At 68.9% G+C, this 57,671-nt stretch carries 39 protein-coding genes and 2 pseudogenes (2 of these 41 only partly in view); 21 read left to right on the plus strand and 20 right to left on the minus strand.

Annotated elements, in window-relative coordinates; all coding sequences use genetic code 11:
* Window positions 1–115 carry the 3' end of a winged helix DNA-binding domain-containing protein gene (locus tag ACZ5BU_RS19990; RefSeq protein WP_465700819.1) on the plus strand. Its footprint begins 962 nt before the window's first position, so 115 of the gene's 1,077 nt are visible here — the last part of the coding sequence; its start codon lies beyond the left edge, outside the window; it ends in the stop codon at window positions 113–115.
* A 2-nt stretch (window positions 116–117) separates the two neighbouring features.
* On the opposite strand, the gene ACZ5BU_RS19995 is transcribed toward ACZ5BU_RS19990, so the two are convergent.
* The gene (locus ACZ5BU_RS19995) at window positions 118–2,961 is read right to left on the minus strand and encodes a hypothetical protein (protein WP_465700821.1); all 2,844 of its coding nucleotides are present in this window, start codon (window positions 2,959–2,961) and stop codon (window positions 118–120) included.
* 84 nt (window positions 2,962–3,045) lie between these two features.
* Window positions 3,046–3,390, minus strand: a complete 345-nt coding sequence (locus ACZ5BU_RS20000; RefSeq protein WP_465700823.1) for an MmcQ/YjbR family DNA-binding protein — start codon at window positions 3,388–3,390, stop codon at window positions 3,046–3,048.
* 64 nt (window positions 3,391–3,454) lie between these two features.
* Between ACZ5BU_RS20000 and ACZ5BU_RS20005 the strand changes: the two genes are divergently transcribed.
* From ACZ5BU_RS20005 to ACZ5BU_RS20025, 5 genes are all read left to right on the plus strand, one after another.
* On the plus strand, window positions 3,455–4,531 hold the full coding sequence (locus tag ACZ5BU_RS20005) for an alpha/beta hydrolase (protein ID WP_465700825.1): 1,077 nt from the start codon (window positions 3,455–3,457) through the stop codon (window positions 4,529–4,531).
* Window positions 4,491–5,237, plus strand: a complete 747-nt coding sequence (locus ACZ5BU_RS20010; RefSeq protein ID WP_465700827.1) for an esterase family protein — start codon at window positions 4,491–4,493, stop codon at window positions 5,235–5,237. Before ACZ5BU_RS20005 ends, ACZ5BU_RS20010 begins: the two co-directional genes overlap by 41 nt.
* A gap of 12 nt (window positions 5,238–5,249) precedes the next feature.
* The gene (locus tag ACZ5BU_RS20015; RefSeq protein WP_465700828.1) at window positions 5,250–6,476 is read left to right on the plus strand and encodes an ATP-grasp domain-containing protein; all 1,227 of its coding nucleotides are present in this window, start codon (window positions 5,250–5,252) and stop codon (window positions 6,474–6,476) included.
* The gene (locus ACZ5BU_RS20020; RefSeq protein WP_465700830.1) at window positions 6,469–7,335 is read left to right on the plus strand and encodes an amidohydrolase family protein; all 867 of its coding nucleotides are present in this window, start codon (window positions 6,469–6,471) and stop codon (window positions 7,333–7,335) included. The genes ACZ5BU_RS20015 and ACZ5BU_RS20020 overlap by 8 nt, the downstream gene beginning before the upstream one ends.
* Window positions 7,336–7,441: 106 nt before the next feature.
* Window positions 7,442–9,163, plus strand: coding sequence for an HNH endonuclease signature motif containing protein (locus ACZ5BU_RS20025; RefSeq protein ID WP_465700832.1), 1,722 nt, complete (start codon window positions 7,442–7,444; stop codon window positions 9,161–9,163).
* Between the two features lie 241 nt (window positions 9,164–9,404).
* On the opposite strand, the gene ACZ5BU_RS20030 is transcribed toward ACZ5BU_RS20025, so the two are convergent.
* Window positions 9,405–10,337, minus strand: a complete 933-nt coding sequence (locus ACZ5BU_RS20030) for a TRM11 family SAM-dependent methyltransferase (protein ID WP_465700834.1) — start codon at window positions 10,335–10,337, stop codon at window positions 9,405–9,407.
* A 175-nt stretch (window positions 10,338–10,512) separates the two neighbouring features.
* Here ACZ5BU_RS20030 and ACZ5BU_RS20035 point away from each other — a divergent pair, with 175 nt between their 5' ends.
* The 5 genes from ACZ5BU_RS20035 (at window position 10,513) to ACZ5BU_RS20055 (ending at window position 17,484) form a co-directional block, all read left to right on the plus strand.
* Complete coding sequence (locus ACZ5BU_RS20035; protein ID WP_465700836.1) at window positions 10,513–10,971, plus strand: GNAT family N-acetyltransferase; 459 nt, start codon at window positions 10,513–10,515, stop codon at window positions 10,969–10,971.
* 14 nt (window positions 10,972–10,985) lie between these two features.
* On the plus strand, window positions 10,986–11,699 hold the full coding sequence (locus ACZ5BU_RS20040) for a class I SAM-dependent methyltransferase (RefSeq protein WP_465700838.1): 714 nt from the start codon (window positions 10,986–10,988) through the stop codon (window positions 11,697–11,699).
* 104 nt (window positions 11,700–11,803) lie between these two features.
* Window positions 11,804–13,612, plus strand: coding sequence for a glycoside hydrolase family 2 protein (locus ACZ5BU_RS20045; RefSeq protein WP_465700840.1), 1,809 nt, complete (start codon window positions 11,804–11,806; stop codon window positions 13,610–13,612).
* Window positions 13,613–13,864: 252 nt separating this feature from the next.
* A complete protein-coding gene (locus ACZ5BU_RS20050) occupies window positions 13,865–15,697 on the plus strand; it encodes an ATP-dependent nuclease (protein WP_465700841.1) in 1,833 nt (610 codons plus the stop codon).
* On the plus strand, window positions 15,694–17,484 hold the full coding sequence (locus tag ACZ5BU_RS20055; protein ID WP_465700842.1) for a UvrD-helicase domain-containing protein: 1,791 nt from the start codon (window positions 15,694–15,696) through the stop codon (window positions 17,482–17,484). Before ACZ5BU_RS20050 ends, ACZ5BU_RS20055 begins: the two co-directional genes overlap by 4 nt.
* A 37-nt stretch (window positions 17,485–17,521) precedes the next feature.
* On the opposite strand, the gene ACZ5BU_RS20060 is transcribed toward ACZ5BU_RS20055, so the two are convergent.
* Window positions 17,522–18,529, minus strand: a complete 1,008-nt coding sequence (locus ACZ5BU_RS20060; RefSeq protein WP_465701083.1) for a YeiH family protein — start codon at window positions 18,527–18,529, stop codon at window positions 17,522–17,524.
* A gap of 175 nt (window positions 18,530–18,704) precedes the next feature.
* Between ACZ5BU_RS20060 and ACZ5BU_RS20065 the strand changes: the two genes are divergently transcribed.
* Window positions 18,705–19,478: a GntR family transcriptional regulator gene (locus ACZ5BU_RS20065; protein WP_465700844.1), complete on the plus strand. Its 774-nt coding sequence runs from the start codon at window positions 18,705–18,707 to the stop codon at window positions 19,476–19,478.
* Window position 19,479: 1 nt separating this feature from the next.
* Here ACZ5BU_RS20065 and ACZ5BU_RS20070 read toward each other — a convergent pair whose 3' ends face one another.
* Entirely contained in the window at window positions 19,480–20,133 is a 654-nt protein-coding gene (locus ACZ5BU_RS20070; RefSeq protein WP_465700845.1) for a TetR/AcrR family transcriptional regulator, read from the minus strand.
* Window positions 20,134–20,187: 54 nt separating this feature from the next.
* Here ACZ5BU_RS20070 and ACZ5BU_RS20075 point away from each other — a divergent pair, with 54 nt between their 5' ends.
* Genes ACZ5BU_RS20075 through ACZ5BU_RS20085 form a run of 3 tightly spaced genes read left to right on the plus strand, consistent with a single transcriptional unit; the run spans window position 20,188 to window position 21,799 of the window.
* Complete coding sequence (locus ACZ5BU_RS20075) at window positions 20,188–20,550, plus strand: antibiotic biosynthesis monooxygenase family protein (protein WP_465700847.1); 363 nt, start codon at window positions 20,188–20,190, stop codon at window positions 20,548–20,550.
* 43 nt (window positions 20,551–20,593) lie between these two features.
* The gene (locus tag ACZ5BU_RS20080) at window positions 20,594–20,989 is read left to right on the plus strand and encodes a VOC family protein (RefSeq protein WP_465700849.1); all 396 of its coding nucleotides are present in this window, start codon (window positions 20,594–20,596) and stop codon (window positions 20,987–20,989) included.
* Window positions 20,990–21,013: 24 nt separating this feature from the next.
* Window positions 21,014–21,799 carry an arylamine N-acetyltransferase family protein gene (locus ACZ5BU_RS20085; protein WP_465700851.1) on the plus strand — a complete coding sequence of 262 codons (786 nt, stop codon included), beginning with the start codon at window positions 21,014–21,016 and terminating at the stop codon, window positions 21,797–21,799.
* 151 nt (window positions 21,800–21,950) lie between these two features.
* Here ACZ5BU_RS20085 and ACZ5BU_RS20090 read toward each other — a convergent pair whose 3' ends face one another.
* Window positions 21,951–22,565, minus strand: coding sequence for a flavin reductase family protein (locus ACZ5BU_RS20090; protein WP_465700853.1), 615 nt, complete (start codon window positions 22,563–22,565; stop codon window positions 21,951–21,953).
* A gap of 60 nt (window positions 22,566–22,625) precedes the next feature.
* Here ACZ5BU_RS20090 and ACZ5BU_RS20095 point away from each other — a divergent pair, with 60 nt between their 5' ends.
* A complete protein-coding gene (locus tag ACZ5BU_RS20095) occupies window positions 22,626–23,303 on the plus strand; it encodes an ArsR/SmtB family transcription factor (protein ID WP_465700855.1) in 678 nt (225 codons plus the stop codon).
* A gap of 64 nt (window positions 23,304–23,367) precedes the next feature.
* A complete protein-coding gene (locus ACZ5BU_RS20100) occupies window positions 23,368–23,607 on the plus strand; it encodes a hypothetical protein (protein ID WP_465700856.1) in 240 nt (79 codons plus the stop codon).
* Between the two features lie 329 nt (window positions 23,608–23,936).
* On the opposite strand, the gene ACZ5BU_RS20105 is transcribed toward ACZ5BU_RS20100, so the two are convergent.
* From ACZ5BU_RS20105 to ACZ5BU_RS20125, 5 genes are all read right to left on the minus strand, one after another.
* Window positions 23,937–24,599, minus strand: coding sequence for an anti-sigma factor family protein (locus tag ACZ5BU_RS20105; RefSeq protein ID WP_465700857.1), 663 nt, complete (start codon window positions 24,597–24,599; stop codon window positions 23,937–23,939).
* A complete protein-coding gene (locus ACZ5BU_RS20110) occupies window positions 24,596–25,105 on the minus strand; it encodes a sigma-70 family RNA polymerase sigma factor (RefSeq protein WP_465700858.1) in 510 nt (169 codons plus the stop codon). Before ACZ5BU_RS20110 ends, ACZ5BU_RS20105 begins: the two co-directional genes overlap by 4 nt.
* Before the next feature lie 26 nt (window positions 25,106–25,131).
* The gene (locus tag ACZ5BU_RS20115; RefSeq protein WP_465700860.1) at window positions 25,132–25,539 is read right to left on the minus strand and encodes a DoxX family protein; all 408 of its coding nucleotides are present in this window, start codon (window positions 25,537–25,539) and stop codon (window positions 25,132–25,134) included.
* A 70-nt stretch (window positions 25,540–25,609) separates the two neighbouring features.
* Window positions 25,610–26,437 (minus strand): hypothetical protein, encoded by an 828-nt coding sequence (locus ACZ5BU_RS20120; protein WP_465700862.1) that lies wholly within the window; start codon window positions 26,435–26,437, stop codon window positions 25,610–25,612.
* A 63-nt stretch (window positions 26,438–26,500) separates the two neighbouring features.
* Window positions 26,501–26,920, minus strand: a complete 420-nt coding sequence (locus tag ACZ5BU_RS20125) for a MarR family winged helix-turn-helix transcriptional regulator (protein ID WP_465700864.1) — start codon at window positions 26,918–26,920, stop codon at window positions 26,501–26,503.
* A gap of 51 nt (window positions 26,921–26,971) precedes the next feature.
* On the opposite strand from ACZ5BU_RS20125, the gene ACZ5BU_RS20130 reads away from it, so the two are divergent.
* The 3 genes from ACZ5BU_RS20130 to ACZ5BU_RS20140 all read left to right on the plus strand — a co-directional run bounded on the left by ACZ5BU_RS20130 (window position 26,972) and on the right by ACZ5BU_RS20140 (window position 28,932).
* Entirely contained in the window at window positions 26,972–27,565 is a 594-nt protein-coding gene (locus tag ACZ5BU_RS20130) for a TIGR03086 family metal-binding protein (protein WP_465700866.1), read from the plus strand.
* 117 nt (window positions 27,566–27,682) lie between these two features.
* On the plus strand, window positions 27,683–28,297 hold the full coding sequence (locus ACZ5BU_RS20135; protein ID WP_465700868.1) for a hypothetical protein: 615 nt from the start codon (window positions 27,683–27,685) through the stop codon (window positions 28,295–28,297).
* Window positions 28,294–28,932, plus strand: a complete 639-nt coding sequence (locus tag ACZ5BU_RS20140; RefSeq protein ID WP_465700869.1) for a hypothetical protein — start codon at window positions 28,294–28,296, stop codon at window positions 28,930–28,932. Before ACZ5BU_RS20135 ends, ACZ5BU_RS20140 begins: the two co-directional genes overlap by 4 nt.
* 4,375 nt (window positions 28,933–33,307) lie before the next feature.
* Here ACZ5BU_RS20140 and ACZ5BU_RS20145 read toward each other — a convergent pair.
* The 4 genes and pseudogenes from ACZ5BU_RS20145 to ACZ5BU_RS20160 all read right to left on the minus strand — a co-directional run.
* Window positions 33,308–35,254, minus strand: a pseudogene (locus tag ACZ5BU_RS20145) (alpha-amylase family glycosyl hydrolase); the annotation flags it as partial.
* Window positions 35,255–38,551: 3,297 nt separating this feature from the next.
* Window positions 38,552–52,198: pseudogene (locus ACZ5BU_RS20150) on the minus strand (glycosyltransferase); the annotation flags it as partial.
* Between the two features lie 269 nt (window positions 52,199–52,467).
* Window positions 52,468–52,845, minus strand: a complete 378-nt coding sequence (locus tag ACZ5BU_RS20155; protein WP_465700870.1) for a hypothetical protein — start codon at window positions 52,843–52,845, stop codon at window positions 52,468–52,470.
* The gene (locus tag ACZ5BU_RS20160; RefSeq protein WP_465700871.1) at window positions 52,842–53,168 is read right to left on the minus strand and encodes a YbaB/EbfC family nucleoid-associated protein; all 327 of its coding nucleotides are present in this window, start codon (window positions 53,166–53,168) and stop codon (window positions 52,842–52,844) included. The genes ACZ5BU_RS20155 and ACZ5BU_RS20160 overlap by 4 nt, the downstream gene beginning before the upstream one ends.
* Window positions 53,169–53,266: 98 nt before the next feature.
* Here ACZ5BU_RS20160 and mycP point away from each other — a divergent pair, with 98 nt between their 5' ends.
* On the plus strand, window positions 53,267–54,460 hold the full coding sequence (gene mycP / locus ACZ5BU_RS20165) for a type VII secretion-associated serine protease mycosin (protein ID WP_465700873.1): 1,194 nt from the start codon (window positions 53,267–53,269) through the stop codon (window positions 54,458–54,460).
* 40 nt (window positions 54,461–54,500) lie between these two features.
* On the opposite strand, the gene ACZ5BU_RS20170 is transcribed toward mycP, so the two are convergent.
* The 5 genes from ACZ5BU_RS20170 to eccCa form a co-directional block, all read right to left on the minus strand.
* The gene (locus ACZ5BU_RS20170) at window positions 54,501–54,794 is read right to left on the minus strand and encodes a WXG100 family type VII secretion target (RefSeq protein ID WP_465700874.1); all 294 of its coding nucleotides are present in this window, start codon (window positions 54,792–54,794) and stop codon (window positions 54,501–54,503) included.
* A gap of 15 nt (window positions 54,795–54,809) precedes the next feature.
* The gene (locus ACZ5BU_RS20175) at window positions 54,810–55,130 is read right to left on the minus strand and encodes a hypothetical protein (protein WP_465700876.1); all 321 of its coding nucleotides are present in this window, start codon (window positions 55,128–55,130) and stop codon (window positions 54,810–54,812) included.
* 117 nt (window positions 55,131–55,247) lie between these two features.
* A complete protein-coding gene (locus ACZ5BU_RS20180) occupies window positions 55,248–56,678 on the minus strand; it encodes a hypothetical protein (RefSeq protein WP_465700877.1) in 1,431 nt (476 codons plus the stop codon).
* A 12-nt stretch (window positions 56,679–56,690) separates the two neighbouring features.
* A complete protein-coding gene (locus ACZ5BU_RS20185; RefSeq protein ID WP_465700878.1) occupies window positions 56,691–57,071 on the minus strand; it encodes a hypothetical protein in 381 nt (126 codons plus the stop codon).
* On the minus strand, window positions 57,068–57,671 hold the final stretch of the coding sequence (gene eccCa / locus ACZ5BU_RS20190; protein WP_465700880.1) for a type VII secretion protein EccCa. It continues 3,278 nt past the right edge of the window; the window shows 604 of its 3,882 coding nt (coding positions 3,279–3,882); the start codon falls outside the window, past its right edge; its stop codon occupies window positions 57,068–57,070. Before eccCa ends, ACZ5BU_RS20185 begins: the two co-directional genes overlap by 4 nt.

Genomic DNA, 57,671 nt, shown 5'->3' on the forward strand with positions numbered 1-57,671 from the left:
GCAGGTCACCACGCACGCGCGGATCACCGCCGCCCAGCGAGCAGCCGTCGAGGCCGAGGCCACGGCACTGCTCGGCCTGATCGGCACCGCCGACACACCGGTGGTCGTGAACTGACGTCAGCCCGGATGCACCTGGTCGACCGGGCACCAGGACGGTGATCCGGTCCGGCCACGGCAGACCAGGGTCGCGCGCGGATCCGGGCGGCCGTTCCGGAACGTCACGATCGCCACCGGCTTGTTCACCGGTACCCGGCGCAGCACGCTGCCGCCGAAGTCGATCCGGCCGGTGACGCCCTGGTACCCGCGTTGCGCACCGCCCGCGTCGGTGATCGACTGCAGCGCCGACCAGACCGTACCGGCGTTGACGGCGATGCTGTCCCGGCGCAGGTAGCTGACCGCGAGCACCACGGAGTAGGCCGCGTCATAGCTGAGCGCCGCGTGCCCGTCCAGGCTCCGGCCGCGGTCGGTCGACTCGTACTGGAAGAGATCCGCCAGCCGCGCGTAGAAGTCGCTCGCCTCAGGCGGCGCCCCGGCCAGCAGGTCCGGTGCGGTCGCCAGCGCGAGGTACTGGAACGGGATCGACTGGTCACGCGCGCTCGTGGTCCGGTCCGCGGCCCACTTGGTGACGTCGTCGCCGGCCAGGATGTACGGCGGGTTCGCCCGGCAGCGATCCTGGACGCCGCCGAGGAACGCCTCGAAGTCGACCTGCCCGCGCCCGGTGAACAGGACGATCCCGCCGCGGTCGCAGGCGTCCCGCCCGGACTGGTTGCCGTCCGTGCCGTCACCGGAAGGGCTGTACGACTTCACCAGCACCGGGACGCCGGCCGCGGTCAGTTCGAGCTGCAGGTCCCTCGCCAGGTTCTGGCTGTAGGTGTCGGTGGGGTCGTCGGACTTGTAGACGGTCGCGCGCCGCTCGAGCGGACGGCCGAACGGATCCTTCCCAGTCGTCAGCAGGTTCCGGACGTGGGCCGCGGCGACGGCCGCCTCGCGCCGGTTCTGCGGGCTGATCTGGAGGTACATCCTGCTGACGTCGACCATCGAGTCCGCGGTCAGGGTCGCGGCGACCGTCGGCAGCCCGACCGCGGCCAGCCTGCGGATCATGTCCTCGGTCGTACTCCGGCTCTCGGCCATCCCGACCACGGCGACGATCGTCGGGTCCGCGGCCACCAGCCGGCCGATCTGGTCCGCGACCCGGTCGGCGTGCCGGAACCGCGGGCCGGCGTTCGCGATCAGGACCCGGAGGATCGGCTCGTACCGCTGCTGCGGTTTGTTCAGCTGGACAGCCTGGGCCACCGCTAGCCCGGCCAGCTGCTCGCGCTCGGCGGTGAAGACGCCGGCGTCCAGTGAGCGGTCGTCCGCCGACGCCATGAAGATCAGCGTGGCCAGCGGCCGCTCGGGCTGTTCCTTGTGCAGCTGCTCCGCGCGCTTGTTCTGCTCGAGGATCTTGGATCGCACCGGCGCGAACGACTGGCTCGGGAACAGGAAGGCGTTCGTACCATCGGTGATGCCGACACAATCCCCGTCGACCTTCGCCACCGAGTGGGTCGGCGAGTTGAACGGCGGCAGGCTGAAGGTGTCGCCACCGCAGTGCCGGCGGCTGTCGAGTACGCCGAAGCCGGCGTAGCTGCCGGCCAGCAGCGTCAGCGCCAGGCCGCTGACCAGCCAGGCGCCGAGCGGTCGCCGCAAGAAGGGGCTGGGAACCGGCTGCAGCGGCTCGAGGGTCGAGTTCTTCGCGGCCTGTGGTGCTGCCGCGGGGACCGGCCGATCCGTCCAGCCGAGCCGGCGGAGCCACCGCAGCCAGCGGGGCCGCGGGACCGGGCGCGGCCGGCGGGCCGGACCGGCCTGCCGGGCAGCCACGCTCGGCGGCTCGATCTGGGCGACCAGCAGCCACGCGTCGACCTGTCTGCGCAGGCTCTCCAGCTCCTGGCGTTTCCGCCACTGGTCCACGGTCTCGGTCGGGGCGGTCTCCGGCTCGACGGCGAGCGGCGGGACCTTCTGGCCGGCCGTGATCAGCAGCAGCGGGTCGAAGCGCTGCGTGTCGTTGCGGACCGTGGCGACCATCCGGACGAGCAGGTACCCGCCGTTCTTCCGGCTGATCGGCCCGACCATCAGGATCGGGTGGGTGGCGCGGTACCGGCCGAACCACGCAACCCTGCGGAAGCCGGCGCGCAGGTCCTCCAGGAACGCGTGCACCAGCAGCCCCGCCAGGCTCTCCGGGGTCTGGTCCTGCCAATGTCCCTCCGTCAGCCGCAGCGCGAGATCGAACAGCCCTCCGTCACCACGCGATACGTACGACTGACCGCGCAGCCAGCGGTACGGCCCGCCGAGGCCGGGTACGCGACCGCTCTGCCGCAGCCAGCAGAAGGCCGGCAGCAGCTTGTACGAGAGGACGAACAGAGGCAACGGCAACCTGTCCTGGAGCTTCGAGACGAACTGGTCCGCGTCGCTGGTGCTGTTGTCCCGCCGTACCGCGCGCCCGTACAGCGCGAGCCGCAGCTGAGCCCGGCGACTCGGTGTGTCCGCCTCGAACGACTGGCGCATCAGCCAGCGCACCAGGCTGTACCGCGGGAACCTGTAGTCGCCGGCGTGGTGGTCCTTGAGCTTCGCGGTCGCCTGGTCGAGAAGCGTCAACAGCTCGCCGAACTCGTCCGCGCTGACCTCGGGCAACGCCGCGTCCGGTCCCTCCGGTGGAGACCTGACCAGCGCTACGGCGGCATGCGGCACCTGGGAGCCGACGACGCCGTCGGGCTTCAGGTGCTCGGAGAGCCGGGCGAGCACCGCGGGCAGTTGCGGCACACCTTGTCTGCCCGCAGGGGCAATCGCGAGCGGGTCCTGCACGCAGGCGAAGATCGGCTGCACCTGGTCACGTTCGAACCGCAGGTTGTGCGGGCTCCGGCGCTTCAGGCTGTGCCGTGTGTAGACAGCCCGCAGCTCGGTGACCAGCCGGTCGAACCCCTGCATGTCGCGCCCCCAGGTCGTGCGGTCGAAGGGGCAAACCTAGCGTTCCCCGGTGCCGAACGACAGCAGACTGTGACCGGCAGACGGTCAGCGTTCCCCGAAGTACTCGGCCCGAACCTTCTTCGGGACGCACAGCGACCAGGCGTCGAGGATGAGTTCGCGGAGTTCGTCGCGGTCGACGGCCGCCAGGTTGAGTTCGATCCACTGGTAGCGCTCGTCGGACGGGCGCGGTGGGAGGAACTTGTCCGGTTCCGCGGCCAGTGCGGCGGCGCGTTCCTCGCGCGGGAAGCCCAGGCCGATGGTCTGCTCGTCGGGCGCGACCGCGAGGTAGACGATCTGACCGACGCGGAACTTGATCCGGTCCCGGACCAGTACCTCGTAGCTGCGCGGCAGGTCCGCGGTGATTTCGCGGATGTCGGTGAGATCGACCACGCTTCCCACGATAGAACCCATCGCTGACAGGGCTTGTCAGCGTTTCCACCGCTACCTTGGTTGGATGCCTGCTGTCGTGAGCGCGGTCGAAGGGGCCGAGGTGGTGTTCCGCCTCGGTGACGCTACGCATGCGTTCACGGGCGTTCGGTCGTGGCAGGAGCTCGGTCTGCCGGCGGAGCTGCTCGAGTTCAAGCCGGTCGAGTACGGCTGGGAGCTGCGGTTGCCGCGGCCGTCGGTGCACCGGATGGAGTACCTGTTCGACATCGCCGGCCTCGGGATGCGGACCGATCCGACCAATCCACGGACGGTCGGGGGAGCATTCGGGCATCATTCCTGGCTGCCGTTGCCCGGGTACGCCGAACCCACCTGGCTCACCGTGCCGCCGATTCCGTCGACGCTGACCGCGCTCACTGCGGACACCCCGGTCGGGAACGTCAACGTGCAGGTCTGGGCGCCGGAGGGCATCGCACCGACGTTCGAGCTGCCGCTGCTGCTCGCCCACGACGGGCCGGAGTTCGCCGCGTACGCCGGTCTCCTGCAGTACGCCGGCGCGATGGTCGCCCGGTCCACGCTGCCGCCGTTCCGGCTCGCGCTGATCGAACCGACAGCCCGCAACCTCTGGTACGCCGCGAACCCGCAGTACGCCGACGCCTTGACGCAGTACGTCCTGCCCGCCGTCGAGACGTCGTACCGCAGCCGGCGTCGGGTGATGATGGGGGCGAGCCTGGGCGCGCTTGCGGCGCTGCACGCGGAATGGCAGCATCCGGGCACGTTCGACGGGCTGTTCCTGCAGTCGGGCTCGTTCTTCACACCCGCGACCGATCCGCAGGAGTCGAGGTTCGAGTACTACGCCGAGGTCACCTCTTTCGTCGAGCAGGTGCTGGCGGCAACCACCGCACCGAGTACGCCGGTGGTCGGGATGACCGCGGGGACGACCGAGGAGAACGTGCACAACAACCGGGTGATGGCAGCGAAGCTGGCCGGACTCGGGCTGGAGGTCGTACTCGACGAAACTCCCGACATGCACAACTTCACAGCCTGGCGGGATGTGCTGGATCCTGATCTGACGAAGCTACTGCGGCAGACCTGGGGTGGGGCTGATGGAACGGGAACAGGTCGAGTTGGAGGCGCCGGGGCTTGACCGCCGCGGCACGGTGATCCGGTACGGCCACTTCGGCCGCCCGGTGCTGGTGTTTCCGAGCGAGCAGGGGCGCGCCTGGGACTACGAGAACAACGGCATGGTCGACGCCGTCGCGTCGTTGATCGAGGCGGGGCGGGTCAAGCTCTACTGCGTGGACTCGTACGACCACGTCAGCTGGTCGGACCGGAGCATCCAGCTGGAGCTCCGCGCGCGGCGGCACGAGCTGTACGAGTCGTGGATCGTGAACCAGGTGGTGCCGGCGATCGGCGCGGACTCGCCCGGCGCGCCGGACATCATCACCACGGGATGCAGCCTGGGTGCGTTCCACGCGCTGAACTTCGCGCTCAAGCGGGCGGACCTGTTTCCCGTCGCGATCTGTCAGTCGGGGAACTACGACGCGGCCAACTGGCACGCGTGGGGCGAACGCGGCGACGCCATGTACTTCAACAACCCCGCCGACTACCTCCCCGGGCTGTCCGGCGACCACCTCGACTGGCTGCGTTCCCGCCTGTTCATCGTGCTGACGGTCGGCCAGGGCGACTGGGAGACCCATCCCACCGGATCCCTCCCCTCGGCTCTGAAAACCGCCGCGCTGCTGGAGGAGAAAGGCATCCCTCATGAGCTAGACCTGTGGGGGTACGACGTAGCACACGACTGGCCGTGGTGGCGGAAGCAGATCGCCCACCACCTTCCCCGCTTCTGCTAAGGAGACCGCATCGTGGCTGACCGCTCTCGTCATCTGATCGGGTTGTTGCTCGGGGCCGAGGAGGACTGGCCGCAGGCGTTCGAGGCGTTGCTGCAGCGGGTCGGGCCGCTGGCGCTGGACGGGCGCGAGCACGAGTTCGGGTCCCGGCGGCTGACGATCGAGCCGTTCGACCTGAACGACCCGGTCCGGGTCGGGCTCGTCATCGACCGGCTCGCGTACTGGTACTACCACCCGCGCGAGTGGCTGAAGAAGGCCGCGCTGATGAACGGCACCTACCTGCTGAACTCGCCGTTCACGTTCCAGTCGATGGAGAAGCATTCGGCGTACTGCGCCATGCTCCGGCTCGGACTGAAGATCCCGCGGACCGTCCTGGTGCCGTACAAGAACCCGGTCGACAACGTGCGCTGGGCGTACACGTCGGCGAAGTACAACCAGCCGTTCGACCTGGACGCGATCGCCGACGACCTCGGGTACCCGCTGTACATGAAACCGTTCGACGGCGGCGGCTGGCGCGGGGTGTCCCGGATCCGGGACCGCGAGGACCTGCACCGCGCGTACGACCAGTCCGGCGAGATGCTGATGCACCTGCAGGCCACGGTCGACTACGACAAGTTCGCCCGCGCGCTGTCGATCGGCGCCGAGACGATGGTGATGGACTTCCGCCCGGACGAGCCGATGCACAACCGGTACGCCGTCTCGCACGACTTCCTGTCACCGTCGGCGGGGCACCAGACCGTGGCGATCAGCCGGATCGTGAACGCGTTCTTCGGCTGGGAGTTCAACTCCTGCGAGATGCTGGTCGCGGGCGACGAGGTGTACCCGATCGACTATGCCAACGCCTGTCCGGATGTCGCGGTGACCTCGCTGCACTACTACTTCCCGTGGGCGATCAGCGCGCTGGTGAAGTGGTCGGTGTTCTGCCTTGCGACCGACCGGCGTTCGTCGGTCGACCTGCACACCGAACGGTACTTCGAAATCGCGGACTCGGATCGCGACTACGACGCTAAGCTGGACGCGTACCTGGCGCTCGCCGACGAGCACTTCGAGACGGCGAAGTACCAGGAGTGGTGCGCCACCCACCTGGGCGACTTCGACCTGCGGGTCCGCGACTGGGTGGCCGGCCCGGACTTCGAACGCCTGCTCCGCAACACGGTCGCGTCGACGTACCCGGCGCACGAGCAGGAGAAGTTCTTCGCCCACTTCAAGGGCCTCACGGACCTCTGGCTGGCCGATGCGTGACTCCGACGTACCGGCGTGGTGGCAGCGCCTCGGGCTGGACGGGTTGGTCGACGTACACGTGCACTTCCTGCCGGACCGGCTCCTGAACGCGGTCTGGGCGTACTTCGACCTGGCGTCGACGCACTACGGCACCGACTGGCCGATCACGTACCGGACGTCGGTCGAGGAACGGCTGAAAACGCTTGATTCGTTGGGGGTTCGGGCATTTCCGGCGCTCGTCTACCCGCACAAGCCGGGGATGGCTGCCGGGTTGAACTCGTGGGCGCGAGACTTCGCTTTGCGGACACCAGGTTGTGTTGCCAGCGGCACCTTCTTCCCGGAGCCGTCGGCCGCTTCCTACGTACGCGAGGCGCTGGAGTCGGGCACACGGATCTTCAAGGTGCACGTACAGGTCGGCGACTACGACCCTCGCTCCGGTGAACTCGACGACGTCTGGGGCCAGCTGGCGGAGGCCGGTACGCCGGTCGTCGTGCACTGCGGCTCCGGCCCGATCCCCGGCCGCCACACCGGCCCGGGGCCGATGGGCGAGGTGCTGCGCCGGCATCCTTCACTGACGGCGGTGATCGCGCACTTGGGGATGCCCGAGTACGCCGAGCACCTCGCGCTCACGTCGTACCCGAACGTCCACCTCGACACGACGATGGCGCTCACACCGTTCGTCGAGGCGATGATGCCGTTCCCGCGCGACCTGGTACCGCGATTGAAGGACCTCCAGGACCGGATCGTCCTCGGCTCGGACTTCCCGAACATCCCGTACGAGTACGCCGCACAGCTCTCGTCGCTCGAGTCCCTGGACATGGGCGACGACTGGCTACGCTCAGTCTGCTGGACCAACGGCGCCCGCTTACTCGGGGTTTAGGGTTTAGTTGCCTTTAGCAAGATCCACAGCTGTGGACAACGAATTTCCTTGTTTTCAAAGGGTTCTGGCTTTGGAAACTGTCGGTGGGGGTGTCTAGAGTCTTGGTATGGACAAGGCGCCGGAGTTGATGAGCGATGAGGAGCTCGTGTGCGCCTTGGACGAGAACGCGGTCGACCTGGCCAGTGTGGAGACGCGTCGTCTGCGGCTGATCGCGGCGTTGGACAAGCGCGGGTACGCCGAGCGTGTCGGGGCGCGTGACACCCGTCAGTTCTTGGAGTACCGCTACCGGCTGGACCACTACCGCGCCCAGCGCGACGTGCAGTTGGCGCGGGCGTTGCCGAAGTACCCGGTGATCTCCGCGCAACTGGCCGAGGTGCGGCTGCGCCCCGCCCAGGCCGAAGCCATCGTGCTGGAACTGGAGAAGACCCCGTCGACGGTGCCGGTGGCCGATCTGGAGGTCGCCGAACGGGAATTGTCCCGCCTCACCCACCTGCCCCCGATCGAACTGCGCAAGGCCGCGGTCCGGGCCCGCGACATCCTCGACACCGACGGCCCCGAACCCGACGAACGCAAAGCCTCCGCCCGCGAAACCCTGACACTGAGCACGGTCGACCGCGGCGTCAAGTTCAAGGGGTACCTGGCCAACGAGAACGCCGAACTGTTCCGGTCCTTGATCACCACCGGCGCGCGTCCGCGCAAGACCGTCGACGGCGCCCCGGACCCGCGGTCGCGCGAAAAGCGCCAGGCCGACGCCCTCACCACCGCCCTGACCCTGGCCGCCACCGCCCTCGACACCGGCGTCCCCTCCCTCACCAACCCCCGCCCCACCACACCCACCAACACGCCAGCCACAACAGACACAGCAGCGCCGGGAAGTGGTTCGGCTCGTGGTGCCGGGCCGGGTACTGCAGGGTCGGGCACTGCGTCGAGCGATCTGTCGGCCGCGGCTCCGACGGCCGGTCCCGCGCCGGGCGGCGGCTGTGCTCCGGCACCGGCCGAGACCGGCGGAGAGGTCGTGCCGGGATTCGGCGCGAAGGCGAACATCACCGTCACCATCGACCTGGACGACCTCAAAGCCGCCACCGCGGACGCCATCGGCCACACCGTCTACACCGACGGCCTGTCCGCCGCCGCCATCCGCCGCCTCGCCTGCGACGCCAACATCATCCCGCTCGTCCTCGGCTCCAACTCCGAACCCCTCGACGTCGGCCGCTGCCAACGCCTCGTCACCCGCGCGATGCGCCGCGCGTTGAACACCCGCGACCGCGGCTGCGTCGTCTGCGGAGCCCCACCCGTCATGTGCGACGCCCACCACCTCATCTCCTGGCTCGACGGAGGCCCCACCGCCATCTGCAACCTCGTACTCCTCTGCCGACGCCACCACACCGACCTCCACAACGGCCACTGGCACATCACCATCACCAACGGCACCGTCCACGTCACCCGCCCCACCTGGGCCGACCCACCACCCCGCCCAGGCCCACCCCCGGACACCAAATCAGCACCATCACCATCACCGTCACCGTCATCCGACCAGTGGCAGGTCGGTCGATCAGCCACGGTCGACGCAGACGCAGACGACCAGGAAGCGCGACGCGCCGCAACCTATCTGGCGATCTGGGGCGAACCGCTGTCAGCCGACCACAACGGCAAACCACCAGACCAGCACCCAAGCGCAACCACCGTTGCCCGTTGGAGTGAACCCACCACCCCCACCCAAACCACCCACCCCCGAAGCGAATCCTCCGCCCGAACCACCGACACCTGGAGCGAGCCCGTCAGCCCAGCCCGGGTCGATCAGCCGACCCCAGCCTCAGCCACTCGCTGAGGTCGGGACGCGCAGCGGACGGCCCTCGGCGAGTGGCATGGACCGCCGAGGGGGAGCCGCAGCCTCCCTCGGTCAAGCAGCCGACAGCGCGGTAAACAGGTGCCGCACCGGGCCTCGATGACTTCGCGCATAGCGACGGCGGTGTCAGGCCGGCGATCAGTCCGGCCGAGGACAAGGACATCCGTTCCAGGCATTCTCCGTCACCGCGTTCGTCGGCTGCCGATCCACTGTGGCACGCACCTCAGCGCGTGCGGGTGAGCACGTGGACGGTAGGCGTGGCGCCGTTGTACCTGAGCTGGCGACGACGTACGACCTTCAAGCCGCGCTGCCGTTCGACGGCTGCCTGGAGAAGGCGTTTGTCCTCGGTGAGGACGACCGCGCGGCCGTCGGCGGTGAGGACACGGTTCAGCTCGGCCAGTACTGCGGGATACAGGCTTCGGTTTCCGCGATGGCTACCGACCTGTTTCCCGAACGGCAGGTTCGCCAGCACCCGATCGACACTCCCCCTCGTGAACGGGAGTGCCTCCGCCGCGGCCGGCATCACCCGCACGGCAGGGGCGTTGCGGATGGCGAGTTCGAGGGCCGTACGGTCGTGGTCGGTGCCGATCACCCGAGCCGCAGGCTGATGGCGGAGTACGGCCCGCACGATGGTGCCCGTACCGCAGAACGGATCCAGGACTCGATGACCGGGGCGGAGCTTCGCCAGCCGGACGAGTACCTCCGCGACGATCAGGTTCGTTGACCACGGCAACCGTTCCGGCCGTCCGAACCGTCGTGTCCAGGACAGCGGACCGAACTGCACGATCCACTGGCCGGCCGAACGCTCGAGGTTGACGTCCCAGTCGGCCGGCCGATTCACCCAGCCGAATCGTTGCTCGGTCGCCGCAATCATCTCCAGCCGGCGGGCCGGGTCGCGTTCGCCGACGCGAAAGCGCAGCGGCGGTTCGAGGGTACCGAGCAGGCCGCACCGCAACGACTGCTCGAGGCCACGGACCTCAACCGTCGAGTAGAGCGTGCAGCCGGCAAGCTCGTCGAGAGGACCGGCGAGGGTGCAGGCGACGGCGTCACCGGACGTCTGGCGGATGGAGTGGATCGACGACAGCGCTCGCAGTTCCTCGGCGAGGAGGTCGGCGGCGCCGTCGACGGTACGCAGTACAAGGTGGTCGGTGAGCAAGAGAGTCCCTGAAGGCTCGCGATCGACAGGACAGTCGAAGCGCGGCGCAGGCATGCCGTAGCGGGCCGACTCCCACCGGAGCCGGCCGCGACTCGCCTACACCTTCAGAAACGCTGCATCGCGCATCACCCTAGGGCGTACGTCTCACCGCCTCACCCGCTCTTACGATGCCACCGTGGACCACACTGTCGAGGAACGCCCAGCACACGACCCGGACCTGACCGAACTCCTGGACGCCGCCTTCGCCGAACTCGTCGCCAAGTACGGGGCCGAGGGCCGCTCGCAGGTCAAGGACGGCGCGCGGTACTTCGTCGTACTCGACGACCGGCGCCGCGCGGTCGGATGCGCCGCGCTGCAGACCTTCGACACCGAGCACGTGGGCGATGCCGAACTCAAGCGGATGTACGTCGCCCCGCACGCCCGCGGCCGCGGACTCGCACGCCTCCTGCTCACCACCCTCGAGACCGCGGCACGCACGGCCGGCCACCCAATCCTCCGCCTGTCCACCGGGCACCTCCAGCCCGAGGCGATCGGGCTGTACGAGTCGAGCGGATACGCCCGCACCGAGCCGTGGGGCAAGTACGTTTCCGAGCCGTCGACGTACTGCTATGCGAAGCGAATCGCCTTGTTCTGAAGTAGAATCGGCGAGTGACGGACGCTCGGATTCATACCGTTGACCAACTGCTGGAAGTGCTGGATCGAGTGGTGGAATCGAGCGGCCGTGGTGACCGCTCGGACGCGTCCGCCGCGGACTACTGGGCAGGTCTGCTGACCACTCCGGGGCATCCGCTCACGACCCAACTGCCCGACGAGCCGCTGGTGGACTGGCGCGAGCGCGGCCTGCTCGGGGAGCTCGAAGGGGCACGAGTTCTCGACGTCGGCTGCGGCGCCGGGCGGAATACCCGGTGGTTCGCCGAACAGGGCGCGACCGTCGACGGGATCGACCTGGCCAAGGATCTGCTCGACCAGCTCCGGCCGACGATGCCCGCGTCGGTCACGCTCACCGCGACCGACGTACTGCGCGATCCTCTGCCGGACCGTGAGTACGACGTCGTGTTCGACTCCGGCTGCTTCCACCACATCGCCCCGCATCGCCGGATCACCTACCTGCAGCGGGTGCTTCCACTCGTCCGGCCCGGCGGGCGGTTCGGCATCGTCACGTTCGCGGCCGAGCGGATGGAAGCGCCGTCCGACCTCGACGTCGTCGCGACCGGTGACACGTACGGCGGCATGGCGTTCACCCTCGACGACCTCCGCGCGATCTTCGCGGACCTCAGCCCGCTCGACCTCCGCGCTGTCCAGGACGGCCGCCCCGACACGTTCGCTCCGGACTTCCTCAACGCGGGCCTCTTCACTCGGTAGCCGGTCGGCCGCGGGTCGGGCCACCCCGTTGCCCGGCGTATTCCAACGTTGTAAAGTGCTCGTGTTTCCCCCACCACCCCCAGATCAGCACCACGGGAGAGTTCATGACGCAGCCTCGTGCGGAGTACCCGCGTCCGCAGTTCGTCCGGCCCGAGTGGCTGAATCTGAACGGCGAGTGGCAGTTCGAGATCGACCGGTCGGACTCCGGGCTGGAGCGGGGGCTCAAGGACCGCGAGTTGCCGCGGCGGATCGTCGTACCGTTCGCGCCGGAGACCGAGTTGTCCGGGATCGAGGACGTCGACTTCATAGAGGCGGTCTGGTACCGCACCACGGTCACGATCCCGGCCGAGTGGGGCGGCAAGGACGCCGTACTGCACTTCCAGGCCGTCGACCACGACGCGACCGTCTGGGTGAACGGCGAGGAGGTCGTCCGGCACCGCGGCGGGTTCACCCCGTTCAGCGCGAACCTCCGCCACGTCGCCAAGCCCGGTGAGCAGGCGACCATCGTCGTCCGCGCCCGCGACCCGCACCGCGGCCCGCAGGCGCGCGGCAAGCAGAGCCAGCTGTACGCCAACCACAGCTGCCTCTACACCCGGACCACCGGCATCTGGCAAACCGTCTGGCTGGAAGCGGTACCCACGGTGCACCTGAAGCGACCGCGGATCACCCCGGACGTCGCCGGCTCCAGCTTCCACCTCGAAGTACCGGTCTCCGCCAACAAGACCGGCTACAAGCTCAAAGCGACCCTGAACGACGCCGATGGCGAGATCACCACCGCCGAGGTCCGCGCCGACCTGGACCTCGCGCCGCGCCTCACGCTCCAGGTACCGGCCGAGCGCATCCGACTCTGGGACACCACAGATCCACACCTGTACGACATCCGCCTCGAGCTGATCGATGCCGAGGGCAACGTCGTGGACGGCGCCGACTCGTACGCCGGCCTGCGCTCGGTGAGCATCAACGGCAAGGCGATCCTGATCAACGGCAAGCACGTCTTCCAGCGGCTCGTGCTGGACCAGGGGTACTGGCCGGAGAGCCTGATGACGGCGCCGTCCGAGGAAGCGATCGTCCGCGACATCGAGCTCAGCCTGGCGGCCGGGTTCAACGGCGCCCGCCTGCACCAGAAGGTGTTCGAGGAGCGGTTCCTGTACCACGCGGACCGGCTCGGGTACCTGGTCTGGGGCGAGTTCGGCGACTGGGGCTCCGGCGTCGGCGACACCGGCGACGACAACCAGCAGCCGACCGCGTCGTACGTCGGCCAATGGCTCGAGGCGGTCGAGCGGGACTACAGCCACCCGAGCATCGTCGGCTGGTGCCCACTGAACGAGACGCACCAGCTGCTGCACGACCGGATCACCCAGCTCGACGACGTCACCCGCGCGATGTTCCTTGCCACCAAGGCCGCGGACACCAGCCGTCCGGTGCTGGACGCCTCCGGCTACAGCCACCGCGTACCGGAAACCGATGTCTGGGACTCGCACAACTACGAGCAGGACCCGGCCGAGTTCGCGAAGCAGATGGCCGACCTGGTGAACGACAAACCGTACGGCAACACCGGCGGCCCCGAGGGCAAGCCGATCTCACTCGCGTACGACGGCCAGCCGTACTTCTGCAGCGAGTTCGGCGGTATCTGGTGGAACGCCGAGAAGGCCGCCGCCGGAAAGAGCGGAAACTCCGCCGACTCGTGGGGCTACGGCCAACGGGTCGCCGACGAGGAAGAGTTTTACACCCGCTTCGCCGGTCTGGTCGACGCGCTGCTCGACAACGAGCTGATGTTCGGCTACTGCTACACGCAGCTGACCGACGTCTTCCAGGAAGAGAACGGCATCTACAACTTCGACCGCAGCAACAAGCTAGACGTACCCCGCATCAAGGCAGCCCAGGACCGCCAGGCGGCTTACGAGAAGGACTGAAGTACGAGGCTGCCGACCGCGACCAGGATCCAGAGGATCGCTCCGAGGAGGACGGGCCTGGGTCCTGCGTCGTCGAGCTGTCTCGGCGGAGCCGTCTACTGGCGCGCGCGTCGACGACGCAAAGAACCCGGAATAGATACGTAATCGCTGCCCATCACTGTCCGACTGCGGTCGCTTACTGCGCTCACACACAGAAGGTGTCATGCTTGTGCGCAGGTACGTGGTACATCAGGACAGACCGAGAGAGAGCCAGTGACCGAACCCGCAGAAGGCCGCCCTGCTCATAAGTCAGGGGAGCGTGAGGGCAATGACTTTGCCCCCCTGTATGCGCGGGAGATCCGACTCCGCAACTTCCGCGGGCTCGGCACGTGCGCAATCGAATTCGAACCGGATCTGACGGTCCTTGTGGGACGCAATAACTCTGGCAAATCCAGGCTTCTGCGCGCCCTTGCCGTCGCCCTCGGCGCGGTTCCAGCCGACCGGGATGACATATCCATACCCGGCGCGGAAAGCGCGTCCATCGACGTGATCATTAGCCCCCGATCAGACGGACCCGAGGAAGTATTTACGGCTCGCCTAGCACGCCTTCTGACTGGTATCCAACCCATCAGCGAGGATCCTAACAAGGAACGCCTTGCATGGCGATGCACGATTAGTCGATCTCAGGATGGCTTCGGTGTGCGTGCGGACCATACAAATCTGGTTTTCGACCAGACAGCGCAGGACTGGCGGTCGCAAACGAATCCGACGACCATGACATCCACAGAACGAGCACTCGTGGGTGCGGTACTGGTCGAGACTCGTAGGGACCTCGTCGACGACCTGAGCAGGCGGGGTTCGCCAATTCGGCGCATGCTCGACGATCTGGAGATCTCCAGCCAGGATAGGCCAGATCTCGAAGCAAGCCTCGGCAATCTAAGCGCTGCGATCGCCGATGCAAGTGGATCACTCGCGGCGATTGATAATGCCCTTCGCCGGCTTTCGCGGGTCGTGGACACAATCGGATCTCCCAGTATCAATCCATTACCCTTGCGACTCGAAGATCTGGCACGGTCGATATCAATCGATCTGAACACTGGCGCCGGAGATCTACCATTACGGTTTCACGGATCGGGATCACGCAGTCTTGCATCTCTTCAGATCCAGAGTGTTCTATACGACCATCGCTTCGGTAGAGACGATGTCGCGCTACGACCACACCCCGTGAGCCTGATCGAGGAACCCGAAGCCCATCTGCACCCCCAGGCGCAATTCGAACTAGATTCGCTGCTCTCTACGATTCGGGGGCAGGTAGTTGTGAGCACACACTCGACTCATCTTGTCTCGGTTGTCGAGCCACGGTGTATTCGTATCCTTCAGCCGAAACCCGGTTCGGCGGCTGTTGTCGACCTTCGCCCGACCACCGAAGACGCTCTCAACCGCGCCCTTAGACCGTCGATGCATATCGAGGAGATGGAAAAACTCAAGCGACTCATCGAACGCCCGTTCGGCGAACTTCTTTTCGCATCAGCGGTGATCCTTGGTGACGGAGCCACCGAGAGAGCCCTCTTGCCACCGCTGCTGCGCAACGCCTTGAGCGACCGCGCTCACGGCATCTGTGTAGTCGATCCCGGCAGCATGAACAGCGCCTACGCGAGCGCCGTCGTCAAGTTCGCGAATCTGGTGGGAATACCGTGGCTTCTTTTTAGCGACTCTGACCCCGCCGGCGCGAAGGCCGCAAACGAACTTATCACCAACTTCGGCGATGGCGAGACCGACCGGATCATCTGGGTAGCCGGAAGCCCATCCGAGAACGACAACAAGGGCGGCGCCACCGAACGGATGTTCATCGATTTCGATGAAGATCTGTGCGTCGCCGTGTGTAACTCGCTTGGCTATTTGCCCGGCGATAATACATCCCTGTTGAAGTTCATGACATCTCACAAGGGCGCCATCGGCAGACTGCTTGCCGAGGAACTGATCGCACGGCACCCGAGAGAAGCTCTATCAACCTCGAGCCAGGACTCGACCGCGTGGCCAGTCCCGATCGAGACTCTGATTGCAAGGATTGATGTCTCATTGCCGAGCATAGAAGCCAACGAATGAAATTCCTACCAAGTCAGGAGCAGAGGCGCGCGATCGAAAGCAAAGCGCGTGCGCTCGTCGTCATCGCAGGCGCGGGGAGCGGCAAGACCGAGGTAGTCGCGCGGCGCATCGAGCGCCTTCTTCGCGAGTCGGAACTTGAGGGCTACAGGATCCTGGCAGTCTCGTACACGGTCAAGGCCGCCGATCAATTGCGAGACAGGCTGGAATCCCGCCTCGGCGACCTCCACCGCAGAGTTGACGCGGATACGATTCATGGTTTCGCATGGTCACAACTTCGGCAACATGGCAGCCGAATAGGTTTACCCACCGAACCGGAGGTTCTTACGAGGGATGCTGATCGAATTGAACTCCTTTGGTCTTGGCTTCATGATTCGGGAATTGCCGCTCCAGATGACCCCGCCGAAATTTTCGCAGCGTTGGACCTCGCGCGGGCACGCTGTCAGGACACCCCGTATCTAAACGAGTGGCGCGATGCCCTGCACAGTCGGGGCGCCGTCGATTATCCCGCGATGCTGGAAAAAGCCACCGAACTGACTTCTGGTCCGTGGCTTGGGCAACACTTGCGGAAGATTTACGCGCACATTGTCGTTGATGAGGCACAAAACCTCACGCCCGCTCAATTCCGTCTGATCAGAACTATGATCGGAGATCCTCCTGGATATCCGGAAGTAAACGCCATGCTAGTCGGTGACGAACGGCAGTCTATCGTCGGATTCGCTGGCGCAGATCGCCGATTAATGAGGAGATTTGCGGACGACTACGACGCGGAACAGATCCAGTTTCACCAGAACTTTCGCTCTGCGCTAGCGATCACGCGCGTCGAACACTCGATAGCAAACGCATTAGGGCTTCCGACAAGCCCCGGCATCGACTCTGACACGAATTATGCAGCATCAGGCGAGGTTTCGATTGCAGAATATCAGACCGAACAGGACGAGGGACGCGGCGTCGCCGAATGGGCAGCGAGTCTGATAGCGAACGGTGCGAGAGCGGAATTCCTTGCACCAGGCGAGACGACTTCAATTAGACCCGAAGAGATTGTTATTATGGGCCGCGCGGCAACAGCGTTGCGGTCGACTCGCGAGCACCTCAACCTGATGGGAATTCAGACAGCATCAGCTAGCACCGAGGACGATTGGCTCGCCAGCGATGCGGCCAAGACGGTCGTAGACATCATTGCGTACCACAGCGCCCCAGAACACTTATCCGTCCGACGTCGACTGCAGACTGCGGCGAACGGTAACGACACCCATTGGACGAACCTATCCTCATTGTTATCCAATGCAGCAGACCCAAATATCAGCGCCTTAGCAGAAGTTTCAAATGCGCAGCGTCCGCACGATCTGCTGGCAGGTTGTCAGGGTCTGAGCATCGATGACGACGACTGGGAAACCGACCTCAGCCAGTTGCAGGAGACTTGGACAAACTACGCCGACCGAACCGCGAGCACCGAGCGATCATTTGGCGGATTTCGGCAATATATTGCCCGAAGCCAGCGTGGGGACTCTCTTGCCCCCGGAATACGGCTACTCACAATTCACAAGGCGCAAGGGAACGAATTTAGGGCTGCCGCTGTACTAGCCCTGAACGATGGCCAGCTTCCAGATTTCAGAGCAACCTCTAGCGATGAGATGGAGGCCGAATTGCGGGCGTTCTACGTCGCGATATCAAGACCGACCCGCATTCTTCTACTGTCACGCGCCCGACGCCGGGAAACCCGCTACGGTGTCCGCCCGACGTCAGAATCCCGATTTCTGCAGTTCGTGCGTCCCACCGCCCGTCCGTAGCGCTGGGAGGACTCTGGATTAAATCGAGCCAGGCCGCCTACGAGAAGGTCTGAAGTACGAGGCTGCCGGACGCGACCAGGATCCAGAGGATGGCTCCGAGGAGGAGCGGCTTGGGTCCTGCGTCGCGGAGCTCGCGCGGGCGCAGGGACAGGCCGATCGCGGCGAGGGCGGCGGTAATGAGGGTGCTGCCAATGATCGTCAGTGTCGGCAGCCAGCTGGTCGGTACGGCGCCCGCGGAGCGCAGGCCCGCGGCGGCGATGAAGCCGATCAGGAAGAGTGGTACGAGCTTGCGCCACGGCAACGGTTTCCGGATCGAGGCCGTGGCGCCTTCGTACGAACCGGTCGACGCGGCGTCGAGTGCGCGGGCGGCGCGGTTCTCGCGCCGGATCTTCAGCGCGACCAGCGTCAGCACGATCGGGATCAGCGTCAGCGATCTGGTCAGCTTCACGACGATCGCCTGATCGCCGGCGGCCTGGCTGTACGCGTACCCGGCCGCGACCACCGACGACGTGTCGTTGACCGCCGTACCGGCCCACAGGCCGAACGCATCCGAACTCAGCCCGAGCAGGTGTCCGATCGGCGGAAACGTCAACACAGCAACGATGTTGAAGGTGAAGATGGTCGCCAGCGCGTACGCGACCGACGACCGTTTCGCGCCGATCGCCGCGGTGGCGGCCGCGATCGCGGAGCCGCCGCAGATCGCCGTACCGACGCCGATCAGGGTCTGGGTGTCGCCGCGGACGCCGAGGATGCGACCGAACAGCCACGCGCCGCCGAGCGCGATCGCGAGCGTACCGAGCATCACCGGCAACGACGAGACGCCGACCCGCGCGACCTGCTGCAGCGACAGGCCGGTACCGAGTACGACGATCGACAGCTGGAGCAGCGTCTTCGAGGCGAAGTCGTAGCCCGGGCGCCAGGCGTCGGAGCGCAGTACCGGGATCACGCTGCCGGCGATCACGCCGAGCAGGATGCCGAAGACCGGACCGCCGACGAGCGGGACCAGGCGCCCGAGCGGTACAGCGACGGCCGTCACCGCGAGCACGATCGCGAGCCCGCGACGACGGGACAAAGCACGGCCCAGGCGATGGAAGGCGACGGGGTGGGTGTGAGGTGTCCTAACCTCGAGCTGCACCACTAGCCGGTTCCCTTCCGCCAGAAATGTACGTACATTCACGGTAGGAGATGACCGGACATTTGGCAACTCTGGAGGGACCTGCGTGCGGAAGCTTGAGCGTGGTGGCGGCGAGCCGCTCTGGAAGCAGTTGCAGGCGGACCTCGTCCGGCGGCTGCGGTCCGGGGAGTTCGACGACGCGTTCCCGGGCGAGCTCGCGTTGGTCGACGAGTACGCGGTCAGCCGGCACACCGTTCGCCAGGCGCTCGGGCAACTGCGGACCGACGGGCTGATCGTCGCCGAGCGCGGACGGCAGCCCCGGGTCGCGGCCGCGCCGGAGATCAGGCAGCCGATGGGCGCGCTCTACAGCCTGTTCTCGTCCGTCGAGGCGTCGGGCCTGCCGCAGCGGAGCGTCGTACGGGCGCTCGACATCCGCGCCGACGGGGTGATCGCGGCCCGCCTCGAACTGGAGGAGTCGATCCCGCTGCTGTACCTCGAGCGCCTCCGGTACGCCGGTGACGAGCCGCTCGCACTTGATCGGGTCTGGCTCCCCGCCACGCTCGCCGAACCGCTGCTCGACGCCGACTTCACGCACACCAGCCTCTACAACGAGCTCGCGAACCGCACAGGCATCGTTCTCGACCACGGGCGCGAGGACATCCGCGCGATCAACCCGAGCCCGGCCGAGCGCCGCGTCCTGCACTGTCCGGACGACGCGGCGGTGTTCTCGATCGTTCGGCAGGGCACGGCACAGAGCCGTGCCGTCGAGTGGCGGCACACGCTCGTCCGGGGCGACCGATTCGCTCTGTCGGCGGAGTTCTCAGCCAACGCCGGCTACCGCCTCACGCCGAGCAGTACCGCATTCAGCCAGGCTTGGTGACCTACTCTCCAGCCTCCTCGAGGGCAGCGCGGATCAGGTTCCGGGCCGCCCAGAGCGCGGTGTCGAGTTGCTCCTGCTCATCGAGGCCGCGTACGTCGCCGAGGACGATCAGCGCCTCCCAGCCGACGACCATCGCCAGCGCGGAGACGAGCCGCTCGAACCGGGCCGGGTCGAGGCGCGGGCGGATCGGATCGAGGGCGCGCTCGATCCAGCCGACCCGGCGATAACCCCGCCGCGGCGTGCCTTCCGCCTGCTGCACGTCCATGGTCAGCCGGATCAGCGAACGCCCCAACGGCAGCGTTTCGGCCGACATCGCGGTCAGCGTCCGGATCATCGCGGCCACCCGATCGCCCGGATCGCCGTCGACGCCGGCCGCGTCGATCGCCTCGTCCACAGCCGACTGCGACAACCGGAAGAGGGTCGCGTCGATCAGCAACTGCTCCAGCGTCGGGAAGTACTGGTAAACGGTCCGCCGGGACACACCCGCCGCCTCGGCGATCTCGTTGACCGAGGGGGACGCCCCGGCCTCCAGGAGCGCGGCCGTCGCGGCGACGATGCCGTCCCGGGTCCGCCGGCGTTGCCGGTACCGGCCCTTCTCGCTGTCGGCGTCGAGCATCGCCTTCTCCGCATCTCTTGACGTCATCTCGATCGTCATTGTACAACAGTGCAATAAGTGCACATGAGTGCAACGAACGAAGGGGAGGAATCCATGACCATGAACCTGACGCCCGAGCAGCGCACCGCGCCGAGTCCGGACGCACCGACCAGCGGGCCGGTCACGCTGATCAACTGCTTCACCGTGGCGCCCGACCGCGACGACGCCTTCTACGCGCTGTGGGAAACCGCGAGCCAGTACTTCCGGGCCCAGCCGGGGTTCATCTCGCTGCGTCTGCATCGTGCGGTGAACGGGGACGCCGGCCAGCGGTGGATCAACGTCGCCAACTGGGCGTCCCACGCCGACTTCCGGGCCGCGCACGCGACCGATGAGTTCCGCAAGGTGGTCACGCTGCCCGGCTGGGAGGACTTCCCCAGCCTGCCGGTGCTGTACGAGGTCGCGACCGCGGTCGGGTGAGACGTTCGGCCCCCAGGTCCTCGTCCAGCTGATACTTGGGGGCATGACGGTGAAGGAACTGCGGTTGGTGGTCACGGCGGACGACTACGAGGAGGCAGTCGCGTTCTACCGCGACGTACTCGGGTTGCCGGAGCGGGCGTCGTACTCGTCGGAGGACGGGCGGGTGACGATCCTCGAGGTGGAACGGGCGACGCTGGAGATCGCGGACCCGGGACAGGCCGAGTTCATCGACGCGGTCGAGGTCGGGCGGCGGGTGGCCGGGAAGTACCGGGTCGCGTTCGAGGTCGAGGACTCCGCGGCCACCACGGCCCGGCTGGCGGAGGCGGGCGCGACGGTGCTCGCGGAGCCGACCCGTACGCCGTGGAACTCGCTGAACGCGCGACTGGAGACGCCGGGCGGGATCCAGCTCACGTTGTTCACCGAGCTTGACCTCGAGTGAACTGGAAGTGTTGAGGTGACGGGTATGTGGAACACCGAGACCCTCGACCTGGACGCCTACCTGACGCGAATCGGCCACGACCGGGTGGCACCGTCGGCGGAGGCGTTACGGAGCCTGCACCGGGCGCACGTACTGGCGATCCCGTTCGAGAACATCGACGTGATCCTCGGCACGCATCCCGGGATCTCCCTCGACGCGATCCAGGCGAAGTTGGTCGGGCGGCAGCGCGGCGGATACTGCTACGAGCATGCGCTGCTGTTCGGGGCTGCCTTGGAACAGCACGGGTTCGAGGTCGTACGGCGGGTGGCGCGGGTACAGCCGCACAAGGCGGGGCCGCGTACGCATGCTCTGCTGAAGGTCGGCGTCGAGGGCGAGGAATTCCTGGCCGACGTCGGCTTCGGCGCCGGCCAGCTGTACCCCACTCCGTTGAAGGACGGCGTGGTGATCGACCAAGCAGGCTGGGACCACCGCCTGACCCAGGAGGGCGACGTCTGGACCCTCTCGAAGCAGACACCCAACGGTTGGGTCCCCCAACACGCCTCCAACGACGAACCGGTCCGCCCGATCGACTACGAGGTCTACCACCACTACGTCTCCACCCACCCCAACTCCCCCTTCACCGGCCGCCCCGTAGTGATGCGAGTCGCCGAACGCGAAGTCCGCCGCCTGGTAGGCAACACCCTCACCACCGAACACGCCGACGGCCCCACCACGCAGCGCTCCGTACCCCCCTCCGATCTGCCGGACGTCCTCGCCTCCCTGGACGTAATCCTCAGCGACGAGGAGATCGACCGCCTCCGCCACGTCTGACCACCCCCCACCCCCATCGAGTCGTGGCAACCGGCTCCCGCCCCCTGCGCCGAGTCGTGAAGATTGGTCGCTCAGAACGACCACAATCCACGACTCGGCCGCACGCCTCCGGACCAAACACCACGACTCGGCGGACCTGAGTCGCGAGGCTTCACCTGTGGGTCGGGGTTTCGGTGCGGAAGGATTCGCCCAGTTCGGGGCCCAGGCCGTAGTAGTGGCGGAAGTTGTAGATCAGGGGGGACCAGGCGGTGGGGGCGACGTAGGAGGTTCCGGGTACGACGATGTGCTCGGCGGCGTGCACCCGGAGCACCCGGGCCTGGACGATCAGGAAGTTGCCCTTGGCATCCAATTCGGCGAGGTCGACGGTGGCCTCGAACTGCAGCGGGCATTCGGCGACCCGTGGTGGGGTGACCAGCTCGGAGGGGACGGCGGTCAGTCCGGCGGCCTCGAACTTGCCGCGTTCGTGGCGGAAGCGAGCCTGCTTGTGGGCCGGCACCGGATCGGCGGCGGTCAACGGGGCCAGGCGTTCCACGGCCTGCCACTGATCGGGTGACGGGTAGTTGATCACCACCTCGGGACGCGCCCCCAGGTTCGTTGCCGTCTGTCCGCCGACACCGACACCGAGGACCACCACGTCGCCGAGGGCCCACGCGGACGACATCGGCGCCAGGTTGACGGTGCCGTCTTCGTTCAGCGTCGTGAGCAGGGCGACCGGCGCTCCGACGTACAGGATGGAGGGTTCGATCGTCAGGTGAGTCACAGGCATCGACGGTACGTACGGGACCGTTCGGCCGGGGCCTAACTGTGGGCGCGGCATGATGTGGGTATGACTGCCGAGGGTGAGGATCTGGCCGGCTGGGCGCGGATGCTGGCCGACGGGACGCGCGCGACGGTGTGCCTGGCGTTGCTGGACGGGCGGGCCTGGACGGCGTCGGAGTTGGCGAAGGTGGCGAAGGTCTCCCGACCGACGATCAGCGAGCACCTCAACCTGCTCGTCGCCGGCGGGCTGCTGAGCGAGGTACGGCAGGGCCGGCATCGGTACGTGAAACTCGCCGGTCCGGAAACCGCCGAGCTGCTCGAAGGGCTGGCCGCGCTGACGCCCCGGCGTACCGAGGTGGCGAACAGCTTGTCGGCGGTCAGCAAGCGGGACGCGTTCGCGCGCGCCCGGACGTGCTACGACCATCTGGCCGGAAAACTCGGGGTTGCGCTCGCCGACGCGATGACGGAACGCGGGCTGATCGACTGGTCCGAGGGGATCGCGTTGACGCCGGAAGGCCAAGCCTGGTTGAAAGATCTCGGCATCGAGCTCGACGTACAGCGGGGCCGCCCGGCCGTCCGTTCCTGCCTGGACGTGACGGAGCGACGCCCGCATCTGGCCGGCGCGGTCGGTGCCGCGCTGTGCGCGCACGCGCTCGACAACGGGTGGGTCACGCGTATACCAGGTGGACGTGCTCTGAAGGTGAACGGCGCCGTACAAGCGTTTGGACTTGAGTCCGGAGTCTGAGAAGTCCATGAGGGAACACGCTTTCAAGAGGCGCCGCGAGCCGATTGCACCTAACCTTCGGCCCATGACCGAGTTCGAGCCCGGCACCGATCTGGTGTCCCGACTCCCCCTGCCCAGCCATGTCGTCGTCCGCGCGGACGGCAAGTGGCATCGCGGCTGGCTGATCGGCCGCGACCACGAGGAATCGGGATGGACCGCTCTGGTGCAGTACGAGGGCGACGACGGCTCCGAGCGGACGGAACGCCTGCCGGCGGACCGGATCGCGCTACCGCCGTCGGAAGGCCCGACCGAGCAAGCGTCCTAGGAGAGTACGCACAGCTGCAAAGGCCCCCGGGTGGGCATCACCGGGGGCCTTTGCACGTAACGCTGCCGGCGCCTCATAAGCAGTCGAGAATCCCGCCCCAGGCCCTTCGGGCGGACGACCTGGGGCGGGATCCTCAAGTGGCGTTACACACGGTCTATCGCCGGTGACGTCCCGAGTGTTACGGATCTGCCGGAACTTTCTTCCAGCTCGATGACGACGTACGGCGACCCCGGTGCACGTCCCTGAACACCGGGGTCTGGATCGGCGGCCTCTCGAGCGATCGCCGTTCTTGTTTCCCAGGTGCCCCAACCGCGCGTACGCAATCATGTTCAGAAACGGACCGCCAGCAAGATCCGGCCGGTTTCCGAACTGCGGATGTCCAGCGCCTGAATCTCGTCGCGCTTCAGCTTGGTGGTGGCGGCCGGTTTCACCGTGGTCCCGGGCGCCGACGTCCAGCTGGCGATCAGCTGGATCTTCCCGGTCTTGTCGGTGACGTACAGCTCGTACCCGCGGGAGCGTTCGCTCGGCGTCGCGAGTTCGTCGTACTTGCAGCTGATCTCGATCGTCGTACCCCACGGCTCGGGGACCAGGCGGGCGTCGGCGGAGAGCTTGCTCGACACGGTCTGGGACAGTACGACGTAGTCGCCCTTCGGGTCGTCGCGGGTCAGCGGGACCGCCACGAACGCGCCGATCACGGCGGCCGCGACCGCGCCCGCGGTGGCCAGGGCGCCGAACCGGATCCGTCGCCGCCGCCGGTCGCGCTGGACGCCGCGGGCCAGCGCGGGCAGCAGGTTCGGCGGCTCAGTGGTGACGGTGGCCAGCGCCCGCTCGGCCGGTAGCGCGGCCAGCATCCCGGGTACGCCGGCAAACGACGCGACCGCGGCCGAGCAGTCCGCACACGTATGCAGATGCTCCTCGTACGTACGCCGGTCCTTCGCGGACAGCGCGCCGAGCAGGTAGGCCGCGTCCCAGTCCCGGTACGGGTCGCTCATTGGCTCGTGACCCCCTTCTCCTGCAGTGCGAGCTTCAGCGCCCGCAGCCCGTAGTGCAGCCGTGACTTCACGGTGCCCGGCGGGATGTCCAGCTCCTCGGCGATGTCGGTGACCGTACGGCGGCCGTAGTACGCCCGTACGATCACCTGCCGGTGTTCCTCGGACAACTGTGCCAGCGACTCGGCCACCAGCCACGCGTCGAGGACCGCGTTCGCGTGGTCGGCGCTCGGGTTCTCCGGGAGGTCGTCGCTGGCGACCTCCCGGCTGACCCGGGCGCTCCGCCGGTCGTCGATGACCAGGTTGCGGGCGACCGTGAACAGCCAGGCCCGGGCTCCGGGCTCGTCCTCGGTCAGGATGTTCGGCCGCCGCCACGCCCGGAGCAGGGTCTCCTGGACCACGTCCTCGGCCAGCCGGTCGTCGCCGGTGAGCCGGACGACGAACCGCCACAGCGCAGGTGCGTGTACGTCGTGCAGCTCGCGCAGCAGCGTCGCCCGTTCGTCGGCCATCGGCGCTCCTGCTCTGTCGATCATGCCTACTTGGCTGCTGTCGTCTGCACGCGGACTGCGGCCGACCGCTGCACCGACCAGGCGCCGTTGCCGAGGAAAGCGATCAGGAGGAAGGCGAAGGAGAACAGCGCCGCCATCTCTCCACCATTCTGCACAGGCAGCAAAGCGCCGGGCTGGTGGACGGTGAAGTACGCGTACGCCATCGACCCGGAGCAGAGCAGGGCGGCGTACCGGGTACCGAGGCCGATCATCACCAGCGCGCCGCCGACGGTCTGGATCAGCGACGCCCACCAGGACGGCCAGACCAGCAGGCCGATCTGTTCGACGCCGAGGACGCCGAACAGTGCCGCGGCGCCGTGGGTCGCGAACAGGAAGCCGACGACGATCCGGAAAACGCCGATCCCTTGGTTCTGGAAACGCTCGAGCACCTGCACAGGGCCTCACTCCTTGGGCGCGGGGGTTGGTGTCTGTGTCTGGTTCGAACGATTGAACGCTCTACTTGGTTCAACCGTGCGTGCTTTGAAAGTCACACACCGAATCGGTTGTCTTCCGGGTCGCGAATTGGTACCCGCGAGCGGCGACGGTCAGCCCCGCACCCCAGACGACGTACGCCGGGACAGCCACCCAGAAGAAGCTGTCCGGCAGCCCGACGTCGCCGTACACGGGCTGCCCCCGGAGCGCGGCGACGATCATCTGGATCAGCCCGACCCCGAAGTACGCCGTGATACCGGCGCCGATCGTGTACCCGGGCACCAGCAGGAGCCACCGCGGAAACCGCCGCCCGATCCGATGCACGAGCAGGAACGGCAGCAGCGTGCCCGCGAGCAGGAAACCGCTTTCGAACAGCAGCAACGAGACGTTTCCGCCGTACGGTGTCTTCCCGAAGCCGACGACCGCCTGTGCACCGAGCCTGGTCAGGCAACCGACGGCCGCTACGCACGCGCCTGCGGTCGAGATCCACGGCGGCCACGGCTTGGCGGTCGGTTGATGCGCCCGAGCGAGCAGCGCGAGCAGTACGGCGCCGGCGACCGCGCCGAGACGGCTGAGCATCCCGAGCGGGTCGAACGGTATGCCGAGCCCCGGGAGTACGGCCGCCACCAGGTCGAGCAGTACGAACGCGGCCGCGGCGAGCCATCCCGCGGCCAGCGCCCACAGCAGGCGCGGCCGGATCCGGATCACCGCGAGCGCGGTGACGACACACGCGGCGACCGACACCCACGGAGGAATCAGCAGGTCGTCGCCAGGCAGTTTCCACGACGGCGCATGCCCGGTCGCGTACCAGATCCGCAGACCGCCGTACACCGTCGCCCACAGCACCACCGCTTGCTTCATGCAACCAGTCTGTTGAGACCCATCCGCCGCCGGATCACCCGCGCGAGGGAAACAGCTCCTCCCTCAGCGTGAAGCGTGCAACTGCTGCAGCAGCCTTACGAACGTTTTGCGATCAGCCGCCGGCAGCCCGTCGAGGGTCTGCAACTCCACCGCCTGGATGTCCTTGCGGACGGCGCGACGGACCTTCCGCCCCTGCGCGGTGATCGACAGCAGGCGGACGCGTCGGTCGTCCGGGTCCGGCGTACGCTCGATCAGCCCGGCCCGCTGCAACTCGTCAAGCGTGCCGATGATGCGCGACTTGTCCGCGCCGATCGCCTCCGCGAGTGCGGCCTGCGTACGCATCGGGGTCTCGTCGAGGGCGTTGAGTACGACGTAGCCCCACATCGAGACGTCGTGCGCAGCCAGGATCGGCAGCTCGATCGCGATCAGGTCCCGGACGAGTGGACCCAGCATCGCCGCCAGGTCGGGTCGCTCGGTTGCCATGCCGAAAAGGTAGCACTGGCGCAATTATATGCGAGCGCTTACGATATGCGCATGCATACTATCGACTACATCCCGCTGGACGCCGAAGCCGTCCGGACCAGCATCGAACTCGTCAGCACCGCCGCCTCCGACGACCTGTCGAAGCCGACACCCTGCCGGGCCTGGACGCTGTACGGTCTGCTCGCCCACATGGCCACCCAGCACTACGGTTTCGCGGCCGCCTCCCGCGGTGAGGACGATCCGGCGATCTGGAAGCTCCGCGACCTCGGCGACGACCCGATGAAGGCGTACACCGAGTCCGCCGAGCATGTGCTGGACGCGTTCGCCCAGCCCGGGGTCGCGGAGCGGACGTTCCCGCTCGCCGAGTTCGGGCCGGACGCAGCGTTCCCCGGCGCCCAGGCGATCAGCTTCCACTTCATCGACTACGTCGTACACAGCTGGGACGTCGCGAAATCCCTCGGTACGACGGTGTCGTTCCGGCCCGAGGTGCTCGAGGCAGCCCACACCGTGGCCCAGATCGTGCCGGCCGGCGACGTACGGCTCGTACCGGGCGCGGCGTTCGCGGCGAACATCCCATGGTCCGGCGACGACACCCTCGACGCCATCGTCGCCTACCTCGGCCGCAACCCGTCCTGGACCCGCTGAGGTCACGGTGCCGGCCACGGCCGGAGCCACCTTGCCGAGCCCTCAGGTAGCGGCCAGTTCCTTGCCTGATCCGGCCAACCCCGGCCGCCGGCCGCGCACACGGCGGAGCGTCGGAGCATGACTGACGAACGGTTGATGCTCCCGATCGGTCACCTCGTCGGTTCCGGCCGGGTACGGCGCGGGGCCGACGTGGTGGAGCTGTCCGACCGGCAGTACGCCGTCTGGGCGCTCGCGCACGGCTCGCTCGCCGCCGTGCAGGAGCAGTTCACCTGGCGACGTGAGTCGATCGTGGCGCTCGCGCGGCATACCGGTGTCGCGGAGGCGGCGAAGCTGGTCGAGGAACTGCTCGGCATCGGCCTGCTGGCCGAGATCCGGCCGGACGGCGGCGAGGCGCTCGAGTTCGCGCGCGGCCACCGACTGGCACCGTTGATGCTCGGGCTGGGCAACACGGCCGCCGAGCCGGAGCGGTTCGGCATCGGCTTCCTCGGGCAGCCGGTACTGCACGTCGACTTCGCGGTCTACGACCTGTGGCAGTGGGCGGCGATGGACGACACGCTCTGGGCAACCTGCCTGAGCGCGGCCGACGTCGCCGGCCGGACCGGAAACGGCGAGGCGGGTGCTCTCGACCCGGGAAAGCTGCTCTCCACGTTCCTCACCGCGCTGCACCCGCTGCTACTGGTCAACGCGGCGTACCTCGATATCAGCTTCCGGTTGGGGGTTGTGAGCGCATGAGCACCGCACTGATCTTTCCGGTCGGCCATTACCTCGGTGCCGGCTTTCCCGGCGAGGAACACGTTGTCCGCATCGGCTGGCGGCAGTGCGGCCTCGGGGCGGGTGACGAGTTGGCTGTCTGGGCCCTCGCCCACGGCGTACCCGAGCAGGCCGGCGTCACGCCGTGGACCAGATCGTCCATTGAAGCAGTCGCCAGGGCCGGGGGTATCAAGGAGTTCCCGGCGGCGATCGACCGGTTGCTCGACCGGGATCTGCTCATCGAGGTCGTGCCGGGAACCGCGGACGCGGTCGAGTTCGCTCGGGCATGCCGGATCAGCTCCCTGCTCGTCGGCTCGGGCGAACATCCGGCTGCTCCCGGGTACTACGCTCTCGGAGCGGTCCCCGCGAATCCGAGCGCGCGCGTCGACCGGTTCAGCTACGAGCTCTGGACCTGGGGCCATGCCGTCGACAGCCTCTGGGACATCTGCGAGATCTTCGCCGGCACCGAGGCCCGCGAGGAGTCCGTCGAGGTGAGCGCCGAGGACGTGCTAGATCGAGTACTGCCCGCGACACAGCAACTCCTGGCCAACGGCGCCGCCTACCTCGACGAGGCCCGCGAAGTCCCGGCCGACCCCCGGCCAGGACTGCCCAAGTAGCACCCTGCCTGCCCCGAACAGCCTCGCGACTTCAGCCTTGCCAGGTCAGTCGGGCGGGGGCTGTGCCGGCGTACTCCGTGGTCAGGGCGCGGAGGAAGTCGCCGCGTGCCCGCAAGGCCCGCAAGGCTGGTGTGTCCTGGGACGGTCGCCGGATCGGCCGCTGCCGCTCGAGCTGGGCGACCAGGTCGACCGCGATCTCGGTGAGCGGACGTCCGGGCCGCTCGAACGGCTGTACGTCGGCGGCGGACAAGGATCCGTACCGCCCGCCGGTCACCTGCTCGACCTTGGCGACAATCAGTGCGGCCTGCTCGACGGCCCGGTCCGGATCGCTCGTCAGAGCGGCCAACCGGCGCGCGTTCAGCGGGTCGTGGTGCAACACGGAATCAGAGATCGGCAGCCCGTTCGGACCACTGAGCCGGACGTGCGGATCGAACCCGTGCTTGTGCAGGGCATCCGAGTAGCTCGTCATGGTGGCGGAGATCGCGACCAGGTTGCGTACCAGCGGCCGGATGTCACCGTCACGACGTACCTGATGGACAAGTTCGCGACGCTGCCGCTCGAGGGTGGTCAGGTCCACCCGTCCCGTACCGCGACCTCCGTCGGCCGCAGGCCCGAGGAGTGTCAGCAACTCGGCACACTGCTCGAACCTGTTCGGCACGTTGCCGGCCAGGTGGTCGTCCAGATCGCGGTACGCGGCACGGACGAAGTCGGCCAGTGGCGTTCCGGCGGGCAGGTTCCGCTCTCTCGGCGACCTCCCACCGGCGAGGTCCTCGAGGCGGCCGATGTGGTGCGCGACGTAGCCGGTGGCGCTCTCGATGTGCTCGCGCTCGCGCGCGGACCGAGCCTCGAAGCCGAATTCGTGATCGCCGAACTGACCGGCGTTGTCCATCCGTTTCCGCAGGTACTTCGTGTAGAAGTACACCGGCTGCACCGCGGCCGCGCTCAGCGACAACCTGAACCACAACGGGTCGAGGTGATAGCGGTGCATCGCCACGGCTGCGACGCCGATACCGGTCGCCGCGACGGCGGCGCTCCGCACCAGGTACGACCGCCGGCCGAGCACTGCGTCCCGAGCCGGATGCAGGACCGGGCTCCACGGCTTGTGCGCCGGAATCCGCGGCTCCGTGACGGCCGGCCGCGGCCACGAGGGGATACCTTCCACGGCTCGCTGCAGTTGCATCGAACTGCCCAGCGAGTCGAACTGGGTGAACACCGAGTCGGTGTGTTCGTCGAACTGCTTGCGGGCGTCGCGCCGCGCAAGCTCGTACCGGTTGTGCATGCGGCGGTCGTAGCCTGCCCGGTTTCCCCGCACCAGTGATGCCTCGGACAAGCCGTAGACGGTGCCGATGGCAAGAAACTGCAGGCCGTACGAGAGCAACAGCGGAGACGTCACAGCGAGCTGCTGCTGGACGTATGCGTCCGACAGCCGTCGAGCGAAGGCCAGCGCGCCGACCACGACCTCACGGCCGGTGAACCACAACCTGCCCGGCACCGCCTGCCGTTCGGCCGGATGAGGTGGTTGCTCGAGGCTCCAATCCGGGCTGTGCGTCAGTGCGGGCAGCTGCAGCGACCACAGCTCCCTGTTCAGCGTGGTCTGTCGCTCGACGATGTCCGCAGCGCGGCGCGCGTCGCTGACCAGCATCCGGTAGCTGCGCGTCGGGTTGTCGTGCTGGTGCCGGTCGTCGTCGAACCGGGTGCGAAGGTGCTGGAACCCGTACTGCACACCACCCACGACCACCGCGGCGAGGCCGACCGTGACACCGACGGCGATCGGCGAGATCACGAACGCCAGCGGCATCGTGAGGGCGGCGACCGGTACCGCGCTTCGCAGCGGGAAGGTCCATCCGGGTGCGATCAGTCTGGGTCGATCGACCTGGGGTGGCGCCAGCGTCGCGCGCGGTGGCACCGGTCGGCGCGGAGCCCGGCCGGCCAGTTCGTACATCGAGGAGAGCTGCTGGCGATGCACGCCGACGATCGGGTCGACGAAGTTCCGCGCGCGCTCGCCGGAACGCCTGGTGTCCTCCAGAGCGCTTCGGTAGCCGGAATGTACGTCCTTGGCCTTCTCGTCCGCCGCCTGGACGAACCGTTCCACCACCGCACGCACCGGCCACGCGATCACCGCGCCGGCCAGCACCGCCGCGGCCAGACCGACTCTGCCCCCGCCGAGCAGCGTCACGGCCGACACCGCGCCGGGCAGCAGGGTTTCGACACTGCCGAGCCAGAGGCCGCGCTTCACACTCGGCAACCACGAGATGCCGTTCTCGAGGACCTCGTTCAGTCGTTCCCTGCGAGTCGGACCGAGGCGGCTGACCGTCGTGTCGAGATCCTGCGGCAGTGCCGCGCGCAAGGCCTGCGATTCGTCCGTGCCGGCCCGGAGGTTCAGCGCGTCCGCCAGCTCCAGGACATCCCGGGCCGCGGCCCGCCCCTCGTCCCGGCTACCCGAGTCCTGCCTGGCGAGCTGAGCCCGCAGCTGAGCGAAGACGCCCGCCACGAGTTGCCGCGACTCGCTGTCGCTCCAGCGCCGGTACTGCGTCGTGCTCATCGAGCCGAGTTCGACGATCCGGTCCTCGCCCAGCCATCCGACCAGCTCGCGCAGCAGCGGCTGCTCCTGCAGCGCCTTGCGCCGCGACATCGGTCCAGGCCGGCGTGCGAACTGAACCAGTACCTCACGCAGGAACCGCTCGACGTACGGATCCGCCTGCCCCGCGCGTTCTCGCAGTTGGTGTTCATGCCGGGCAACGGCGTCGACGACGGCTTTCTCGACCGCTGCCCATGGCCCCGGAGCGACCGCGACCTCGAGATCGTCGTTCGGCATGGAGGCATGCATCGGGCTCGCGTCGAACCGGATCGTCAGCTGGTAGGTGCTGTCGCCGTACCGCTGTACGACGAAGCGCTGCTCCCGGCCGTCGATGCCGGTCCGCGGCTCGATCGAGACCACGCCGGCCGCATCGGCGATCCGCCGGCGCCGGGCGGCGTACAGCGAGACCGCGACCGGCCGGTCCGGACTGACGCCGCTGCGCGGGTACAGGGTCCGCTCGGCCGGCGCCGACTCGACCAGCTTGTCTTCCAGGCGGTTGACGGACGCGTACAGCTTGCCGATCCCGGGTCGCCGCAACGCCTCCGCGACCCGGTCCCGGAGGCCGGGCGGCAGCATGCCGGGGATGCCGTCGAGCGGCTCGTTCTCGAGCTTGTTCACTTTCTCGAGCAACAGCCGCAGTTCCCGGATCGGGCGCCCGTGAACCACACCGGCCTCGATCCGGGCGACCAGGAACTCCACCTCGGCCAGCCGGCCGGCGCGGTGCTGATCGCGCGCGCCGGCGCCGCGTCGCACCGCGACGATCTGCGCCACCGTGTTCGCCAGCGCACGATCGGCGACGTCGTCAGTGGCCCGAGCCGACAAGGCGACCCTGGTCCAGGGCGTTCGGTCGTCGGCCCGGTCGGTACGGTTCAGGCCCTCCCAGCTGACCGGCCCGGCGTCGGCGAAGATGGCGTCGTCGACGACGCTGAACTCGTTGGTCAGGCTGTTGCCGTCGTCGAGAACGATCACCAGCTCGGTCGCCGAGATCCGGACCTCGGCGACGCCGGCCGCCCGGGCGATCGCCGGCGCACCGAGCCGCACCGCCGCGAGCACCTTGCCCGGCTCCGCCTGCGCGCGACCGTCGCCGCGGAATCGGCTGCCGTAGATGCTTCCCGGTCCGCCCCGGGGCTGCTCGCGGTAGCGGCGGGGCCGGACCGGATCGGCCACGTCCTGGTGGCGGGCGAGCCGGGCCTGGACGCGACCGGCGAGGTCCGTGCCGAGCCGGGCGGCGAGCTGCCTGGCGGCTTCGGCGTCGATGCCGAGTCCGGCCGCAGTGTCGAGCAGCGCGAGATCCGCCCGCACCCCGGTCCGCGGATCCGAGCCGGTCAGCTGGTCTCCGACCCAGCCGAGCACGGCGATCTGGGTCTCCTGCGCGCGCTCGTGGGCCGCGTGCGGCGCCGTACCGATCAGCAACTCGCCGAGCTCTCGCAATTCGTGCGCGATCGACGGCAGTACTTCGACAGCGTCGGTGAGGTATCGCGACAGCGTGACCGTGACGGTGTCCACGCCTTCGGTGCCGACGAAGCCCGCCGGAGCGTGGTTCGCGACGTCACCGACCACGAACACCACCGTGCGCGATCGGTCACCCCGCACGATCCGGTACCGCGCCGGATCGTGCGGGTCGGCTTCGATCCGGTCGAGCATCGTCAGCCGCTCGAGGACGTCCCTCGTCTTCGCGTCGGTGAGCAGCTCGTTCGTCAGCCCGGCGACCGCCGGTGCGTTGTCGTCGGCGCGTCCCGCGGTCGTGAACATCTCCCCCACCGCCGAAGCGTTGCCAGAGGCAACTTCCGGGGACGGCAGCGCGAGCCAGCGGAAGCCGTGTCCTTCCAGGGTGACGGAGTACGGCAGCTCGTCGATCACCCGGAACCGCTGGTCGCCGACGATGTCGGTCGGCCGGCGGCCGGTCCAGGCGCTCAGATCCAGGTCGACGGCCTGGGCGGTGCCGGCCAGGTTGAACACTCCGAGTACCACCTCGCCGTCGTACTCGCGCGCGATCGCCAGCACGTGACCGTTGCTGCCACCCAGATCGGTCAGCGTGCCGTTGGCGAGGGCTGGATGCGCCTTGTACGCCGTGATCAACCCGCGGGTCCAGTGCAGCAGCGACGAGTCGTCGTACACCTGGTTCTCGACGTTGACGTGGCGGAATCCGTTCACCGGATCCGCGACCGGAGGTAGATAGAGGTGCCGCGGGTCGGGATCGCCGCTGGACGGCCGGTACGGCGCTGCCGTGGAGAAGCCCGCGTTCAGGCCCGGCGTCCACGGCATCGGCGTGCGCTGGGCGTCCCGGTCCGGCAGCGCCGGGTTGTCGCCCATGCCGAGCTCGTCGCCGTAGTAGATGATCGGCGAGCCGAACAACGCGAACAGCAGCGCATTGGCCAGCTTGATCTTCTGGAGGTCGTTGCCGAGCAGCGGAGCCAGGCGGCCGACGAAGCCGTCGTTGGACTTGCGATCCTTGGCCGCGTCGTACGTCGCGTGCAGGTACTCGCGTTCGGCCCGGGTGACCATCTCGGTGGTGCGCTCGTCGTGGTTGTCCAGGAACGTCATCAGCGCGGCACTCGCCGGTAGCTCCGGCCGCAGCCGCAGCACGTCGCGAATCGGTTCGGCGACCTCGCTCGCCAGTGCCATGTACATCCGTGGCATCAACGCGAAGTCGAAGGCCATGTGGAACCCGTCGCCGCCGGTGGCCGGATCCCCGAAGTACGCCATCAGGTCGGCCAGCGGCTGGTTCGCCTCGCAGAGGATCATCGCGCCGTACCGGTCGGCGAGCACCCGCATCTGCCGGACGAACTCGTGCGTCTGCGGCAGGTTCTCGCCGTTCGTGCCGGCCCGGACGAACAGGTACGGTACGGCGTCCACCCGGAACCCGTCGACGCCGAGCCGGAGCCAGAACTCCTGCGCGTCGAGGATCTCCTGCCGGACGGCGGGATTCTCGAAGTTGAGGTCCGGCTGGTGGCTGAAGAACCGGTGCCAGAAGTACTGCCGGCGGACCGGGTCCCACGTCCAGTTCGAGGTCTCGGTGTCGGTGAAGATGATCCGCGGGCCGATCAGCGGCCGGCCGTCGGCCGAGGTGATCCGCAACCAGGTCGACTCGGGGTCGATGTCGCGCCGCTCACCGGTGTCCGGATCGACGATGTACTCCGTCCCGGCCGGATCGGTGTACAGCTGGGTGTAGAACTGCTCGGGCGAGTCGGACCACACGTAGTAACCGCCGTACGGGCCGTCCGGGTCACGGCGGGACTCCTCGAACCAGGGGTGCTGGTCGGAGCTGTGGTTCGGGACGAAGTCGACGATGATCCGGATGCCCCGCTGGTGCGCCTTGGCGATCAGTTCCTTGAAGTCGTCGAGCGTGCCGGCGTTCGGGTGGATGTCGGTGTAGTTGCTGACGTCGTAGCCGCCGTCCTTGAGCGGCGACGGGTAGATCGGGTTCAGCCAGAGGCAGTCGACGCCGAGCAGCTCCAGATAGTCCAGCTGGTCGATCAGTCCGCGGAGGTCGCCGTACCCATCGCCGTCGCCGTCGCGATAGGCCCGGACCAGCGCCTGGTAGAACACCGCGTTCTTGTACCACTGCCCGCCGCTCGGCCTGGCGTCGGCGAGGGTGGCGGCGACGATCACCGCCGCGAACCACAAGGTGATCTCCGCGTCCTGTTCGGCCGTCGCGTCCAAGCGAGCGGCGACGAAGGCGCGTACAGTGCCGGCCGCCTCGGCCCGCGTCGCCTCGCCGGCCTCTCCGGGCCTGGCACCCATCGCGATCAGCAAGGCTTGTACTGCGTCACGCTCGGTCTGCTCGGCCCTGCCCGGCGCGACGCGACCGAGGTCGGCCGCGGTGACGAGCGCGGCGGTCGCGGCGAGTTGGTCCGTGGCGCGATCGACGGCATGCCGCACCGCGGCCGGACTGTCCAGCCACTCCGACAGCGTGATCACCGGGCCCAGCGTTTCCGGGTCGAGGTCGAGTCCGGCGTCGGCTCGGCCGGCGAGGTCTCCCACCCGCACGGTGACTACGAAGTCCTGGCCGTACCAGGTCTGCCCGAAATGCACATCGGCACGACCGGGCTCGGAGAACAGGACCACATTGCCGAGGCCTGAGAGGTACTGACGCAGCCAGGAGGCAACCCGTCCGGCTTGGGTGGCCGGCTCGGATTCCTTGCTGGAGGCAACAGTGTCGACAGGGCCGGGCGGAATGGTCCGGGTGTAGGCCTTGGCGAGCTCCGCTGCGAAGGCCAGCACCTGGCCGAGCTCGGCCGTCTCGGGCAGCAATCCGGCGCGGACCAGCGCCGGCTTGAGTTGACGTTCGAGGAGCCTCCGGGTGGCACGTTCGGGCCGATCCGTGGCGAAGGCTCCGCTTTCGGCGAAGAACCTGAACGACTCCGCGAACCGGTCCCAGGCGGCGCGCGCGGCCGCGGCCTCGTCCAACCCGACGGATCGGCGCGCATCCACCCGGTCCCACGCGATCAGGCCGAGGCCGTACTCGCCGAGTTGCTGGTTCAGTACGCGTCGGCGCAGTGTGCGCGCACTGGGCTGGCTCGTCGCGACCACCACGGTGATCTGCCGGCCGGCGTACTCGCCGACGTAGATGCCGTCGACGAGTTGCTCCGGGCCGAGGCCCGGGTACCTGTCCGCGAGGTCGGCCGGGGTGTCGACCACGCCGACCACACCGAGTGGGATCCGCACCGCCGACCGTAGCTCCAGCAGCGCCTTGGTGACCTCGCGTCCGGACATGCCGGCCGGTTCGAGATCCGCCAGATCGTTCCGAGCTGCACGTACGTTCCCCGGTGCGTCGGCCCGGACCTTCCGCGCCCAGTCGACTCGTTCTGTCCGGACGACCTCGATCGCCTGCCGGCCCGAGTCGGGCCGGTGTCTCTCAGCGGCGAACTCGACGGCGCTTCGGGCCCACAGCCCTGCCGCATGCAGGTACTCCGCGGCTCGCGTGCGCAGCATTGCCGCGACCGGCTGCACGGCACGAGTCGCCGCTTGCCGGGCCTGCTCGCTCTCCCGGCCATGACGCGCTGTCGTCTCGACGGCAGACCGCAGTGCGTCGAGCGCGGCCTGTGCCGCGTTGTCGATGTCTGCCCGGTCGCTGATCAACAGCAAGATCTGCAGCGCGTGATCCGCCTGTGTACGCAGCCGTTCACGGTCCTGGCCGGTACGACCGAGCAGGTACGCCTGGAAGGTGGCGATCGCCCGCTGTGCCGCGTCCAGCGTCGGACTCGACCAGCTCGACGTACCGGACATCCACTCGGCCCGCAGCTGCCGTAACTCCGTCGCGTCGCCCGCCCAGGTTGTCATCGCCTCGGTGATCGCGCGAGTGGCCCGCTGCTCGGCGAGTTCGCTGTTGTCGCCGTACCAGGATGTGACGCTCTCGAAGGCCTCCGCCGCCACCCGCCGCACCGCACCGAACGCGGCGGTCGGCGCAGCGGCCAACGCGGCGCGCAGAGTAGCCAAGGCCGCGTCGGGCTCATGCGCCGCGAGCACGGTCGCCGCGTCTGCCAGCACTGCAGCCATCTCGGTGACGCTGTGCTCGCCCGACCAGTACGCGACAACCTCCTGTGCTACCTCATCGGCAGCAAGCGCGGCTTCGGCTGGGTCGTCGGTCGGGGTGAGTTGTTCCGACGCGTGCAGGAACAGCCCGATCCACCGCGCCGACGCCTGCGGATCGCGAGCCGTCGCCGCGATCAGGAGGATCGACAGAGCTTCAGCAGCGTCCGATTCGGCTTTCGCCGCGGCGTCCTGGTCCGGTCCGAGACGGGCCTGCAGTGCCTCGTACAGCCTGTCCACGGCGATCTCGTCCAGATCGTCGTGCACCGATCCCACCAGCCGGTCCACTGCACGCGCGATCGCAGCCGGTCGCTGCTCCCGGTCGGCCAGATACGCGGCAGCAAGCGCCTCACCCGCCGCTCGCACCGCCGCGTCGCCGTCGTCGCCATGACTGTTGACGGCCGCCGGGGAGACCTGCTGCGTGGACTGCAGGACGTACGTACCGACCGGAGTAGACCAAGCGTTCAGTGCGTCGTACACGACCTTGATCGCCTGCTGGTCCTCGAAGCCGATCCGCGGGTTGTCCGTCGCGACCGCCAGCCGCGCAGCGGCCTCGCTCCAACCCGACCGAGCCTGCTCGGCCACCTTCGCACCCAGGAACGCCACCATCGCGGCGGTCGCGGCATCCGCGGCCTGCCTCGCCTCGGCGTGCTCATGGCCGTACTCCGCCGCCAGCTCCGACGCACGCCACACCGCTTGCCGCGCCTGCGGCCACAAAGCATCGCTGCCCTGACGGACTTGGATGATCAGGAAGACCTCGAGCGCGTACTCCGCTCGCTGCCGCAACCGCTCGCCGTCCGGACCGGCCTTGCCGACCACATAGGCATGGACGGCATCGACCGCCCGCGCGGCCACCGTGCCGGCCGTACCTCCCGCTCGCCGGACGTCGAGCACCTCGCGATTGACGACTGCTCGAAGGTGGCGCGTGTCACCGGTATGCGTCACGTACGCGGATGCGATCGCCCCGACGGCCCGTCCCCAGGTGTTCTCCTCGGTCTCCTCGACCGCTACGCGTGCGAGGGCCGCCGCGGCCGCGTGCCGAACCCGAACGAGAATCGATCTGCCGGCAGCGGGTACCGCCTTCCTGGCGAACTCCCACAAGGCCTGCTCCGACAGGTCGTCCGCGGACAAACCAGCTTCTACGACGGCAGCCGCGACGACGGGCACCGTGTCTGCGTCGGGCAGGCCGAAACCGTGCGCCGACGCCGCCTCTGCCACCGCGTCGATCATCGCGGGTACCAGCGCGTCCCGCGCATCGGCCGCCGCCACGTCCTTGGACGTCCGGTCGCTCAGCGCGGCGGCTCGCAGCGCCTCCAGCAATCTGTCCACCGCAACATTGCGGGCGGGAACGCCATCGGCGCCACTCACAACGGTCCGTGGAAAGACGGGCCGGCCGATCTCCCCCGGAGTACGCACCCGGTGTGCACCGACACCGCGGTAGACGTCGATCGTCTGCTGGGCGATGACGTCCCATCGGTACATCGGCGACAGCGCCTTCTGCTGGGCGGCTTCGGCCCGTTGCCGCGCACCGGCGGGATCGTCGAGGACGGCGAGGATCGCGGCGACCAGGTCCGGTACGTCGCCGGCCGGATAGCTCAGACCGTTGGTTTGGTCAACAAACCCGATCTGCTCGGACGCCACCAGCGGCAAGCTGGCGGTGGCCAGCTCGTTGGCGACCACACCGAACGGCTCGTAGCGGCTCGGGATCACGCCCACATCGGCACTGGCCACCAGCTCGGGAAGCCCTTCGTCATGGCCGATCCGGCCCAGGAACTCCACGTCGCCGACCGCCAGCCGGCCTTCGCGCACCAGCGCCGCCACCTGCTGCTTCAACTCGGCGGCGAAGTCCCCGGTGTCGTCACCGACGATGCGGACCTTGGCGCCCTGACGGTGCTGCTGGACGCCGGGCAGCGCGGCGATCAGGTCCTGGACGCCCTTCTCCACCGCCAACCGGCCCTGGTAGTAGATCACCGTGTCGTCCGGACCCGCCTTCAGCCGGGTCCGGGCCGCGGCGCGATCCACCCTGCTGGGGTCGATCTTCCACCGGCTCGGGTCGGTGCCGTTGGGCAGGATCGTGACCCGGTCCGGCGGCAGCTGGAAGGCCTCGACGGCCTCCTCCTTCATCTTCGGCGAGTTCACGATCACGTGGTCGGCACGGCGTACAGTGCGCCACTCCAAGGCATGGATCCGGCGGCTGGTCTCGGTGTCCAGGCGGCCACCACGGCGGCCGATCTCGGTGGCGTGCACGGTCAGGACCACCGGGACACCAAGGGCATCGGCCAGGTCGAAGGCCGGCCGGGTCATCCACGCGTCGTGCGCGTGCAGCACATCGGGCACCTGGTCGGGGTAGGCGGCCAGGTACTCCTGCAGCGCAGCTCGCGCCCGGTCGCTCATCGCGTCCGACCAGCCGACCTCGTCGGCCTTGAGGTGGTCCTCGGTCCCGAAGCCTTCCGGTGGCGGGATCAGCAGCACCTGCAGGCCGCGGCCACGGCTGATCAGCTCGGTCAGGCCGGCCGCGCCGAACCCGAACAGCTGCCGGGTGACGTTGAGCACCTGATGCCCGAGGCCGACCTGCGGTGGGAGCAGCGCCTTGACCACCGAGCCCAGCCCGCCGACCTGTGCGCCAACGCGCTGCAGTGCCGACTCCCACGAGAGGTGCACGATCCGTAGCGCCTCGGGACTGATCGGAACCGCGGCCACCCCGTGGTCCGGCAACTCCACGACTGCCGGTGGACGAGGGTCGGTCAGGCGTGCCGCGACCCGGCTGATCTGCGCCGCCGCCTCGGGCCCCAGCAGCGCGAGGCGCTGGTCGGCGCCGTCGGTTCCGGGGAGCAGGCCGAGGTGCGTGGCCGCGTCGAGCAGCGCCAGATCCGCCCGTACCCCGGCCTTCGGCTCCTGGTCGCGATCGGCCACCCTGCCGAGCGCAGCCAGTTGGGATTCACGGGCCCTGTCGTGTGCGGTCGGGACCGCAGCTACGGCCGCTCGGCCGGGCACGTACACATCCGGACCGCCGATCGGCGTTCCCACCAAGAGCTCACCGATCTCGCGCAGCTCGTGCGCCACCGCTTCCAGTACGGCGTCCGCACCGGGCAGCAGCCGTGACAGTGTCACCGCAACCAGATCGCCTTCGAGCCGGGAGAATCCGGCGAGTGCGTTGCCCTCGACGTCACCGACCTGGAGCACGATCACCCGCGAGTGCCCGGCACGCGTGATCCGGTAACGGAGGTCACCGAGCGGCTCGAGTTCGTCGAGCCTGGCCGCCTGGCGCAGCCACGCCCGGCCTTCGTCATCGGCCAGCAGACTCGCCGCGGATCGGGTCACGACGCCCGCGTTGTCGTCGGTCAGGCCTTCGGTCGTGGACATCCGGCCCAGTGCCGCGGCGTTGCCGGTGCCGTCTCCGAACCGATCGCCGAGGACGGATCGCAACGCACGTTGCTTGACCTTGCCGGCCTCGATGGTCCCTTCGACCATCCGCCGATGCCCTTGCAGGGCCTGCTTGCCGGCCCGGAACCAGTTCAACGGGTAGTGCCCGGCAGTGCCGGTGATGCTCGTCAGGACCGCGTTCACCGAGCCGGTCGTGACCTCCTGCCTCGCCTCGGCGTCCGCGCCGGTGTAGTGGGCGACCGCCGAGCCCATGGTGCTCACCGCGGCGAACTCGCCGATACCGGGCAGCAGCGCGGTCAGCGGGAAGATCTTCTGCCAGAACGGCGGCATGATCGGGGCCTTCGGCTCCGGTACGACGAGATCGGCGACCACCGCACCCGGAACGGCGGGCCGCCCGGCTTCGGGACCCACGATCCGGGACCGCACCAGGTCGTGGACGCCACTGAGCATCCGGTCGTCACTCTGGCGGCTCCGGACCAGCGACTCGTGCGCGAGCTGCCCGGAGGTTAGGTCGGTGTAGTGCGTGTCCAGGTCGCCGTACCCGCTCTCCACCAAGGCGTTGACCCAGGTGTTGACGATGCTGTTGCCGGCCTGGACGGCCGCGACCACCGGGCTGACGAACAGGCCGATCCCGGTCCCGACCGCGCCCGGGAGCAGGATCGTCGGGTACCTGATCTCCAGCACCTGGCCGAGATCCAGGCCGCGGTTCGGGCGCCGGTCGAACACCGGCCGGGCCAGCCGGTCGTCGCTGATCCGCCGGCCGACCAGGTCAGTTGTTGCCGTGGGCACCGAGTACCCGGCGGTGGTGACCACGGCTGCGACGCCGAGCTGGAGGTTCTGGGCCCGCTGCGCCGCTTCCTGCCGGGCGGCGTGGATCCGCCGTACCTCGTCGAACCGGCCTTGGCGCAGCCGGTTCGACACGTCGTGGCGAGTGCGGCGCCGCTCGCCGAACGAGGCTCCGACGTACCCCAGTCCGGCACTGATCCCGAACACCGTGGCCAGTGCCCATTGGCCGGCCCCGGCGCCGACCAGGGCGATCGGCTCGACCGTCGACATCACGCCGTACGGCAGGTTGGACCGCAGGTGGTACCGCAGCGACCTCTGCAGCACCCACGGCTCGCTGTCGGGTACCGACCAACGGTGTGCTCCGGTCGCGGGCCGCGCCGGTTCGGCGACCGGTACGGTCAGTACGTTCGCCAGCAGCGGCCTGATCACGTCCCGGACGTCATCGCGGAGGGTCGCTGCCTGGACCGCCTCACGTTCGGCTCGCAAGGCCTCGCCGGTACGCCGGCCGGCCTGCTCGAGCTTCTCGCCGGCGACCTGCCCGCGGTACATCAGATACCCCTGACCGCAGCCTTCGGCCAGGCCGTACCCGATCGCGAAGGTTGCCCCCAGCCACGACGAGTTGTGGAACACGACCAGCCCGAGCGCGGCGTTGCCGACGCCGATCAGCAACTTGTCCAGCGCCATGCCGCCCAGGAACACCCCACGTGCCGGCACCCGGGACGGCTCTGGTTCACCTCGCTCGATGCGGTCTTCGAGCTGTTCGGCGAGCTCCTGCGCCGACCCGCCCCGGCCTCGATCGGTCAGCTGCCGCAGCGACGGCGGGACGAGGTCTCCCAGGCTCTGAACGGCGGCGTCATCCAACTGAAGCACAGCCAGGTGCTCGGCCAGGTCCTTACGCAGCATCCGGGAGGTACGCCAGCCGGCGTCGGCCAGTTGCTGCTCGTAGCGCGCGAGCACTGGTGCGATCCCGGCCGGCATCGTTGCCGCGCTGTCGTGGTGCCGCGCGACCGCGGTGTAGAGACCCTCGATCGTGAGTCGCTCGCCGCGCAGGCGGTCGACGCCTGGTGGGGTTCGGACGTGGTACGTCGCCGGCTCGCTGCCGTGCACCACCTGGCCGTGCCGAGCGGGGAGCCCGGCGCCCGGCTCCACGACGACGGAGACGACGGCGCCTTGCTGGGTGGTGATTTCCAGTGTTCCGTCAGTGGTCGGCGCGAATGACAGCCCCTGCCCGTGCGGACCTTGTTCGAACTGGTTGAGCCACGAGGCCAGCCGGACCACGTCGCTGACGTCGAACACCGGGATCGATGCACGACTCGGCTCGACACCGGCCTCTCCGAGCGGCCGGGTCTCCAGCAGCCTGCCGGTACGGGTGCTCCAGCGCGTGCCGTTGTGGCGGAGAACGTACTCCGCGAGGTCCGCGTCCACCTGCCGCAGTGCAGCGATCTTGCGGTCGTGGTCAGGGCTGCTGGTCAGCAAACCCTTCTGGTACAGGAACTCTCGCAGTACCCGGGCCTCCCGCCAGCTCGGCTCGCGGTACTGCAGGCCGAAGCTTCGAAGCCAGCCGATCGCGGCCAGGTCGTCGAGGCTGGGATCGCTCCCCGCTTCGCCACCCAGCGCTTGCCAGCTGAGCAGATCCGGTGCCTGCCGGAGTTCCACCAGCGCGGCATAGGCCTGCTGCCACGTGGCCGCCGTACCGTGCTGGGCCTGATCGACGGCCAACCGGTACCCGGCGATCGCCTTGGCGACCCGGCCCGCGAGCTCGTGGACGCTCGGATCGGCTTCGCGGTCGGCCTCGAACGGCAGTACGACGTCCGCCACCGGCTGGGCGCTGGGTCCGTCGGCGCCGTCGAGGCGAACGGCCAGGGTGAAGGGCTGGTATCCATCCGGCGCGACGGTGACCACGCCAGGCGCGCTGGTCGGCTCGATCGCGGCACCGACCGCCTGCTGGAAACCTGGCCGCCGCAACGTCGCGTCGAGCCATCCGCTGTCGACGGTCACCGGGAGCGTGGCGACCAGGCCCGGCCGGGCGCCGTACCGGAAGGCCAACTCGACCACCGCGCGGTAGCCCGACCGTTCGAGCAACTGGAAGCGGCCGAAGTGGTTGACCGCACCGCCGTCGAGCCCGGCCGCGGACACCGCTTCGCGCAGCCTGGCCTGACGCCGACGGGTCAGCCGCCAGCGATCGTAGCGAGTCAGTTCGTCCGGAGGGCCGGCGAGCAGCCGGCGCTCGCGCACCCGAAGCTTGGTCGCGGTCAGTACGTCGGCAGGCGCCAGCCGTTCCGGAACGTCGTACCCACGGCGCAAAGCCGTCCGACCACCCAGCAGCCCGGCCGCCTGCTCGACAGCGGTTGCCAGTTCCTCCAGGACGCCCGGGGCCAGTGCGCGGGCGGTCCGGAGACGTTCGGCGGCCAGCGTCAGCTTTGCCGGCCGGTACGGATCGTCCATCGCCGCGCGGACGTCGTCGAGCGCGTCCCGTACCGCCATCCAGTCGACGAGCGAAGTGGCCGCCGGGGGCACGACGACCTGCGCCGCGGCCCTGACCAGGCTCGCCCGGACCTGGTCGAGCGCCTCGACCTGCATCGCGAGCGCCGCGATGTGTCCGGTCGCCGCGGCCTCGACCCAGTCCGCATCCAGCTCGCGGTCGACCCGCGACCCGAAGGTCAGGTCGGCCAGCTCCCGATCGATGCCCTCAGCAACAGTAATCACGAAGCCGTACCGCGCCTGGTGCCCGACCCGGTCCACCGCCACCTCGCCGTGCGGCACCGTCCCACGCCGTACGCCGACCGTGAACACGAGACCGCCCCGAGTCGTGACCCGCAGCCAGCCGGGTCCGCTCGGCTCGATCCGGAGCACGCCCTCGATCACGTCCGGCAGGGCGGGCGAATCCGCCCAGAACCGCAGCAGACTGTCGTCGACAGGCGCCTGCATGGGAAGCCCCTGGTCGATCCGCGCCAGGATGGCGGGGTGCTGATCGGCCGGCAGCTCCAGCAACCGGCTCGGCGAGACCGGCGTCTCGGCGCCGGAGGGACTGTGCGCCCCCAGCGGCCGGTCGGCGACCGTGGGTTCCGGGTCGGAATCGACGGGCCGGGAAATGCGGTCGCGGACCCGTACGGCGACGTCGTCGGGGACCATCGACAGTTCCTGTCCGTTGCCCTCGGCCCCGAGCGCGACGACGGCATCGAGCAGTGCGAGGTCGGCCCGCACCCCGGTCCTCGGGTCCGCTGCCGGCACCCGGTCCCCGACCCATCCCAGTACGGCGACCTGGGTCTCGCGGCCGCGCCGGTGCGCGGTGTCCGGAGCCGTTCCGACCAGGAGCTCGCCGATCTCCCGCAGCTCGTGGGCGACCGCGGGCAACACCTCGACGGCATCGAGCAGCAACCGCGACACGGTCACCGTGACGACATCCCCGTCGTTCACCCACTCGAACCGGGCCGGCGCATGATCCGCGACGTCGCCGACCCGGAACAGCAGTTCGCGCGAAGCATCACCCCGAACGACCCGGTACCGCATCGGATCGACCGGATCGACCTCGACGGAGAGCATCGCCAGCCGCTCCAGAACCGGCTTCGTCTCCTCGCCGGTCAACGCGTCGACGATCAGCGCCGTCACCCCGGCCCCGTTGTCGGCCGTCCGCCCCGCTGTCGTGAACATGCCGCCCAACGCCGCGGCATGGCCGGACCCGGCCGCATCCGGCCCGGGTACCTGTCCGCCAAGCTGTTCCAGGGCCGTGCCGATGGCAACCTCGACTGCCATCACCCCGACGGACGCCGGCAGCTCGAGGACCGATCGGCCGCCGGCGTCGAGCGGACTCAGCAGAACCTCACCGCCCGTCCTGAGAACGAGCTCGACGACTCGGTCCTGGAACATTGCCAGCAGGCGGTCACCGGCCAGCGGAACGAGCCGGACGGCATCCGCCCCGGCCGCGCGACGCCGCAGTGCCGTGAGTGCGGCCGCGACGATCTCCGGATCCGGACCGGTCGGAGCCGCCGCCCGGACCGCGCCCGCGACCTCGACGAGCGCGCCGTGCAGCGCCCGGCCGAGCTGTTCGTCGTCGAGCCGATCCGACAGGTCGACGTGGGCGTTACCGAACCGGTCGGGCTCGATGACCTCGTACTCGGACCCGATCTCCGCTGCATCGAGCGCAACGACCGCGGAAGTGTTGCCGTCCAATTCGAGCAGCAGACGGCGCGGCCCCAGCGGGGTCACGTGCCGGATGCCCGCGTCGACGAGTTCAAGGCCGCTGAGCAGCTGGTCGGACAGGACCCGCAACTGGTTGGGCCCGCTCGTGACCTGGCGCGCGCCGGCCAGCAGGTCGGGCAACTCCTGGGACAACAGGAGGTCGATCACCCCGGGACTCTGTTCCACCAGTCGCTGCGACAACATCAGAACCGGCAGCCCGTCGACGGGATGCCAGGTCCGGGTCTCCCGCTCCGCCATCCAGGCCGCGTCGACGACCACGTCCGCAACCCGGTTGTCGCCGTACCGGAATCGGAACGTGTCGGCGACCAGCCGGGTCACCGCTGTGACGCCGAGTTCGGCGAGCCCAGTACGCACCGCCGAGTGCGGATCGAGCAGTTGACTGTGTACCCGCCTGGCCACGTCCGCCAGCGCCTCGGTCACCCCGGGACTCTCGGCCCCATGGGCAGCCACCGCCGCGACGGCCACGTCGAGATTCCAGGCGACGACGTCGTCGCCGGGCAGCTCGGCGGACAGCCGGATCGTGACGCGCTCACTGGTGACGGGATCAGGATCGATGACGAACGGGCGGCCGGCCGCGAGTGTGGCAACGGAGATCTCGGCGACCATCGACGGTCCTGCGACCGGATTGATCAGCCACCGGCCGTCCGGGAGCTCCCGGACGCGCCGCACGTTGGCCATCCGATAGCTCGCTCCGCCGCGCAGGATCGTACCGATCCGCTCGTCGGGCTGTTCGATCCCGGACCGATCGCGCAGCCGGGCGGGATCGGTGTCCCCGGCCTTCGCGCGTGCGTTCTCGATCGCTACGTCCAGCAGACTGTTGCGGATGTTCGAGTCGAAGAACGCTCCCGACCAGAGGCCCTCGGGCGCGACGGCTTGCGAGTCGCGCTGCGCCGGGAGGGCGCGCACGGCCTCGAAGTCGATCGGGTGCATCCTGCCCGCGTCGTCGACCAGGAACTGAAGCTCGTCCTGGATGTGGTAGCCCACATCCAGCAGGCGCTGCAGGTACTGGTCGAGTTGGCGAACCGTATCGAAGTCGACAGCCGCACGCCACCGGTTGGTCTCCGCGACCTCCGCCGGGTCGAGGCTGGGTGTACTGGTGAACCCGCCCGGCACCGGCTCCATCGCGACCCCGGCGTACTCCTGGCCATCGATCGTCACCTTGACCAACCCGTACAACTCCGGCGCGTACGCGGTCTGCTCAGCAGCACGCTGGCCCGCGAACTCCCGCATGATGTGCCTCTCGAAGCCCACGCCGGGCCACAGCTTCACGGCCCACTTCCGGCCGTCGGGACCGTCGATCTCGAAGACGCCGGCGTACTCGCCGAGCGACGCCACCATGCCGGCCACGCCGCCGCTGGCCAATCGCCGCAACGCCGTCGGAAGCAGCTCGAGGCGGGTCGCTTCATCCCAGCTCACCGGGTACGCCGGGCGCGCGTCCGGCTGTGGCAGCTGTGGCCGCTGCGGCGCCCCGGCGACTGCCACGTCCAGCGCCGGGCCTTTGCCGAACACCTCGTGGTACTCGAGACCGTGCCAGCTCTCGATCTCGGCCAGCAGCGCGTCGGGGCCGAGTACCCGGAGCCCCGGACTCGCGAGCAGCGGCCGGAGCCCGTCGAGGAGTACTGCGTCGTTCGCGGTGACGGCTCCGACGATCGTGACGATCCTGCGCTGCTGATCGGCAGTCAGGCTGTTGTACGACGGGAGCTCGCGCAGTATCCCGGGAACGGCGGGATCCGGTGCCGCCGCCGGGATCGGTGCCGGTGGCTGTGCCGGTGGTGCCTCCGGGGTCGGTCCGTTCTCGACGGCCGCCGCCACCAGCGAGCCGCGATGCTCGGCGAGGATGTCGAAATGCCGGGCGATCCAGGAATCCCGTTCGGACGGCTCCGCGGGCAGCTCTTCGACACCCGACAGGCCGACCGGCCGGAAGTTGCCGGCGTCGTCGACGAAGTATTTCAGGTCAGCACGGATCGAGTACCCCCCTGCGAGGAGCGCGCGACCGAAGAGGTCGAGCTGCTGCGCGGTCCGGAACGTCACGCGCGACCGCCAGTACCCAGCCTCCTCGATGGCCTCCGCCGTGGCCTCCTGCTCCGCGTCGATCAGGCCGCCGGCCAGCGGCGCCATCCCGACACCGACGTACTGCTTGTCGCCGACCGTGACGCGCACCAGTCCGAACGGCGGAGGACCGAAGCCGGTCAGGTATGCGCCGTACAGGCCGTCGAGTTCGGCCAGAGCCAACTCGCTGTTGACATTGCTCTCGGGGTACAGCTTGACGGCCCAGTCGCGACCGTCCGGTCCGGTCAGCAGGTCGGGCAGGCTCTCACGGTTGCCGAAGTCCACCGCATCGGCGAAGTCACGCGACGGGCGGACCAGCGGCACCGGCGTCGGCGTTTCGGCGAGCCCGACGCCGAACACGTTCTTGCTGAACACCTCCGGGTAGCTGAGTTCGTCCCAGCTCCGGATCTCATGCATCAGCCGCTCCGGATCGAGCGACCGCAGCCACGGACTCTGGAGCAACGGCCGAAGGCCTTCCAGCCGGACCGGATCGTTCGCGGTGAGCTTTGCGACGATCGCCCCGACCTCCGCCTGATCCGCAGCCGCCAACTGCCGATACACCGGCCCAGCCGTCTGCGGTCCATCGGGCACCAGCCGACTCGGAGCGGTGTCGTCCACGCGCTGCGCCGTACCGGCGTCACTCGCCTCGGATTGCTGGGCCGCAACCTGCCGGTCACGGGGTACCGCGGTGTGCTGGATCTGAGTGAGGCTTGCTTGCTGGGAGGCTAGTTGGCTGGTTTCGATTGCGGTGGAGTAGTCGGCCACGGGTACTGCCTGCTCGGCCGCGCGGACCGCGTCGGAGGCCGCTCGGACGGCTCCGAGCGTTGCACTTCCGTTGCCTAGTGCAACCGCCTTGACGTGCGCGACGACGGCGTCGGTGTACGCCTGGAGCGCCCTGTTCCGGGCGGTTGTCGGCGGCGCGTCGTGGTAGGCGACGGCGGCGTCGAGGGCGCCGGGCCGGCGGCGGAAGAGTTCGTCCTGGTGGGAGGCGTACAGGGAGGCCTCGCCGGGCGCGCCTTGGCGGCCGGCGCGGTTCAGGGCCTGGATCGTGCCGCGGGGCGAATCGGCGTCATGGAATCCGACGCGGACCGCCAGCCCGCCGGTCTCCGCCTCGCGGCCGTTGCGGGCGTCGTGGCTCTTGACCGTGAAGACGTGCTTGGTCGGGTCGGGGCGATCGCCGTACGTGAAGGCGTCCGGGTGCAGCTCGATGTCGATGCCGCGGCCGAGGACCTTGTTGCCGATGGTGATCGTGCCCGGTGTGCCGGCCTGCTTCCAGACGGCGTCCATCTTCGCGTCGAACCGGTGCTCCGCGATCGCTTTCGCCATCGCCTCGGCGTTGACCGTTTCGATCTTGATGCCGTCGGTCGGAAGATTCTGCTCCTTCAGCCGCTCATTCAGAAGGCGCTCGACCAGCGCGACCTCGTCGTTGTGTTCGGTGACAATGGCCTGCGGACGTCCGGTGGACAGGTCGCCGTCCTTGCCCATGTCCGCGATCGCCTGGTCGACGATGGCCCGGTACTTCTCCTCCACGGTCGCGAAGTGCTGCGCCGGGCGGATGTCCAGCTTCGACTCGTTGATGCTCGTGATCTCGAGGACCCGGCCGGTCTTGTCCTCGCCGTACAGCTCCCGGATCGCGTGCTCGGCCTCTTTCGCCGTACCGGACATACCGCTCACGTGGTCGTAGCTGTCGAGCAGCTTCTTGGTACTGATCGCGCTGGTGTGCGACGGGTCCGCCCGTACCTCGAGGCCGTGTCGTGCCTCGAGGGCCTGGGCGACATCGGTCCAGCGCTGTTCGAGCAGGGTCTCGCGATCGACCAGCGGTTCACCGGAGTGCTTGCTGACGATCAGGATCCTCTTGACGCCGTCGATCTCGGCACGGATGTAGTCCCGGCCCTCGTGCAACCCCCAGCGGGCCTGCGCCGCGTTCTCCAATCGCGTGATCTGTTTCGCGAACTGACGCGACCCTTGGTCGACGCCGGTCAGCTCTGCGAGCTTCTGCCGTCCTTCGGTGGTCAGCTTGGGCCGTACCCCGTCGAGCGGTTCCCCGTGGCGCGTCAGCCCGAGGTCGGCGTGGTCGAACTTCCCGCTGTCCAAGGCCCACTTCGCGAGCATGACTTGGGCTTCTGTCTTCGCCGACGCCTTCCCGGAGGCGCCGGAGCTGTGCGTGTAGCGCTGCACGGCGAGATCGACCGCAACCGCGTCCACCTCGTCGACGATGACGTCCTTGCCCGGGACCCGGTGGCCGCGGCCCATGCTCCAGCCGAACGCGGCGACGTCCCCGACGTACACGGTGCGGCCCCGCGGCTTCGGATACCGTACGGCGGAGTCGACCTGGACGACGTCGTACCCGAGGGGTTCGAGGATCCTGCGGAACTTCGTGTACGCCTGCGTCGCGAGGCTCCGGTTCGAGGTCATGTAGTGCACCGGGCGGTCCGCCGCGATCCGGCCGAGGGCAACGACGGCGACCGCCGTCTTTCCGTCGCCGGCTTTCATCTGGACCAGCAGGTCGTCGTGCAGCGCCAGCTCGGCCTGGAGCTGGGTCCACTTCAGCGCGAAGCCCCAGCCCTTCTCGGTACGGTGCACCATCTCGTGGATCGCGAGCTGGAGCGCCTCGTCGCGGGTCACGTTCACCCCGAGCGCGCCCTCGAGGACGTCGAGCTTGCCCTCCGAGAGTGCCCGGATCTCGGCGGGGCTGAGGCGAGACATGGCGTAGTCCAGCTTCGCCGCCAGATACGACAGCCGCCGCGCCGCGGCCAACAGCTTGGCGTTCCCCAACTCGGCATCGGCGTGCTTGGCCGCGGCGAGTTCGTCGTGCGCGTCCTTGTACTTCGTCTCCGCTGCGGCCAGCCGGTTGCGCAGTTCGCCGGCTCGGGCACTGTCGTCGCGCTTCCCGTGCCTGGCCTCGTGCTTCTCGACAGCTCGCTCCGCTGCCTTCAGCTCCTTGCGTGCCTGCGTGGCCGCTGCCTCGGCATCCTTGGTCGCGCCAACCTTCTCCCGATCGGCCACGGCCTTTTCATGGTCGCCGAGCGACTTGCTCGCCGCGGCCTCCCGCCGCTGCAGCTCCTCCGCATGCTCCCGGGACCGACTCCAGTCGCGCCCCACCTCGGACGCACCATCCCGCGAACTACCTGCACCTGCGGGCGCGTCACCACGCGGGCCACCTTCACCCGCTTGTCCCTCGCTCCGCGGACTGTCTTCACCTGCTTGTCCCTCGCTCCGCGGGTTGCTGCCGCCGGTTCGCACGTCGTCGTGGCGGGCGGCGGGTGTGCTTTGCGGCCGGTCACCTGCGGGTGCTGTGGCGTCGGGTTGGCGGTTGGCGGGATGGGCGGCCTTCGCCCCCGGCTCAGCCCCGGCCGCCGGAACGAGCTGCCTCTCCGCAGTACCAGGCGTCTCGGCCTCCTTCCCGGCGCCCGGCGGCTTGACCTCACCAGCCGGCGTGTCAGCACCGGCAGGTCTGTCGGCGGCGGGTCTGTTGGTTGCGGCTGGGCCTTGGGGTGTTGCGGGTGCTTCCTTGCCGGGCGTTGCGGGCTTGCCGGGTACGGCGGGTTTGTCCGGGCCGGACGGGGGATTGTCCGGCGGAGCTGCCTTCTCGGCTCCGGTGACCTTGTCCGGCGCCGACACCTTGCCCGGCTGCGGCGTCGTCGTGGTCTTCGCCGTGGGCGTGTCGGTGGCGGCTCGGCCGGCTGGGTTGCCCGAGGCATCCGGTGTACGCGCACCGGCGGCCGGCTGGGCGGCACCGACGTTCGGGACCACTGCAGACTCCGCACCAGTTGCCGAGCCGGCGTTGTGCCCCGTCCCGTTCCCGGTCTGCGCCGTACCGTTGCCAGTCTGCGCCGTAGCGCCGGTCTGGGCCGAACCTGTCCCAACACCACTGGCGTCCGTACCGGTCTGCGCGGCTGAAGCGTTCGCGGAGGACGCCTCGGCTTTGGGCGTGACGGCCTCCTGCGGGCCGTCGGGAGGTGTGTGGTCGGCGATCGCCGAGTGGTTGCGGACCGGGGCGACCTCGATCGGGTCGCCGTGCGGGCCGCCGGTGTTCGGGCTGTGCGAGCCGCCGCCCGGGACCGCCGCGCCCATCACCGCGGACTTCCAGATCTCTTCGAAGCCCGGCAACTTGTGGGTGACGACCAGGGAGTTGGCGGCCGGCATGCTCACGCCCATCGTCACGGCGCCGGATGCCCGCCGGACGAGGAACTGCTGCACCGGGCCGTCCAGCGCACTCACCCTGCGGGTCGCGTATCCGCCCAGGCTGCCCAGCCCCACGCCGGCGGCGATCGCGATCGGTGTCGCCACCGCGGCGACCTCCGCGGCCTGCTTGGTCTGGTCCCAGTCCCAGCCCTCCGCGTGGCTGCCGTCCTTGGCAGTGCGGCCCGACTGGTTGGTGAGTACGCCGTACGCCTGCGAGATCGTGTTCGGCGCCAGGCCGTAGAGCCCCCCGCCGACACCGGCCAGGACCAGCCCGCGGACGACGCCGACCGGAGCCACCGCGGATCGCTTCGCGGCCTGCGCCGCGATCGTGCCGATCGCCTCCTTGATCGCGGCCCGTGCCCCTTTGTGGATGAAGTCCCGCAGCGCCTGCCGGAGCAGCTGCCGCATCCCCAGCGAGATCAGCTTGCCGGCCGGGATCGCGAACATCGCGATCCCGATCAGGATCTGCGCGAAGATCATCACCTTGGTCCGGACGATGGTGTCGGCCTGGTCCCGCAGGTACTGCGCGAGATCCGCGGCTGCCACCGCCATCGCCTCGGCACCGCCGAAGGCCGGGTCGGTGCCGTAGGCAAGGACCTCCGCGGCCAAGGCCCGGCCGCCTTCGCCGTTCCAGGCCGCCAGCACAGCCGTCGATTCCTCCCGGCAGCCGCCGGCGACGGTCGAGCGCAGTCCGGCCGCGATCGCGTCGTACTGGCGGGCACTCTCGCGCAGCGCGTCCTCGTCGCCCTGCGGCCAGTCGTCGGGGTCGACGCCGACGATCGCCCCGAGGAACTCGACGATCGGGTGCCACCAGCTCACGGCTACCGTCCGCCGTCGGCGGGTGCGGCCGGGTCGGTCGGCAGCTGCTTGCCGTCGGTCTGCAGGCCGAGGTCGGCGGCCCGGAGCACGTCCGCGTTGTGTCCGTCGACGTGCTCGACCAGATTCCCGGCGGCGGTGATCCCGTCGCCGATGTTGAGCAGGCTCTGTTCGATCGCGGTACCCGCCTGGCTCAGAGAGGCGAAGCGCTGACTGAATCCGTCGGCCATCTGTCGCCCCATCTCGTCACCGCCGAAGGCTGCCGAAAGGCTGTCCGGCCCGAGACTCTTCAGCGCGCCCGTCAGCCATGCGCCGCTGGTCGAGCCAAGGTCGCGTACCTTTTCGGCGGCCCCGTACACGGCCGGCAGGTCGACCTCGGTCATGACAGCCGCTCCGCCAGGTCGTCGTAGCGCGCCGAGATCTTGGCAGCCATGGCCGTACCGGCCTCGGTCAGCGTGGCGAGGATCGCGGCGGCCAGGCTGTGCGGGTCCTGGTCGCGGAAGATGCCGGGGTCGAACTCGAGCTCGCGGACGTCACCGTGGACGCCGATCGTGACCTTGATCTGCCGGTCCGGCGAGACCACGGTCACGGTGATCGACTCGAGCTCGGCCTGGAAGGCGTTCATCGCGGACAGCGAGCGCTGGAGCTCGTTGTCCAGGCCGAGCGCGGACAGTTCCTTGCCGAGGCGGAATTGCGACGGGTCCATGGGAACAGGGTCCGATCCGGACGGCGATCGTGGTCAGCCCTTGGCCACAAGGGGTCAGAACTCGTGGCCCGATCGGGCCGGGACCTACCGTCGCGAACGTGAACACTGTCAGAGCACGCTTGACCGCGGTCGCCGCCGGAGTACTGCTGGCCGGCTGCCCGACGATTGCGTCCGCCGTACCGCCGGCCGGAATGTGTCAGTCCGCCGAAGCCGGCGGGACCCCGGTGAGTAAGTTGCCGTGGGCACAGACCTGGCTCGCGCCCGAACGGGTACCGGCCGGGATCACCGGCCGCGGCGTGACCGTCGCCGTGATCGACTCCGGCGTGGACGCCGATCACCCACAACTGAACGCACCCGGCGCGGTGCTGCGCGGCCGCGACCTGCTGACGCCGGGCGACACCCGCGCGAACTTCGACTGCGTCTCGCACGGTACGGCGGTGGCCGGCATCATCGCTGCCCGTCCGGTCCAGGGGATCGGCTTGCGCGGAATCGCGCCGGGCGCGACGATCCTGCCGATCCGGGTGAGCGAACGCGACGCGAGCGAGGACCAGGGCGACGCCGTCAGCGCGACGGTGTTCGCGGGCGCGATCCGGTACGCGGTCGACGCCGGCGCCTCGGTGATCAACATCTCGCTGTCGATGTACGCCGACCAGAAACCGGTTCGGGAGGCTGTCCGGTACGCCGAGCAGCACGACGCGCTGATCGTCGCCGCAGCCGGCAACGCGCACACCCAGCAGGGCGCGGACCCGATCACGTACCCGGCGGCGTATCCGGGGGTCCTCGGCGTCGGCGCGATGACGATCGACGGGACCCGCCTGCAGAGCTCGCAGGTCGGCTCGTACGTCGACATCTCCGCGCCCGGCGGCGGCGTCCTCGCGCCGACCCGCGTCCGCGGTCATCGGTACTACGACGGCACCAGCTTCGCGGCCGCGTTCGTCAGCGGTACGGCGGCACTCGTCCGCTCGGCCGATCCGCAGTTGCCGGCGGCCCAGGTCGCGAACCGCTTGATCGCCACCGCCACGCCCGCGGCCGGTCCGGCGGACGAGTACGGCGCGGGCGTGGTGAACCCGTACCGCGCGGTGCAGGACGTCCTCGCGACGACGAAGCCCGCGGTACTGCCGCGAGTCCGGCCCGTCAAGGTCGACGCGGCAGCGGAACGACGTGCAGCTGCTCGCTCTCACGCTCTGGGGAACGGCCGCCGAATCGCCTTGCTGGCTGGGATTCTCAGCGCATCAGTGCTGGCGGCGGCGGTCGTCGTACCGCTCGGCCGACGGCGCCACTGGCGCGCATGACGAAGCCCGGCCCCTCGGGAGGCCGGGCTTCGTCGTCGGTTCAGCAGTTCGTGGCGGCATCGGCGGCGCGCTGGTCAGCGCGCCGCATCCCGACCTGCGCCTCGTCCAGAGCGTCGGCCCGGCGGCCCAGCACCCGGTTGATCTCCTCGGTGGCCTGGGCCCAGAGCTGCTGCACTTCCTGGAACCGCGCCGAACCCTCCGGGCTGGACCACGCGGCGAACAAGTTCCGCATGGCGTCCTGGAACTGGTTCTGCAGGTCGGTCACAGCCTTGTTGGCACCGACCATGTCGAGGGCACCCTGCCCCATCTGGTCGTACGGGTAGTTGATCAGCATGACGGCATCCCTTTCCTAGAGGACGGTGGTATCGATGGACTGCCCGGCCAGCGTGCGGAACGCCTGCTGGCCGTCCGCGTCCTGGGTCTCGTAGCCGACCTTCGACACGGTGATGCCGTCGGCCATCCCGTGCAGCTTCGCGCAGAGCTTGTCCATCGCTTCGAGGTGGTTGTGGTGTCCCTGCCAGAACGCGTTCTTGATCTCGCCGTCCATCGGGCTCAGGCCGCTCAACGCGCTGTCGAGCGAGGTCATCACCGCCTTCAGGTTGTCGGCGATCGCGGCGGCCGCCGAGGCCGTCTGCACCATTCTCGGGATATCGGCCCTGGTACCGGCCATGGTGTTCCTCCTTGCTGGGTTGCCGGTGCGTGATCACCGGTCGGTGTCACGCTAGGTCGGTACGTGCCGGTCTCCCGGGGCGTACCGGTTGCGGCCATCGGATGGCCACTTGTGCGGTCAGATTCGCCAGAGGTCCTCGTCGAGTATGTCGCGCTCGACCGCGCGGGCGGCGGATCGCTTGCGTTTGCGAAGCGGCGGTACGCCGGACGCCGTCCGGGCCTCGCCGTTCGTACGGCCCTGCAGGTCCGGCTGCACGCCTTGCCGGCGGAGCCGTTCGGCTTCGCTCTGGTCCGCGGGTACGTTGAAACCGGGCCGGCGTCCGGCACCGGGCTTGATGTCCCGCACTCCGTTGCCCCCAGCACCCATACCGCCGTTCTGCGGTGGGTACATCGGCGGCGTACTCTGCTGAGTGCCCGCCGACCCGGTGGTCGAGGCCTTCCCGGACAGCTGCGGCTCGGTGCCGGTCGCGCCGGCAACGGTTGCGGATTTCTCCACCGGGTTCGTGCGTTCCGACGTACCGGAGGCCCCGCCGACCGAACTCTTGCCGAGGGCACCGATGCCGCCGGCGCCGCCGAGCGAGCCGATCGGGAGGTTGGTCGAACTGTCGTTCGGCAACGCCGGGACCGACGGGGTGTGGAACGTCGGCGCGGTCGTGGTTCCCGCACCACCGGCCAGCGCGGGCGAGTCGGTCAGCGGCAGGTGGGCCGAAGGGGTGGTGACCGTCGGCGTGGTGGCGGTGGTCGTACTGGGGTCGACCAGATCCTTGGCATGCTGGGCGAGCGTGATCCACTTGTCCAGGTTGTCCGGGACCTTTCCGATCAGATCGATGCCTTTGCCAACGACATCGATGATCTTGCCGGCTTCGTCCACCGGGTCCGTCGGCGTCTTGTCGTCCGGCTTCTTGTCGGCAGGCGTCTTGTCGTCCGGCGCCGCCGTGGTCTGCGGACTGTCGCCACCACCACCGCCCTTGTCCGCGCCGGTTCCCGCCGGGTCACCCTTGTCCTGCGGCTGATCCTTGGCGTCCGGCACCGCCCGCGGACCGTCCCAGATCCCCGTCGGCGGACCGTCCTTGTCGGACAGTGCACCGGCCATCAGACCTGCCAGATGCGTGATCACCTGCTGGGCTTCGTAGTCGATCAGATCGACACCGATCTGCGCCCACGTCCGGTCGGTGTCGTTCTTCGCATCGTCGACCCGCTGGACCTGCTTCTTCCGCTCGTCCACCCAGTGCTGCGCCTCGACCCGGGCATTGCCGATCGCGTCGCCGACCGTCTGCAGGCTCACGGTCAGCTTGCGACCGTAGTTCCCCCAATCGGGCAGCCATTTCAGGTCCCGGTTGATGCGGCCGTCGAACGCCTCCTGCGCCTTCGAGTCGTTGCTCTGCCGCCAAACGGTGATCTCGCTGCTCGCGATCGTGATACCGGTCGCGACATTGTCCACCGCGACCGCCATCTTTCCCCACGCCCGGGCCGCCGCCAGCCAGGCCTCCGGATGCTCTCCGGCCAGAATCTGCTGGACCTGGTTCGCGTCGCACTTGCTGTAGTCCATCTCGGCGAGCTCCTAGCCGGCCGGTGCCGACGGCGGCTTCGGCAGCACCGGGTAGTTCGACGCCGGTTCAGGAACCGGCTTGCCTTCGATGTCGTGGAAGGAGAGGTTGATCGCGTTCACGCGGGCCGCGCTGTCGCCGTCCGCCCCCTCGTAGGTGTCGATGAGGGTGGTGGCGAACTGCCGTAGTCCGTCCAGACCCTGCGGCACCTCGGTGCCGAGCAGCTCAAGACTGCGGAGGAAGCCGAGGTGGATCCGGTTCGCGTTCTGGCTCTCGGTCATCGAGCCGGCCAGGTTGGAGCCCTGGGCGATCAGGTCCGGCAGCCAGCCGAAGTCCTCCTTCGGCACCTTGTCCCGGAAGTTGCGGATCTCCTGGGCGTCGAACAACAGACTCATCGGTGCTCCTGTGTCAGCGGGTTCGGGTCAGGTGGGCACTCGACCAGTTGGACGAGTTGGGTGTCGCCGCGGCGGCCGACCAGGCGGCCGCGGCCTGGTGGGAGGGCTTCGGGTTTGACGGTGCCCAGCAGCGGGCCTTCGGACTTGTCGCCGCTCATCAGCAGGCCGGGGGTGCCGAGGTCGCGCAGGCGGGCGATCAGTGGTTCGTAGATCGCCCGGCCGGCACCGCCGCTGCGACGGGTGACGATCACGTGCAGGCCGATGTCGCGGCCGTGTGCGAGGTAGTCGATCAGGCCGCCGAGCGGATTGGAGGTCTGGCCAACGACCAGGTCGTAGTCGTCCACCAGGACGTGGATCTGCGGCCCGGTCCACTCGCCGGACTGGCGGCGTTCGAGGACCGGGAGCAAGTCGGCGACCATCGCCTCGACGCCGCGCGGTTCGGAGAAGGCACCCATCACGTGTTCGCCGGTGAGCCGCAGTGAACGGCGGTAGTCGACCAGGATGATCCGCGCCTCGGCCGGCTCGTACCGCTCGGTGATCGAGTGAGCCAATCGGCGCAGGAAGCCGGTCTTCCCGGACTCGGTGTCGCCGAAGAGCAGG

Source organism: Kribbella sp. NPDC031520, assembly GCF_055580825.1.

Excerpts from the sequence above, each read along its gene's own strand:
- ACZ5BU_RS19995 (WP_465700821.1), bottom strand. The coding sequence starts at position 2,961 with ATGCAGGGGTTCGACCGGCTGGTCACCGAGCTGCGGGCTGTCTACACA.
- ACZ5BU_RS20005 (WP_465700825.1), top strand. The coding sequence starts at position 3,455 with ATGCCTGCTGTCGTGAGCGCGGTCGAAGGGGCCGAGGTGGTGTTCCGC.
- ACZ5BU_RS20010 (WP_465700827.1), top strand. The coding sequence starts at position 4,491 with ATGGAACGGGAACAGGTCGAGTTGGAGGCGCCGGGGCTTGACCGCCGC.
- ACZ5BU_RS20020 (WP_465700830.1), top strand. The coding sequence starts at position 6,469 with ATGCGTGACTCCGACGTACCGGCGTGGTGGCAGCGCCTCGGGCTGGAC.
- ACZ5BU_RS20025 (WP_465700832.1), top strand. The coding sequence starts at position 7,442 with ATGGACAAGGCGCCGGAGTTGATGAGCGATGAGGAGCTCGTGTGCGCC.
- ACZ5BU_RS20045 (WP_465700840.1), top strand. The coding sequence starts at position 11,804 with ATGACGCAGCCTCGTGCGGAGTACCCGCGTCCGCAGTTCGTCCGGCCC.
- ACZ5BU_RS20055 (WP_465700842.1), top strand. The coding sequence starts at position 15,694 with ATGAAATTCCTACCAAGTCAGGAGCAGAGGCGCGCGATCGAAAGCAAA.
- ACZ5BU_RS20070 (WP_465700845.1), bottom strand. The coding sequence starts at position 20,133 with ATGACGATCGAGATGACGTCAAGAGATGCGGAGAAGGCGATGCTCGAC.
- ACZ5BU_RS20075 (WP_465700847.1), top strand. The coding sequence starts at position 20,188 with ATGACCATGAACCTGACGCCCGAGCAGCGCACCGCGCCGAGTCCGGAC.
- ACZ5BU_RS20080 (WP_465700849.1), top strand. The coding sequence starts at position 20,594 with ATGACGGTGAAGGAACTGCGGTTGGTGGTCACGGCGGACGACTACGAG.
- ACZ5BU_RS20085 (WP_465700851.1), top strand. The coding sequence starts at position 21,014 with ATGTGGAACACCGAGACCCTCGACCTGGACGCCTACCTGACGCGAATC.
- ACZ5BU_RS20090 (WP_465700853.1), bottom strand. The coding sequence starts at position 22,565 with ATGCCTGTGACTCACCTGACGATCGAACCCTCCATCCTGTACGTCGGA.
- ACZ5BU_RS20095 (WP_465700855.1), top strand. The coding sequence starts at position 22,626 with ATGACTGCCGAGGGTGAGGATCTGGCCGGCTGGGCGCGGATGCTGGCC.
- ACZ5BU_RS20100 (WP_465700856.1), top strand. The coding sequence starts at position 23,368 with ATGACCGAGTTCGAGCCCGGCACCGATCTGGTGTCCCGACTCCCCCTG.
- ACZ5BU_RS20105 (WP_465700857.1), bottom strand. The coding sequence starts at position 24,599 with ATGAGCGACCCGTACCGGGACTGGGACGCGGCCTACCTGCTCGGCGCG.
- ACZ5BU_RS20110 (WP_465700858.1), bottom strand. The coding sequence starts at position 25,105 with ATGGCCGACGAACGGGCGACGCTGCTGCGCGAGCTGCACGACGTACAC.
- ACZ5BU_RS20120 (WP_465700862.1), bottom strand. The coding sequence starts at position 26,437 with ATGAAGCAAGCGGTGGTGCTGTGGGCGACGGTGTACGGCGGTCTGCGG.
- ACZ5BU_RS20125 (WP_465700864.1), bottom strand. The coding sequence starts at position 26,920 with ATGGCAACCGAGCGACCCGACCTGGCGGCGATGCTGGGTCCACTCGTC.
- ACZ5BU_RS20130 (WP_465700866.1), top strand. The coding sequence starts at position 26,972 with ATGCATACTATCGACTACATCCCGCTGGACGCCGAAGCCGTCCGGACC.
- ACZ5BU_RS20135 (WP_465700868.1), top strand. The coding sequence starts at position 27,683 with ATGACTGACGAACGGTTGATGCTCCCGATCGGTCACCTCGTCGGTTCC.
- ACZ5BU_RS20140 (WP_465700869.1), top strand. The coding sequence starts at position 28,294 with ATGAGCACCGCACTGATCTTTCCGGTCGGCCATTACCTCGGTGCCGGC.
- ACZ5BU_RS20155 (WP_465700870.1), bottom strand. The coding sequence starts at position 52,845 with ATGACCGAGGTCGACCTGCCGGCCGTGTACGGGGCCGCCGAAAAGGTA.
- ACZ5BU_RS20160 (WP_465700871.1), bottom strand. The coding sequence starts at position 53,168 with ATGGACCCGTCGCAATTCCGCCTCGGCAAGGAACTGTCCGCGCTCGGC.
- ACZ5BU_RS20170 (WP_465700874.1), bottom strand. The coding sequence starts at position 54,794 with ATGCTGATCAACTACCCGTACGACCAGATGGGGCAGGGTGCCCTCGAC.
- ACZ5BU_RS20175 (WP_465700876.1), bottom strand. The coding sequence starts at position 55,130 with ATGGCCGGTACCAGGGCCGATATCCCGAGAATGGTGCAGACGGCCTCG.
- ACZ5BU_RS20180 (WP_465700877.1), bottom strand. The coding sequence starts at position 56,678 with ATGGACTACAGCAAGTGCGACGCGAACCAGGTCCAGCAGATTCTGGCC.
- ACZ5BU_RS20185 (WP_465700878.1), bottom strand. The coding sequence starts at position 57,071 with ATGAGTCTGTTGTTCGACGCCCAGGAGATCCGCAACTTCCGGGACAAG.